Raw genomic sequence first — 57671 nt, 5'->3', positions numbered from 1 at the left:
ATGGGAGGTCGGCCCGGTATCCTGTGGTTGCCGCCTTCGGCCCGGGTCGTGGTTCCCATGACTTGTGGTTCGAGGCCCGGCCCCGGCGATCTGTTGCAGCAGGCCGCCGGGGCCGTTCTCATTTCTCGGTGCCGTACGTCTCCACGCTTTCCTCGGCGAGCTCCACCATGTCGGCCGGCATCTCCCCGGTCTCGTGGTGATGACGCCACTCGTCCAGCCCCGGCAGCGTCCCGCCGGCGATCTCCCCGATCAGCGACCGCATCCACGCCCGCTCGGCGGCGAGCATGGCCAGGTCGTACTCCAGCTCGATCAGGAACAGCCGGGGCACCCGCGGCGCGTGCAGCTGCCGCGTCGCCTCGGTCTCGGCGATCTCCCGCTCGACGGCGGCGAGACGCTGTTGCAGCAGCGTCACCACCTCGTCGGGCCCCAGCACCGCCATCACCGAGAGGCCGGCCCGGAATCGCGAGGTCTCCGGCTCGGCCTCGGACAGCAGCTCCTTGGCCCAGTCGACCAACTCGGCCCGGCCCTCGTCGGTGATCCGGTAGACGGTCCGCTCGGGGCGGCGCCCCTCGCGGCTGCTCTCCACCTCGGCGATCAGGCCGTGCTTGGCCAGGTTGCGCACGACGGTGTAGAGCGAGCCCCACTTGATCTGGAAGTCGCGGTCCTTGCCCCAGCCGCGCAGGGTGTTGGCCATCTCGTAGGGGTGCATCTGACGGAAGACGACCGAGGAGAGGATCGCCAGTCCCATCAGATTGCTCACCCTGCGCCGCTTGGCCATCGGTGCCGCCCCTCCTGCCCATTACTCGTAGGCGAGTATACGCACGCGAGTATCGGTCCGGGCAACCCTGAAAAGTCTCGGGGTCGGCATCATGGTCGGCGTGGCGCCCTTCACGATCCAGCACGGCTACGCCGCCTACCACGGCCCGATCCCGGCCGGCGCCGCCCACCGCCACGCCGCCTTCCAGATCGTGACGGCACCCGAGGGCGAGGTCACGATCCTCGATGCGGCCGGCGTCCCCCACCGGGCCGCGGCCCTGCTCGTCACGCCGATGACCAGGCATCGGCTGCTGGCCGTCCCCGAGGCCGAGACGTTCTTCGTCGACCCGCAGTCCGCCCTCGCCGACCGGCTCCGCGCGGTGTCGTCGCCGCGTGCGGGTATCGCCGTCCTCCACGACCTGCGACCCGACGACATCCATCGGCAAGCGGCCCTCGCCTCCGCCGTCCTGGACCCGCGCCTGGTCGCCGCCATGGCCCTGCCGCACCTCGCCATGCCCGAGGTGGCCGCGCGGGTCGGGCTGTCGCCCCAGCGCCTCCGCGCCCTGGCCCGCGCCGAGCTCGGCCTGCCCCTGGCCCGCTGGCGCATCTGGGCACGCCTGCAACGCGCGGCCGAGGCCATGCGGGACGGCCGCCCGCTCGCCGAGGCGGCCGTCACCGCCGGCTTCGCCGACCAGTCACACCTGACCCGCTGGATGCGCGAAATGATGGGCCTGACCCCGGCAGAGGTCCTCCCCGCCCTGCGCGACCATCCCGGCCCGGCGGTGTAGCCGTGCCCGCCCCAACCATCCCGGTCCAGCGGCGCACCCCTACCCGCCCCAACCATCCCGGTCCAGCGGCACACCCCCTACCCGCCCCACCCCAATCCCGGCCCGGCGGAGTAGCCGTGCCCGCGCCGGTCATCCCCGGCGGGCGGTGTAGATCGAGATCGACCCCGTGACGGTCGGCACGACCTCGGCCTCCCGCACGTCGTGGAAGCCGGCCTCGGCGATCAGTCCCGGCAGCGCGCCGTCGGCGTTGGGCTGAGTGTCGGGTTTGCCGTCGGCCATCTGCACCAGCCGGAACGCCAGCCGCATCGCGCGGGTGCGCTGAAGTCCATAGTCCGCGACGACCAGCCGCCCGCCCGGCCGCAGCACCGCGGCCATCGCTGCCAGGATCGCCCGCTTCATCGCCATCGGGCACTGATGCAGCACGAGACTGCTCACCACCACGTCGGCCGACGCGGCACCGAGGATCTCGGCCAGCGAGTCGCCCATCCCGACCCGCCACTCCACCGGGGCACCGGCGCCCTTCCGCCGTGCCCGCTCCACCATGTCGCGGTCGGGATCGACCCCGACGATCCGAGCCCCCGTTCGGTGCTGATGCAGCAGCAGCGCCAGCGAACCGGTCCCACACCCGACGTCGACGACCACTTCGTCGGCCCGAGCCGCGACGTGCCCGACGACGAGGCCGCGCCACAACCGCTCGCGGGTGACCGAGGCAACCAGGTCGTAGAACCGCGTGGGCGCAAACCGCCCCAGCGCCGGGGTGAATTCTCGCTCCGTCATGGCGTCACCCTCGCCGCCGGCTCCCCGGAAGTCTTGAACAAACCGCTCGCGAGCGGCGGGCCTGCTTTTGGCCACGCCGCGCGCGAGCGGCGGGCCTGCTTTTGGCCACGCGCCGCACGCGAGACGCGCGTCCACGGCCGCAAGCCCACGCTTGGGTCGCGTTGCGGTAGCCGCCGGAGGCGGGGTTCGCGGTATTGCGGTGGTGGACAGCCCGGACGTACGGATGAATGGGTTTTATCGGGCGAGGACGAGCAGGTCGGAGCGGGGCAGGCCGGCGTCGGTGAGGGCGCCGCAGTCCAGGCCGCGTAGCAGGTAGCCGGCCAGGGCGCGGGCGGTGGCGGGCTCGTCGGCGATGCCGGAGTCCTGGCGGGCGAGGTAGCGGTGCAGGCGTTCGACGGCGGCGTCCCGGCCGTCGCGGAAGAACGCGTAGGTCGCTGCGTAACGGGTGGGCAGTTGCGCTGGGTGCAGGTCCCAGCCCTGGTAGAAGCCTCGTTCCAACGAGCGGCGCACCAGGCGGTGGTGGAGCTGCCAGGCGGCCCGGATCTCGGCCGGGGTGCCGACCGGGAGAATGTTGGTGGAGCCGTCGGAGAGGTGGACGCCGGTCTGCGCGGCGGCGGCCTGCATGACGGCCTTCGCGTAGTCGGCGACCGGATGGTCGAGTGCCTGGTAGGCAGCGGCTACGCCGGCCGCGGCGCTGTAGTCGTAGGTGCCGTAGTGCAGGCCGATGCACCGGCCGTCGGCGGCGGTGATCAGCCGGGCGACCGTGGCGGCGCCGTCGGCACCCAGGACGGCGGCGGGCAGTTCGATCTGGATCTCGAAGCGGAGTCGGCCGGCGGGCAGGCCGTAGGACCGTTCCAATTTCTCGCAGAGCGTCACCATCGCGGCGACCTGATCCACGCCGCTCACCTTGGGTAGCGTGATGATGAAGGTGTCCTGATAGGACGACAGGAACAGGTCGAGCGTGCGCAGGGCGCGCCGCCGGGTCGCCGCCTCGAGCGACTTGATCCGGAGGCCGACGAACGGCGGCAGCGGGCCCTCGCCGAGGATCTTGGCGGCCCGCCGGACCGCCTCGTCCTCCTGGTCGTCGGGGCGCACGCCGTAGCCGTCCTCGAGGTCGACCCGGAGATCCTCGATCGGCTCGCGGGCCAGCTTGGCCCGCACGTCCGCCTCGACCTGCGGCCACGGGAAGTCGGTCATCGCGGCGAGCGCGGTGTCACCCCACGACCGGAAGTCGTCCAGCCGGTCCGCGGGGATGTACACGGTGTGCACGGGCTGGCGACCCGCCGGCGCTCCCGGGTAACGGGAGCGCAGGAACGCATCGTGAGCCGCCAGCCGGACGTCGAACTCCGCGTAGTCGTCCTCGGTCAGCCGCATGTGTTCAGTCGATCGAGTCGTAGGCCGCCGTGGTGAGGAAGTCGGCGAAATCATCCGCGAGCGCGACCCGCTCGAACAGCTTCCGGGCGTCGTCGAAGCGGGACGCGGCCCACGCCTGGTCGCCGATGGCGGTGCGGATCGCGGCCAGCTCCTCGTCCTCGATCCGGCCGACCAGGTCGGCGGTGATCTCGGTACCGTCCGGCAGGCGCACGCCGTTGTGGATCCACTGCCACACCTGCGAGCGGGAGATCTCCGCGGTGGCCGCGTCCTCCATCAGGTTGTTGATCGCCACCGCGCCGTTGCCGCGCAGCCACGCCTCGAGGTACTGCAGGCCGACCGAGACGTCGTTGCGCAGGCCCGCCTCGGTGACGGCGCCGTCGGTGGCCGCGACGTTCAGCAACTGGCCGGCGGTGACCGACACCTCCGGACGCTGCTTGTCGAGCTGGTTGGGCCGCGAACCGAGCACCCGGTCGAAGATCTCCTGACAGACCGGGACGAGGTCGGGGTGCGCCACCCACGAGCCGTCGAAGCCGTCGCCGGCCTCGCGCTCCTTGTCCTCGCGGACCTTCGCCAGCGCCACCTCGTTGACCTGCGGATCCCGGCGGCTCGGGATGAACGCCGCCATCCCGCCCATCGCGAACGCGCCGCGCCGGTGGCAGGTCGAGACGAGCAGTTCGGTGTACGCGCGCATGAACGGCGCGGTCATTGTCACCGCCGCGCGGTCGGGCAGAATCATGTTCGGGTTGTCGCGGAAGTACTTGATGATGCTGAACAGGTAGTCCCACCGGCCGGCGTTCAGCCCCGAGATGTGCGGCCGCAGCGCGTGCAGGATCTCTTCCATCTCGAAGGCCGCCGGAATGGTCTCGATCAGCACCGTGGCGCGGATCGTGCCGCGCGGGATGCCGAGCGTGTCCTGGGCGAAGTCGAAGACGTCGTTCCACAGCGCCGCTTCCTTGTGCGACTCCATCTTCGGCAGGTAGAAGTACGGGCCGCTGCCGCGCGCGAGCAGCTCGGCGGCGTTGTGGAAGAAGTAGAGCCCGAAGTCGACGAGCGCGCCGACGGCCGGCTCGCCGTCCACCGGGAGGTGCCGCTCGTCGAGGTGCCAGCCGCGCGGCCGCATCACGATCGTCGGGTACGGGCCGCCGTTCAGCTCGTACTTCTTCTGATCGGTCTCCAGCGTGATGGTCCGGCGGATCGCGTCGTAGAGGTTCTGCTGACCGTCGACGACGTTCGACCAGTGCGGGGTGTTGGCGTCCTCGAGGTCGGCCAGCCACACCTTGGCCCCGGAGTTCAGCGCATTGATGGTCATCTTGCGTTCGGTCGGACCGGTGATCTCCACCCGCCGGTCGAGCAGATCGGCCGGGGCGGGCGGCGCGGACCAGTCGGCCGCCCGGATGTCGGCCGTCTCGTCGAGGAAGCCGAGCGTCCCGCCGGCCGCGATCTCGGCACGACGGGCCGCACGCGCGGCCAGCAGCTCGTTGCGCCGTGGGCGGAACCGACGGTTCAGCTCGGCGACGAACGCCACCGCGTCGTCGGAAAGGATCTCGGTCATGGCGACGGCTCCAATCGATGCGCGTGTCTCTCGTACCGTAGTGGACGGGGTGAACGGTCGCTCAGGTGCGCCATCCCGATGTGACCTGATCCCTTAAGTGAGCAGTCGGCGGTGCGCGGCCAGGGCCGCGTGCTGGAGAGCCTCCGCGTCGGCGTGCACCAGCTCGCCGCGGCGGACGATGGGACGGCCCCCGACCAGGGACAGCTCGATCGGCGCGGGCGGGCCGAAGACCAGCGCGGCCAGCCGGTCGTCGATACCGTCGTGCGCCGGGCCGTCCAGCCGCCACACCACGAGATCGGCGAGCTTGCCCGCCTCGATCGACCCCAGATGATCTTCCCGGCCAAGGCAGCGGGCACCGCCCATCGTGCCCAGACGCAGCGCCTCGCGGGCGCTCATCGCCTTCGGGCCGCCGCGCAGCCGGGCGGTGTACAGCGCCTGGCGCAGCTCGGCGCCGAGGTGGGAGACCTCCTGCGAGGCGGCGCCGTCGACGCCCAGGCCGACCGGCACGGCATGGTCGAGGAGATCTCGTACGCGTGCCATCCCGGCCCCGAGGCGCGCGTTGGAGCTCGGGCAGTGCGCGACGCCGGTGCCGGTCGCGCCGAGCCGCCCGATCGCCGTGTCGTCGAGGTGGACGCCGTGCGCGAGCCACACGTCGTCGCCGAGCCAGCCGACCCGCTCCGCGTACTCCACCGGCGTGCAGTCGAACCGCTTGCGGCAGAACTCCTCCTCGTCGTCGGTCTCGGCGAGATGGGTGTGCAGGCGGACGCCCTTGCGGCGGGCCAGCGCGGCGGCCTCGGTCATCAGCCGGGTGGTGACCGAGAACGGCGAGCAGGGCGCGACCGCGATCTGCAGCATCGCCTCCGGAGACGGATCGTGCCAGCGGTCGATCGCCCGCTCGGTTGCGGCGAGGGCCTCGTCGGTCGTCTCCACCACGTTGTCGGGTGGGAGGCCGCCGTCCTTCCGGCTCAGATCCATCGAGCCGCGGGTCGGGTGGAAGCGCAGGCCGATCCGCTGGGCCGCCTCGATCTCGGCCGCCAGCACGTCGCCGCCGTCGCGCGGAAAGACGTAGTGGTGATCCATGCTCAGCGTGCAGCCGGAGAGCGCGAGCCAGCCGAGGCCGGCGGCGGCCGACGCGCCGACGATCTCGGCGTCCAGCCGGCCCCAGATCGGATAGAGGGTGGTGAGCCAGCCGAACAACGTCTCGTCGACGGCCAGGCCGCGGGTCGCCCACTGGTAGAGGTGGTGGTGCGTGTTGATCAGCCCGGGGGTGACCAGGCAGCCGGCGCCGTCCACCCGGTCGCCCGGTTTTTCGGGGCCCGCCGGTCCGGAGCCCACCCCGGCGATCCGGCCATCGTCGCCGATCACGACATGGCCGTCGGGGTAGTAGCTGTCCTGGGCGTCGACGGTCGCGACGGCGACGTTCTCGATGACGATCACTGGTACCACTCCGCGGTGGCCGGGGGCGCGTCGTCGCGGGTCACGGTTCCCTCGATCAGGCCGTACGGGCGGTCGCCGGCGATGAAGACCTCGTTGGAGTTGGTCAGCCCGAACGGGGACAGGTCGACCAGGTAATGATGCTTGTTCGGCAACGCCAGGCGGATCTCGGCGACCTCGGGGCGTTGGGAGAGGACGTAACTGCCCATCGCGAACAGCGTCTGCTGCAGCGAGGAACTGTACGTGTGGACGAACGCCGCGGTCAGCGCGTCGAGGGCGCCCGCGTGCGAGGCCGCCCAGTCGCCGGTCGGGGTCAGATGTCGCCAGCGGGCGTCGACGGCGGTGGCCAGGATGCGGTCGTGGGTTTCCGGCAGCGTCGTGTACCGGTCCTTGATGAAGCCGTGGAACTCCGACGCCGTCGTGTTCATCAGGGTCAGGCCACTGACGCCGGAGACCACCTGCTCGTGCTCGGCGGTCGCGACGACCTGGGCGATCCGGGTCTGCGCGCCCTCGCGACGGAACGAATGCGGTCCGAGCCGGTCCCATCCGTACGCCTCGATGGTGATTTTCGCCTGATCGACCTGGCCCTGTGTCTTCAGGAAGTGCCGGGCGAGCAGCAGCGCGAACTCCTCCGGCTCGCCGACGCCGTGCTGCTTGGCGAACGCGTACACCGTGTTCTTCATGGTGTCGGTCGGCAGCACGCCGGTGTTGTCGCCGGTCAGGTGGGTCGCGGCCAGGTCGCCGGCGAGCGCGATGCTGACGTTGAGGTCGGTCAGCCGGTGCGTCTCGCCGTCGCGGGTGACGCGGACCAGTCGCGTCTCCGCCTTGCCGTAGCGGTTGGGTCCGAGCACGATCGCCACGGCGTCAGCTCCCTCGGTAGGTGGTGTAGCCGAATCGGCTGAGCAGCAGCGGCACGTGGTAGTGCCGCTCGGGGTCGCGGACGTGGAACGCGACGGTGACCTCCGGGAAGAAGCAGTCCTCCCCCAGGTAGGGCTCGACGTAGAAGAACAGCCGATAGCCGCCGGCCTGCCACTCGTGCAGCGGCACCCGATAGCGCAGCCGTCCGTCCCGGTCGGTGCGGCCCTCGGCGATCGTGCGCCAGCCCTCCGAGTCGCGCCGTTCCAGCCGCACGTAGACGTCGCGGGCCGGCTCGCCGGTCACCGTGTCCAGGATATGCGTCGAGATCTTGGCGTGGAGCTCGGGCTCCGTGCCGTCATCCGAGGGCATCGAGCACCCGCTCCAGCCGGAGCAGCGCAATCTTGCGCAACTCGTCCGCCACGACCGTCCGCTCGGTGTCCTCGTCGTTGGCCAGCCGCCGGCGCGCCTCGGCGAGTATCTCCTCCTGCGTGCGGCCACTGGCAAAGATCAAAAACACCTGACCGAACCGGCTCTCGTACGCCCGGTTGACGTCGACAAGCGCAGCCTTCGTGGCATCGTCGGCGCTCCGGGCCGCGGTCGACTGCTCCTGCCGCGACCAGGACGCCTCCGCCGAATCACCGCTCGCCCGCTCCCCGATCCGCGGGTGGGCGGACAGGGCGACCCGCACCTCGTCCCAGCTCAGCGCGCGTGCCGCGGCGTCGGCCGCCTGGACGATCTCCAATCGTTCCCGGTAGGGGCGTTTCGCGACGATGGCGGCGCCCCACGCGGGGGCGGCGCAGCAGGCGAGGAGTTGCTCGTCGAGGCGGGCGGCGGGCAACGCATTGAAGACCTCCACGGTGTCCATCCGGCAACCCCCTCCTGTGTCGATCAGTCAAGCAGGCCGACTCGTGCGAGTGCAGACCTTTGGGCGGGATTTAACAGTCCCGTTCCGGTTGCCGCAGACCTTGCCATCCGGGTCCGACAGTTTTCGGGGCGCCGGTTATTGTCGGTTTTATCGGACCTGCCCGGGTCTCGGTTCTGTCGGACCCCTGCGGCAGGATGGGTCCGTGCTCATCCCCGACGCGTCGCTGCCCGACCTGCCGATCCGGCCGGTCCTCCCCGAGCTGCGCGAGTCGCTGGCGGCCGCGGGCGCGGCGGTGCTGGTCGCGCCGCCCGGCACCGGAAAGACCACGCTGGTTCCGCTGGCTCTGGAGGGGCGGGTCGTGGTCGCCGAGCCGCGCCGCCTCGCCGCCCGCGCCGCCGCCCGCCGGATGGCGTCGCTGCTCGGCGAGCGGGTGGGCGACCGGGTCGGCTTCTCGGTGCGGGGCGAGCGTCGCGTCTCCCGCCGCACCATGGTCGAGGTGGTCACCACCGGCGTTCTGGTCCGCCGCCTGCAGCGTGATCCCGAGCTGGCCGGCACCGACGTCGTGATGATCGACGAGTGTCACGAGCGGCATCTCGACACCGACCTGTCGCTGGCGTTCCTGCTCGAGGTGCGGGCGGCGCTGCGGCCCGACCTGCAGCTGGTGGCCGCCTCGGCGACGGCCGACACGTCGGTGCTGGGTCCGGTGCCGGTGGTGCGCGCCGAGGCCCGGCTGTTCCCGGTCGAGGTGCATTGGGCGCCGCCGCCGGGGCCGGTCAGCCCGCCGCTCGGCCTGCGGGTCGATCCTCGGCTGCTCGATCACGTGGCGGCGGTGATTCGCCGTGCCCTGGCCGAGGGCGACGGCGACGTGCTGGTCTTCCTGCCCGGCGCGCGCGAGATCGACTCGGTGGCCGGGCGGCTGGGCGGCGGTCTCTACACGGTGGGCGGGCGGCTGGGCAGCGGCCGGCGCGGCGGCCTCGACACGGTGGGCGGGCGGCTGGGTGGCGGCATCGGCGTCGAGGCCGGGCGGCTGGGCGGCGGCATCGGCGTCGAGGTGCTGGCGCTGCACGGGCGGCAGCCGGCGTCCATTCAGGATGCTGCCCTGCGGCCCGGTGCGCGTCGGCGGGTCGTGCTCGTCACCGCGGTGGCGGAAAGCAGTCTGACCGTGCCCGGGGTGCGGGCGGTGGTCGACGCGGGGCTGAGCCGGGTCCCGCGGATGGACCACGCGCGCGGGTTGGGTGCGCTGGTGACCGTGCCGGTGTCCCGGGCGGCCGCCACCCAGCGGGCCGGGCGGGCCGGGCGCGAGGCGCCCGGGCGGGTCTATCGATGCTGGTCGCAGGCGCAGCACGAGCGTTTGCCGGCCCAGCCCGAGGCGGAGGTCACGGCGGCCGACCTGACCGGGTTCGCGCTCGACCTGGCTCTGTGGGGGCATCCGGACGGGAGCGGGCTGGCGTTGCCGGACCGGCCGCCGGCGGGGGCATTGCAGGCCGCGGTGACCACGCTGCGCGATCTCGGCGCGGTCGACGAGGACGGGCGGATCACGCCTCGGGGACGGGCGCTGGCCGACGCCGGTCTGCATCCGCGGCTGGCGCGGGCATTGCTCGATGGCGCGGCGGTGGTGGGCGCCCGGCGAGCCGCCGAGATCGTGGCGCTGCTCGACGACGAGCGCGCGGTCTCCGACGACGTGGTCGCGGCTTGGCGGCGGGTGCGCTCGGCGAACGAGCCTTCGTGGCGCAGCGAGGTGCGGCGATTGACCGCGGCGCTGAGCCGCTCCCCGGCCGACGACGTCGAGGTGCCCGACGTAGCGGGGGCCACCGCAGGCGACGACGAGACACCCGACGCCACGGACACCGCCGGAGGCGACGACAAGACGCCCGACGCCACGGACACCGCCGCACACGACGACAAGACACCCGACACAGCGGACACCGCCTGGAGCGACGCCACGATGCCCGACGTTGCGAGGGCCGCCTCGAGCGACGACACGCGCAAAGCCGAAAAACCGGATGTTCCGAGCGCCGCGGCTGTGGACAGACGCCGGGAATTGTCGGGCGGGGGTGGTTCGCTTGGCCCCGCCCAAGAGGGTGGGGGCGGTCCGCGGCCAGGGCGGCACATTCCGGACGATCTTGCGGCTGGGCTGATCGTGGGGATGGCCTATCCGGAGCGGGTGGCGCGGGTGCGGGAGGCCGGCGGCCGGGCCTACCTCATGGCCGGCGGCACGGCGGCCGAGCTGGGGCCGGGCAGTGGGCTCGCGGGGGTCGGCTGGCTGGCGGTGGCGTCCGCCGAGCGGGCCGCGGGCGCGAAGACCGCGCGGATCCGGGCCGCCGCGCCGCTCGACGACGAGACGGCGCGGGAGGCCGCCGGGGCGATGCTGTCCGAGTCGACCGAAATCGGCTGGGTCCACGGCGATGTGGTGGCGCGGACCGTACGGCGGCTCGGCGCCATCACGCTGGCCGAGCGGCGGATCGCCGAGCCGGATCCGGCGCTGGTACGCGCCGCCCTGCTCGACGGGCTGCGGCGCGCCGGGCTCGGGCTGCTGACCTGGTCCCGGGGCGCCGTCGAGCTGCGGGAACGGCTGGCGTTCGCGCACCAGGCGCTCGGCGAGCCGTGGCCGGACGTGAGCGACGCGGCGCTGGTCGACCGGGCCGAGGAGTGGCTGGACCTCGGTGCGGCGCGGCGCCGGGCCGATCTCGGCAAGCTCGACGTGACCGCGGGGCTGCGCCGGCTGCTGCCGTGGTCGGTGGCCGGGCGGCTCGACGACGTGGCGCCCGAGCGGCTGCCGGTGCCGAGCGGGTCGCGGGTTCGAGTGGACTATTCGGACGTTGCCGCGCCCGTGCTGGCCGTGAAGGTGCAGGAGGCGTTCGGCTGGACGGACGCGCCCCGGCTCGCCGACGGGCGGGTGCCCGTACTGCTGCATCTGTTGTCGCCGGCGGGGCGGCCGGTCGCGGTGACCCGGGATCTCGCGTCCTTCTGGCAGCAGGGATACCCGCAGGTCAGGGCCGAGCTGCGGGGGCGATATCCGCGGCATCCGTGGCCGGAGGACCCGACCACGGCGGAACCCACCCGCCGCACCAAGCCACGAGCTAGGTGAGCTGCTGGAGGGAGGACGAGCCGGGCTGGGCCGGAACGCCGGGCGCCCGGAGCCGGTGCAGCGGGGCGGGCTGGCCGTAGAAGTAGCCCTGGCCGAAGGGGCAGCCCAGCTCCGCGAGCGCCGCGCCGCGGGCCCGGGTCTCGATGCCCTCGGCGACGACGGCGATGTCCAGCTCCTGGCAGATCGCCAGCACCGACCGGCACAGCGCCGCCGCCCGTTCCGGATCGGTGTCCACATCGGTCAGTGTGGAGTCGAGCTTCACGATGTCGACCGGCAACGAGTGGAGCTGGGCCAGGGCGTTGAAGCCGCTGCCGAAGTCGTCCAGCGCTATCCGGGGGCCCAGGGCCCGCAGCCGGGCGGCCGCGGCCGAGGCGGCCGGCAGATCCTGGATGCGGTGGGTCTCGGTGATCTCGATGATCAGGCGGGACGGCGGCAGGTTGTGCCGGGACAGCGCGACCCGCACCGCCTCCTCCAGGCCCGCCTGGCCGAGGCGGGCGGCCGACACGTTCACGTGCACGTCGATCGGCCGTCCGTAGATCAGCGCCAACCGGGAGGCGTCGGCGCAGGCCTGGTCGAGGACGAAGTTGTCGATCGCGGCGACCTGGCCGGTGCGCTCGGCGATCGTCACGAACGCGTCGGGGTGGACCGGGCCGGCCGCCAGCGTCCAGCGGGCCAGCGCCTCGACCGCGACCGTCGCCCCGTCGGCCAGCCGGACGATCGGCTGGTAGTAGACCTCGAAGCCGGACGCCGCCGGCTGGCCGCCCGCGGCCAGGGCCTGGGCCAGCAGGTGGGGCATGTCCGCGTTGGGGCCGCCGTCCGCGGCACCGGCGTAGCGGGCCAGCGAGCCCTTTCCCCGGCGCTTGCTGGAATACATCGCCGAGTCGGCCCGGCGCAGCAGCGCGTCCGCCGACATCGGCTCGCCCGGATCGGGTACGACCAGGCCGATGCTCGCCCCGACGCCGATCCGGTGCCCGTCGATGTGGAACGGCTCGCGCAGCGCGGCCAGGATCCGATGCCCGGCCGGTTCCGCGTCGGCCGGGTGCTGGTCGAGCACCACCGCGAACTCGTCGCCGCCGAGCCGGGCCACCAGGTCGTCCGGCGACACGCAGCCCTGCAGGCGCTCGGCGATCGCGCGCAGCACCCGGTCGCCCATCGCGTGCCCGAAGCTGTCGTTGACCAGCTTGAAGTCGTCGAGGTCGGCGAAGAGCACGGCCACCGACCGGCCGCGGTGCCGGTGCGCGTCGAGGGCGCGCACCAGCCGCTCGCGGAAGAGCGCCCGGTTGGCCAGGCCGGTCAGCGGATCGTGGTACGCCTGATGGCGGAGCCGCTGCTGCCCCTCGGACACCCGGTCGAGCAGCACGGTGTTGTCCACGATGGTGAACATCTGCCGGGCCACCACCAACCCCAGACCCAGCCAGCCGAGGTACGCCTCGAACGGCGACAGTGGATTGCCCGCCCCGGTGCTGATGGCGATGACGATCCCGGTGACGGTCACCGGCACGTACGGCAGAAGCAGGTGCAGCCAGTCGCGCTCGGCCACGTCGCCGATCGGGTCGCCGGCGACGGCCGGCCGGGTCACCACGGCGAGCGCCACGAACGCGCAGCCGATCAGGTAGCCCGTCGACTCCAGCGGGCTCAGCGGACCCTCGCCGAGGCACATCAGCCGCAGCGAGTCGCTGACCACGAACCCGGCCAGGGCGATGCCGATCAGGTGCAGCGGCACCCGGGCGGCCGGCGAGCCGGGCCGGGTGAGCAGCAGCAACAACACCATGGTGAAAAGCAGCAGGTCGGCGATCGGGTACGCGGCGGCCAGGCCGAGCACCCACGAGCTCTGCCCGGCCCAGTCGAAGGCGGACCGCGGCACCACCGACCAGCCGAGCGCGAGCAGGGACCCGGCGATCAGCACGCTGTCGATCAGGAGCGCGATCTGGTCACGGCGGGTCGAGGTCGGCGCCGGCCGGGGCCGCGGGTACGGGACGCTGAGCAGGGCGAGCAGCAGGCACGCGGGCAGGATGAGGAAGCCGATGTCGGCCGCCGTGGTGCTCTTGCGGTGCGGATCGACCACATCGAGCACGACCCACCAGAGCCGGACCACCGCCCACCCGGCCAGGCCGGCGCCGGCGAGCAGGGGCCATCGCCGCTCGGTGCCCCGGCTGCGACGCGCCGCCGTCACGAAGCACACCCAGGCCGCGGCCGCCCCCGCGACCGTCTGCACGACGTCGTCGTACAACCGCCAATGGCGCGCCCCGACCAGTTCGCCAAGCGCCACCGCACCCAGGACGAGCGTCAGCGTGACGAACAGTCGCGCTCTCATGCATCACCCCGCAGATGAGCCGCGGCCCCCTGATCCGCGACCGGAGTAAGGTACCGCAATCAGCGAGTGATAACGCGTATGTCAATCGGTTGTCAGATCGGCGACAATCACCGTGACGTTGTCCGGGCCGCCGCCGCGCAGCGCGAGATCGACCAGCCGTTCGGCGCAGGACTTCGGATCGGTGGCGGCGAGCATCTCCTGCTCGATCGTCTCGTTGCTGACGACCGCGGTGAGCCCGTCGCTGCACAGCAGCCAGCGGTCGCCATTTTCCGGTTCGACGATCACGTACGCCGGACTGACCGGCTCGCCCTGCAGCACCCGGGTGACCACGGACCGGCGCGGATGACCGGCCGCCTCCTCCGGCTTGATCAGCCCCTGATCGACGAGCATCTGGACGTACGTGTCGTCCTTGGTCAGCTGGTTGAGCCGGCCGTCGCGCAACAGGTAGGCGCGGGAGTCGCCGACGTGCGCCATCGCGGCCCGGCTGCCGGAGAAGATGACCGCGGTCAGCGTGGTGCCCATGCCCTGCAGTTCGGGGTCGGCGACCACGTGCTCGGCGATCCGACCGTTGGCGACCTCGAGCGCCCGATGCAGCGCATCCATCTGGTTGTCGTTGTCGATCGGCACGTCGAGGCCGGTCATCGACTCGATCGCGAGGCGGCTGGCCAGATCGCCGGCGGCCATCCCGCCCATGCCGTCGGCAACGACGAGCAGGTGGTCACCGGCGTAGTGACAGTCCTCGTTGTTGCTGCGGACATGTCCTTGGTCGGTGACTGCCGCCCACCGGAGGTGCAAGGTCATGGCGTGCAGCTTCCCAGATCACGGCAAGCCTGTCTGCATGAGGGCGGCGGCGCGTCGCCAAAAAGGGCCATCAGCTGGGGTTCAGGGGACGTCCGAGACATCTGGGGTCGACCTCGCTGTCGCGGTGGGTGGGGGCGATCCAGGAAAGTGCCGACTCCTCGACCGGCCACCCGCGTACGGAGACGGCGCTGTCCGGCGGCCGCACCGGCACCGGGCACAGGGTCTTGGAGCGGACCTTGTTGTTGTCGAGGAACAGGACCTCGCCGTCGTTGCGCAGCATGGTGGTCGAGGTGTCGTCGACCGAGATGAGCTGGCCGCGGACCACGGAGTCCGGGCCCTTGGCGGCGGCGACCTCGACGGCGCTGTTCGGCAGCACCGGCGCGCGCAGGAAGATCACGCCGACCGCCAGCGGGGCGACCAGCGCGGCGGCGACCGCCGGCCAGTGCGTGACGAGCCGGGCCGACCAGCGCGGCACCGGCCCGGTGAGCAGCGGCCCGAGCAGCGGCGGCACGGCCAGCAGCAGCGCCGTGGAGATCTCGCCGTGCTGCAGCGCCGAGACGATGCCGGGCATTACGAAGATCAGCACGAGCAGGCCGACCAGGACCGGCACGCCCACGGTGATCCACAGCATCATCCAGCGCTCGGTGCGGAAGCGCAGCACCGCGGTGACCCCGAGGATCGACACGACCAGCATGGCGAGGGTGGGCAGCAGCAACAGCTGCCAGGTGAGGGCCGCGAGCATGGTGGCCAGCAGCACCACCCAGTCGGGCATCCGCAGGGCGGTGACCGCCAGCAGCGACCGGCCGGCGTCGTCCGGATCGCTGACCAGCAGGATGCCGCCCAGCGCGCGCAGCACCAGGATGACCGCGGGCACCGTCCAGATCAGCGTGATGAACAGCGCGCTGATCATGCCGAGCGGGCTGATGTACTGCACCAGCAGCAGCATCGTCGGCAGGTCCTGCCGGCTCAGGTACCACAGCCGCAGCACGAGCAGCAGCAGCGGGAACGCCGGCAGCACGGTGAGCAGCCAGTTGAGCTGCGCCCGGCGCCGGCGCGGCGGGATCGGGCCACCCTTGACCACGAGTTCGGTCACGGTAGGTCGGTCTCCCAGGGCAGCTGCCGTACGTCCGGCCGCGGCACCACCGGCGGCTGCTCGGCGACGGCGAGCGGGGTGGGCAGGTTCTCGTCGATCTCGGGCTGGATGTTGTTCCGGTAGGCCAGCTCCCACCGGTCGTCGTGCGGGTCCTTCCACGACTTGTAGAGCGTGATGTTCACCAGCGTCTCCAGCGCCTTGTTCTCGCCGACGTTGATGCCCCACTTCTCGCTGCGGTCGAGCCCGATGTCCCAGTGGCGGATCTTGGCGCCGTCCGGCCCGGCCTTGTAGCCGCCGAGGATCGCGGCGTCGGTGCTGATCGCCTCGACGCCATGGTCGTAGAGCAGGCCGAAGCACTCGCTGACCTGGTTTCGGGTGACGACATCGGCCTTGGCCTGGGTGAGCGCGCTGCTGCTGGTGGACGCGGAGAGCGAGCAGACCTTCTTGTGCGCGAGATCGTTCAGGGTGTTGACCGGCGAGTGGTCCTTGAGCGTCACCACCGACTGCTCGGTGTACAGGTAGGGGACGGAGAAGTGGACGCCGTTCGCGATCCGCTCGGCCGTGATGCTGTAGCTGGCGATCACCATGTTCACCGGCACCCGCTTGTTCGGCGGGTCGCTGGCCGGATCGGTGGCCTGCATGCGGGCCCGGTCCTCGCTCTCGATCGCGTAGAACTTGACCTCCTGCCGGCGGAAGCCGAGATCCTCCGCGATCATGTACGCGATGTCGACGTCGAAGCCGCTCCAGCTGTGCTGCTTCGGGTCGTAGTAGCCGATGCCCGGCTGGTCGCCCTTGACCCCGACGGTGAGGAACGGCCACCCGTCCACGCCGGCCTCGGCGCGCAGCTGCGCGATCGACGGCGGCCCGGTGCCGATCACCCGGATCAGCGCGACCACGAGCGCGAGGACCAGCGCGAGGCCGAGCCCGCCGAGCCGGAAGACGGCAACGTTGAACCGCGGCGGCGCCTCCACGATCGGCTCGGGCGGGGGTGGCGGCAGCCGCCGGTCCGCCGCCTCGCGCTCGGCGATGTCCTGCGCCGCGATGTCCTCCGCGGTCCCGTCCGGGCCGGGAAGATCGGCAGGCGTACGCCGCCGCACCGGCCAGGCGAACCGGCTCGAACCGCGCTCCGTCATCGCACCATCGTGCCCCATCGGCACGAGCGGCGGTCAGCGGGCGGCGACCACCACCGCGCTCTCGGCCGGCAACTCCACCCGATCGCGTTGCAGGACCACCCCCGGCGAGGTGGCCAGCAGCACCTTGCTCGGCACCGACCGCAGGCTCACGGTCTGCGGTACCGGCGCCAGGTTGGCCGCCACCAGGCATCCGCCCCGGCGGATCACCACGTAGTTGTCGCCGTGCCACACCTCGACCCGGGAAAGCCACGGGTCCGACAAATCAGGATACTGGCGGCGTAGCGCGATCAGCCGCCGGTACAGCGCGAGGATCTCGGCGTGCCCCGGCTTGCCCAGTTCGTCCCAGTCCAATTTGGAGCGCTCGAAGGTCGCCGGGTCCTGCGGGTCGGGCACGTCGGCCGAGTGCCAGCCGTGCGCCGCGAACTCGCGCCGCCGCCCGGTACGCACCGCGTCGGCCAGCTCCGGCTCGGGGTGGCTGGTGAAGAACTGCCACGGGCTGCTCGCCGCCCACTCCTCGCCCATGAACAGCATCGGCGTGAACGGCCCGGTCAGCAGCAGCGTCGCCCCGACCTTGAGCAGCCCGGGCGAGAGCGAGGCGGAGATCCGGTCGCCGATCGCCCGGTTGCCGATCTGATCGTGGTTCTGCAGGAACGCCACGAACCGGTGGCCCGGCGTGCGCAGCCGGTCGACCGGCCGGCCGTGGTGCCGCCGCCGGAAGCTCGACCAGGTGCCGGCGTGGAAGAACGCGCCCTCGAGCACGGTCTGGAGGCAGTCCAGCGAGCCGAAGTCGCCGTAGTACCCCTGCCGCTCGCCGGTCAGCAGCGTGTGCAGCGCGTGGTGCACGTCGTCGTCCCACTGCGCGGTCAGCCCGAAACCGCCGGCCTCCCGCGGCGTGATCAGCCTGGGGTCGTTGAGGTCGGACTCGGCGATCAGCGAGAGCGGCCGGCCCAGGTGCGCCGACAGCGACTCGACCGCGACCGCGAGCTGCTCCAGCAGGTGGACCGCGGAGTGGTCGACCAGCGCGTGCACGGCATCCAGCCGCAGGCCGTCGACGTGGTAGTCGCGCAGCCACATCAACACGTTGTCGGCGATGTAGCGGCGTACCTCGTCGGAGAGCGGGCCGTCCAGGTTGATCGAGTCGCCCCACGGGTTCGCGCCGTGCTTGCTCAGGTAGGGGGCGAACATCGGGGCGTACGCACCGCTGGGCCCGAAGTGGTTGTAGACGACGTCGAGGACGACGCCCAGCCCGCGCGCGTGGGCGGCGTCGACGAACCGCTTGAGCCCGTCCGGCCCGCCGTACGGCTCGTGCGGCGCGTACCAGCAGACGCCGTCGTAGCCCCAGTTGTGCGAACCGTTGAAGGCGTTGACCGGCAGCAGCTCGACCAGGTCGACGCCGAGGCCGACCAGGTGGTCCAGCCGCTCGATCGCCGCGTCGAACGTGCCCTCCGCGGTGAAGGTGCCGATGTGCAGCTCGTAGAGGATCGAGCCGGGCAGCTGCTTCCCGGTCCACGCCTGGTCGGTCCAGCCGAACGCGGCATGGTCGTAGACCCGGCTGGGCCCGTGCACGCCGGCGGGCTGCCACGGGGAACGCGGATCGGGCAGCGGCGAGTCGACGTCGGGCAGCACGAACGCGTAGTCGGAGCCGGGACCGGCGTCCACGGACAGACGCCACCAGCCGTCGTCACCGCGCTCCATCGCGCGCTCCTCCCCCGCCACCAGAAGTTTGACCGTCTTCTCGGGGACCCAGACTTCGAAGAGCATCATTCTTTCACCAACAGGGCGACGGGGTACGTGCGCAGCAGCTCGGCCACCGCCAAGCGATGCCCGCCGTAGCTCGTCCCGGTGAACACTTCCGTCCAGCTGTGGCCGTCGAGTGACAGGGTGGTGTCGCCCCAGCCGCCGTGCCGTGACAATCCGATCGGCAGCCGGGTGGCGATCGTCACGGCGCCGCCCCGGTCGTAGGCGAGGCAGTGCTCGCCGAGGCGACCCTCGGCGAAGATCGGGCGATACCCGGTGAAGAGCTCCGGCCGCTGCCCGCGCAGGCGCAGGGCGCGGCTGGTGACCAGCAGCTTCGCCGCGCCGGACTCGTCGACCGGCGGCAGCCAGCCGTCGTCGAGCCGGGCCAGCAGCGCGCGCCGGGCCGGGAAGTCGACCGGCCGCCGGTTGTCCGGGTCGACCAGCGAGTAGTCCCACAGCTCGGTGCCCTGGTAGACGTCGGGGACGCCGGGCATGGTCAGCTGCACGGCCTTCTGGCCGAGCGAGTTCGACCAGCCGGGCGGGGTGATCGACGCGACGAAGCCGGCGACCTCGCGGTGCAGGGCCGGGTCGTCGAAGATCCGGTCCACCATCTCCCGGACGAGCGCCTCGAACCCCTCGTCCGGGTGGTACCAGGTGGTCACGGTCCCCGCCTCGCGGGCCGCCTTCACCGCGTACGCGAAAAGGCGCTCGCGGGAGATCGGCCAGGCACCCACCGCGCTCTGCCAGATCAGATGCGCGAGCGCGGGGTCCGGGAGCGGAGCGATCCGGACCCAGCGGCGCACCACCTCGGTCCAGTCGCCCGGCACCTCGGCCAGCACCGCCAGCCGCGCTCGCACGTCCTCGCTGCGCTTGGTGTCGTGGGTGGAGAGCGTGGTCATCGTGTCCGGCCAGGTTCGCCGCCGCTCGCCGTTGGCCTCGTGGAACTCGTCCGGGGTGACGCCGAACTTGGCCGGGTCGTTGCCGACCTCGTTACGGGCGGCGAACCTGGTCCAGCGGTAGAACGCGGTGTCCTCGACGCCCTTGGCCATCACCGCGCCGGTGAACTGCTGGAACCGGACGGCGAGCTCGTCGGCGGGGTTGCGCAGCCGGGCGGTGAGCGCCTCGAAGACCGGGACGAGCTGCGGGCGCCGTCGTCCGGCCTCGGCCCGGGCCTGCGCGAGATGCCTGCCGCCGAACGGCAGATAGGTGCGATAGACCGGGAAGCAGGCGGCAAGCTCGGCCAGCGCGCGGGGTGCGCTTTCGATCTCGGGTACGAGGCGAGCGAGCCGCGCCAGCTCCGCGGCGAACTGGGTGGTGGCCACCGCGAGCTTCGCCTCGTGCACCTGGTCCTGCCACGAGGTCTCGGCCCCGGTCAGATGGTGCTGCAGGGTGTCGAAGAACGTCTCGGTGGACGGGTCCACGAAGACGCCGCAGACCTCGGCGAGCGCGTCGTAGCCGGTGGTGCCCGCGACCGGCCAGGGCGGCAGCGGCTCGCCGGGCTCGAGGATCTTCTCGACCACCAGCCAGGCGCCGGGCGCGGCCTCGTGCAGCCGGGTCAGATAGTCGCCGGGGTCGCGCAGGCCGTCGGGGTGGTCGACCCGGAGGCCGTCGACGATGCCCTCGCGGCGCCAGCGGAGGATCTCGGCGTGCGTGGCGTCGAACACCGCCGGGTCCTCGACCCGCAGCCCGGCCAGGTCGGTGATGGCGAAGAAGCGGCGGTAGTTGAGCTCGAGGTCGCCGCGGGTCCAGTTGGCCAGCTCGTAGTGTTGCCGGTCGTGGATCTCCTGCGGGGTGCCGTCGCCGGTGCCCGGGGCGATCGGGTAGCGGTGGTCGTAGTAGCGGAGCTCGTCGCCCTCGACGGTCAGCCGGTCCACCTCGTCCGGCGCGTCGGCCAGCACCGGGATGAGGATGCGACCGCGCGACCAGTCGATGTCATAAAACTCGCAGAAGTCAGACTTCTGCCCATTTTTCAGGACGTCCCACCACGTCGGGTTGGCGTGCGGCACGGCCACGCCCGCGTGGTTCGGGACGATGTCCACCACGAGGCCGAGGCCCGCCGCCCGGAGCGTCTCGGACAGATCCGACAGTGCCGACGAGCCGCCCAGGGCCGGGTTGACGAACCGGTGGTCGACGACGTCGTAGCCGTGCGGCGAGCCGGGAACGGCGGTCAGCAGCGGCGCCGTGTAGAGGTGGCTGACGCCGAGATCGGCCAGGTAGTCGGCGAGCGCGGCGGCCGCCGACAACGGGAAGTCCGGGCGGACCTGTACCCGGTAGGTTCCGGACGGGGGCTGGGCGGATCCGGGCATCAGACCGTCCTGTCCAGCACGATGAGCGACCGGTCCGGGACCCAGATCTTGCTGCCGGCCTCGACGATCGACGGGCGGTCCGGGGAGGGCTCGGCCGTCTCGATGACCTTCTCCCACTTCTCGCCGTACTCGGCGGGCGGCGTGACGAACTCGATGGGCGCGTCGTGCGCGTTGAAGAAGAGCAGGAACGACGAGTCCACGTGTCGCTGGCCGTACTGGCCGCGCTCGCGGATGCCCTCGCCGTTGACGAACAGCGCCACCGCCCGGCCGAAGTCGTTGCCCCAGTCGTCGCCGGCCATCTGCCGCCCGTCCGGGGTGAACCACTCCAGGTCGGGCAGCGGGTCGCCGCCGCCGCGCGCGGTCACCGGCAGCCCGGTGAAGAACCGGCGCCGCTGGAAGACCTGGTGCCGGTGCCGGAACGCGGTCAGCCGCCGGGTGAACTCCAGCAGCTGCTCGTCGGCGTGTTCCCAGTCCACCCAGGCGATCTCGTTGTCCTGGCAGTAGGCGTTGTTGTTGCCCTGCTGGGTGCGGCCCAGCTCGTCGCCGTGCGAGATCATCGGCACGCCCTGCGAGAGCATCAGCGTGGCCAGGAAGTTGCGCCGCTGCTTGGCCCTCAGCGACAGCACCTTGGGATCCTTGGTCGGGCCCTCGATCCCGCAGTTCCAGGACCGGTTGTGGCTCTCGCCGTCCCGGTTCTCCTCGCCGTTGGCCTCGTTGTGCTTGTCGTTGTACGAGACCAGGTCGGTGAGCGTGAACCCGTCGTGCGCGGTGACGAAGTTGATCGAGTGGAACGGCTTGCGCCCGTCGTCCTGGTAGAGGTCGGCCGACCCGGTGATCCGGGACGCGAACTCGGCGAGGGTGGCCGGCTCGCCCCGCCAGAAGTCGCGGACCGTGTCCCGGTACTTGCCGTTCCACTCGGTCCAGTTCGGCGGGAAGTTGCCCACCTGGTAGCCGCCCGGCCCCACGTCCCACGGCTCGGCGATCAGCTTCACCTGGCCGACCACCGGGTCCTGCTGCACCACCTCGAAGAAGGTGGACAGCCGGTCGACGTCGTAGAACTCGCGGGCCAGCGTCGAGGCGAGATCGAAGCGGAACCCGTCGACGTGCATGTCGGTCACCCAGTAGCGCAGCGAATCCATGATCAGCTGGAGGCTCTGCGGACTGCGCACGTTGAGGCTGTTACCCGTTCCGGTGTAGTCCATGTAGAACTGCGGCTGATCGTCGACCAGGCGGTAGTACGTGCGGTTGTCGATGCCCTTGAGGCTGAGCGTCGGACCCAGGTGATTGCCCTCGGCGGTGTGGTTGTAGACGACGTCGAGGATGACCTCCATGCCGGCCTTGTGCAGGGCCTTGACCATCCCCCGGAACTCCTGGGTCTGCTGGCCCAGCGTGCCGGTCGACGAGTAGCCCTGGTAGGGCGCGAAGAAGCCGAGCGTGTTGTAGCCCCAGTAGTTGCGCAGGCCGAGATCGTGCAGCCGGTTGTCGTGCACGAACTGGTGCACCGGCATGAGCTCGACGGCCGTCACCCCGAGCCCCTTGAGGTGCTCGATGATCGCCGGGTGGCCGATCGCCGAGTAGCTGCCGCGCATGTCCTTGGGCACGTCGGGATGCCGCTCGGTCAGGCCCTTCACGTGCGTCTCGTAGATCACCGAGTGGTGGTACGGGATGTCCGGCCGGCGGTCGTTCCCCCAGTCGAAGTACGGGTTCACCACCACGCCCTTGGCCATGTACTGGGCCGAGTCCAGATCCGACATCTGGTCCGGGTTGGCGAAGTCGTACGCGTACAGCGACGGGTGCCATTGGACGTCCGAGTCCACCGCCCGGGCGTACGGGTCGAGCAGCAGCTTGTGCGGGTTGTAGCGCAACCCGCGGCTCGGCTCGTACGGCCCGTACATCCGGTAGCCGTACCGCTGGCCCGGCTCGACGCCCGGCAGGTAGGCGTGCCACACGAACGCGTCCTGCTCGTGCAACTGGACCTTGCGCTCGTTCCCGGCCGGGTCGAACAGGCAGAGCTCGACCGCCTCGGCTCCCTCGGCGAAGATCGCGAAGTTCGTGCCCGTGCCGTCGTACGTGGCGCCCAACGGGTACCGGTGACCAGGCCAAACCTGCATGTTGAGCTCCCACCCCTTCGTCGGCGCCTCGCAGCATGCCCGCCGGCCGTCCGGCGTAACCCTTGCGCGGCGCGTCAGCGGTCATTCTCACCGATCCGGACGGCGGTATCCCCACGAGTGTCCGGTTGCCCGCTGATCGATACCTTCAGCCGGCCCGCTTGGCGGCGTAGATGCTCAGGTTGGTGTACGCCGCGGCCAGCATCGGCGCGGGGACGTCGTGCTTGGCCGCCTCGGCCAGCAGATCGCCGAGGATCGCGTCGGACTCGACCGGGAGGCCCTGCGCCATGTCCCGGTACATGGACGAGGTTCGCGGCGCGGTGGTGGCAAGGTTGCTCCGCAGCACCGCGACCGCCCCCGGCCGTGGCTCGTGCCCGGCCGCGGCGGCGATCGCGATCGCCTCGCCCACCATCCGGTCGGCGAGATCGGGCCCACCGGGGGCGGCGTTGAGGTCGCGGAGGCTGGCCCGCATCAGCGTGGTGAGACCGGCCATGGTGGCCAGGAAGATCCACTTTTCCCACATGTCCTGCACGATCGTGTGCGACGGGTTCGAGTCGAACTCCTCGCCGGACAGCGCGAAGGTCACCTCGGGCAGCCGCCCGTCCTCGCCGTCGAGCGGGCCGTACCCGATCCGGTGCAGCGAGGACATCTGCACGATGTCGCCGTCCGGGTCGACGGTCGCCTCGATCAGGCAGACCCCTCCCCAGGCCCGCTCCGGCCCGAAGGCTCCCCGCAGCTCCTCGACGTGCCGCAGGCCGTTGAGCAGCGGCACGATCACCGTCCGGGGGCCGATCGCCGGGGCCATGTCGATCATTGCCTGCTCGAGCGCGTAGCTCTTGACCGCGAGCACCACCAGGTCGTACGGGCCGTCGACAGTGTCCGCCGTGATCAGCTTGGGGTGTGAGACGGTCTCGCCGCCGCCCGGGCTCTTGATCCGCAGACCGCGCCGGTCGAGCACCGCCCGACGTCCCGGTCGTACCAGGAAGGTGATGTCCTTGCCGGCCTCGGCGAGCCGCCCGCCGAAGTACCCGCCGGTCGCTCCGGCTCCAACGAAGAGAGTCCGCACGAACCCATCTAACTCGAAAATCCGCCCCGCGGACCCACCTGCGCCACCGATGCGTCGAGCGCCACGTTGCCGGCGACGGTCAGCCCAGCAGCTCGTCGACGAAGCACCAGCGCCATTTCTCGCCGGGTTCGAAGGAGCGCATCACGGGGTGGCCGGTCTGGTCGTGGTGGGCCGACATGTGGCGGCGTGGGGAGGAGTCGCAGCAGGCCACCGTGCCGCAGTCCAGGCACAGGCGCAGGTGCACCCATCCGGTGAAGCCGTCGGCCACGCATTGCGGGCACCCGTCCTCGTACGCCGACCGGGGCGCCGGCTCGCCGGCCGTCGCCAGATGCTGGCAGGTCAATCGTCACTCCGTTGCAGCTGGGACTCTTCCAGGTCGAGCTCGCGCTGGGCGCGGGTCAGCACTTCCTCGGGAATCCGGCCCTCGTTGCGGGCGATCTTGAAGACGTGCCGTTCCGCGCTGATCATCTCGCGCCGCAGCCGACCGTACGCCGCCGAGGGGGTCTCCTGCTGCTGATTACCGAGTCGTTCCCACGCATTGTTGGAGCGGGACTCGGCCAGCGCCCGCAGCCGGTCCACCACCTCGATCGGCGCGCCGTCCGCCTTCTCCTCGAGCGCGGCCAGGGCGGCCCGGCTGGCCTGGTGCTGCACGCCGGCCTCGGCCAGCGCGTCGGCGGACGTGGTGTCCTGCCGCACGCCGAGCCGCACCGCGAGCCACGGCAGCGTGGTGCCCTGCAGCAGCAACGTGAAAACGATCACGGCGAACGCGACGAAGATGAACAGGTCCTTGAATTGCGAGGTGTACTTGTCCGGCAGCGTCTGCGCGGCGGCGAGGGTGACCACGCCGCGCATGCCGGCCCAGGCGATCACCGTCGGCATGGTCCACGGCGGCCGTTCCTCGCGGCGGCGGATGCGCGGAATCATCCGGACGAGGTAGGTCGCCGGATACATCCAGACGAAGCGCACCACGACGACGGTGCCGATCACCGCGGCGGTGACCGCGACGGTCGTGCCCACGTCGGTCTCGATGCTGGAGCCGATGCTCCGCAGTTGGAGCCCGACCAGCAGGAACACCACGCCCTCCAGGAGGAACGTGATCAGCCGCCAGACCGCCTCCATCTGCAGGCGGGAGGTCGGCGACAGCAGGTACGGGATCCGGTGCCCCAGGTAGAGCCCGGCGATCACCACGGCCACCACGCTCGAGCTGCTCAGCCCCTCCGCAACGAGCACCACCACGAACGGGGTGAGCAGCGACACCGCGTCGTCCAGCAGCGGATCCTCGATCTTGCGGTGCAGCTTGGCGGCCAGGAACGCGGCGGCCAGCCCGATCAGCACACCGCCGCCGGCCTTGAGCGCCACCTGCCCGACGATCGGCCAGAACCCGACCGCAATGCCGGCCAGCGCGCTGCCCGAGATGCGCACCAGCACCAGCGCGGTCGCGTCGTTGAGCAGGCTCTCGCCCTCGAGGATGGTGACGACCCGGCGCGGCAGGCCGACCGAGCGGGCGATCGCGGTCGCCGACACCGCGTCCGGCGGTGCCACGATCGCGCCCAGGGCCACGCACGCGGCGTACGGAATCTGCGGCAGGATCCAATGCACCACAGTGCCCACCGCGAACGCCGTGAGCAGCACCAAACCGATCGCGAGCAGCAGGATCGGGCGCAGATGCCGGCGGAACGCCGGCACCGACGTCTGCAGCGCGGCCACGTAGAGCAGCGGCGGCAGGATGCCGATCAGCACCAGCTCGGGCTCGAGGTGCGCCTGCGGGAAACCCGGCACGTACGACAGCGCCAGGCCGGCGACCAGCAGCACCAGCGGCGCCACGAAGCCCAGGCGGCGGGCCAGAGCCGCGCCGAGCACCGAGATCGCCACCAGCACGACCACGTCGACGATGCTCTCCATGCCGGGAAGCTTAGAGAGTTCGGCCCGGGCACCCCGACGCAGCGCCTATGTCGTCTGCACCACCAGCGAGCGGGCGACCGTCGCGGCCTGCGTGCCGTCCATGCCGAGCCTGGTGGTGACCGCGTCGACCGAGAAGACGTAGTGGGTCTTCGGGTCGAGGCCGGTGACCGTCGCGGTGAGGAAGCCGCAGCCCGAGCCGGGGGTGAGCACGGTCCAGCCGACGTCGCGCTGCGGCCCGGCGACCAGATCCTGGGAGATCGCGGTGACCCGGTACTCGACCAGGTCCGAGCCGCCCGGGTTGTAGAAGGTGACCGCGGCGCTGGTGCGGCCGGGCACGACGGTGGCACCGGCGATGCCGTGCGAGATCTCCCGCGGGCAGGCCGGCGACCCGGAGGGCGACGCGGTGACGGAGCCGGACGGCAGCGGCAGGAAGCCGGTCGGGAAGGCGCTCGGCGTGCCGGCGCCCGACGGGGCCTGCGACGCGGCGGCATTGCCGGGGAGGTAGATGATCCAGGGTGAGCCGCTGGGGGTCGGCGCCGCACTCGGGGTGCCGCCGGAACCGCAGCCGCCGAGCACGAGCGGCGCGAAGATCAGGATGCCCAGCCAACGACGGCGCACCGGCCCGCCCTCCCTCGCGTCTCGAACCGCTGTCGCGGATCAGATCGACCGGAGAGGCAAGAGCCTTAGACCGTACGGAAGTGGCCCTGCGCCCGGGCCGCGAGATCTCTGGTGGCGGCCGAGTTGACCCAGGCGGCGCGCTTCGCGAACATCCGGCGGGCCGCGTGCAGGCCGGCCATCTGGCCGAGGCGGTAGCCGAGCTTCATCATCACGCCGGTGAGCGGGCGGTCGCACACCTCGGTGAACAGGCGGCTGGCCCGGTCGCGGCCGGCCGCGACGCCCAGGGCCGTACGGGCACTCTCGGTGCCCTTGTGCACCCGGTGCAGCACGAGCAGGTCGACCGCGCGCTCGGGCGCGGACGGGTCGAGACCGTACGCGGCGGCGATGTGCAGCACCATCCGCGACTGGGTCCAGGCCAGCACGCCCACGTCGAGCACCGCGGCCGGCAGCCCGGTGGCGCCGGAGACGCTGCCGGAGATGCGGGCCAGCGTGGTGAAGCGGCGGACCGCCACGGCGGCGAGGGTATCGGCGCCGATGCCCGGATTGTCCACCCGGCAGCGCTCCGCCCAGGAGGCGGCCTCCGGCCCGAGGCGACGCACCGCGTCGAGGGCCAGGTGCTCAGGCGCATACTGCGGGTCGGACTTCATGCGTGACCACAGCGGCCCGAGGGGCGCGACGGTCTCGGGGAGCGTGGCGGCTTCGCTCATTACAGATCTCTCCGTGGGGGGATGGGAAGGATCCGGAGAGTCCATTGTGCCGTGCACATGCACGTGCACGCGAGGGGTGAAGATCGGTTGTGGCCGGGCTGAGACCTAGATCGCTTTCGGCTTCATTTCTGACAAGATCAACGGATGCTGGAATGAAGCACGGGCCACCGTTGTTGCCAGCAGTTACTCGCTTTTCTGCACAGGAGGTCCTCGACGTGCTCGAACCGACCGAGCTCTACGAGCTGGCCGACGACCTGCCGGCGCTGGACGAGCCGGTGCTCGTCCAGGCGCTCACCGGGTTCGTCGACGCGGGCAGCGCGATCCAGCTGTTCCGCGAAAACCTGCTGGAAAACCTGGAGACCAGGGTCGTCGCCACCTTCGACCTCGACCAGCTGCTCGACTACCGCTCCCGCCGCCCTCCGATGATCTTCATGGAGGACCACTGGGAGTCCTACGAGGCGCCGAGCCTCGCCCTGCACCTGGTTCGTGACCAGCTCGGCCACGATTTCCTGCTGCTCGCCGGCCCCGAGCCGGACCTGCAGTGGGAGCGGTTCATCGCGGCGGTGACCGGGCTGATCGAGCGCCTCGGCGTGAGGCTGACGGTCGGGCTGAACGCGATCCCGATGGCCGTGCCGCACACCCGGCCGGTCAGCGTCACCGCGCACGCCACCGACCAGCGCCTGCTCGGCGACCGGGAGTCGTGGCTGCAGCGGGTGCAGGTGCCGGCCAGCGTCGGGAATCTGCTCGAGTTCCGGCTGGGCGAGCAGGGCAAGGACGCGATGGGGTACGCCGCGCACGTCCCGCACTATCTGGCCCAGACCAACTACCCGGCGGCGGCGGAGCTGCTCACCGACTCGGTGTCGGCCAGCACCGGGCTGGCGCTGCCGACCGGGCAGCTGCGCAAGTCCGCCGAACTCGTCCGCGCCGACGTGGACAAGCAGATCGCGGACGACGAGCAGGCGGCCCGGCTGGTCAGCTCGCTGGAGGCGCAGTACGACGCGTTCCTGCGCGGCCGGGAGAACAACCTGCTGGCCGAGTCGGAGACGCCGCTGCCGACCGCGGAGGAGTTGGGGGCCGAGCTCGAGCGGTTCCTGGCCGAGCAGACCCGCGACGACTCCTAAATCGCGCTGAGGGCTAGCGACACGGCGAAACCCACCACGACCAGCAGGCCGGTGAGCACGCCCTCCACCTCGTACGCCTCGGGCAGCAGCGTGTCGGCGAGCATCGCCAGCAGCGCACCGGCCGCGAACGCCTCCACCAGCGACCCGGTCAGCCCGCCGGCCGGGTCGAGCAGCACGTAACCGGTGACCGAGGAGAGCGCCGACACGATCACCACCACGGTCCACATCAGCATGACCCGGCGCTGGGCCCAGCCCGCCGCCCGCAGGCCGCTGCTCGACGACATGCCCTCCGGCAGGTTGGACAGCACGACCCCGGCCAGCAGCGACACGCTCACCCCGCCCTGCAGGACGGTGAGCCCGAGCACGAACGACTCGGGTATCCCGTCCAGAACCGAGCCGAGCACGATCGCCAGCGGCGAGCCCTCCGCCTGAGCGCCGTCGGGGTCCTTGCGCTCGCCACCGCCTCGCCGGCTGAGCAGCCAGTCCCCCAGCGCGAAGACGGCACCGCCGACCAGCACCGCCAGGCCCACCCAGGCCACCGAGCGGGTGTTCAGCGCGTCGTCGATCAGCTCGAAGGAGACCGAGCCGAGCAGCACGCCGCTGCCGAGCGCCATCACGACCGCGATCACCACGCGACTGGGTGTCATCCGGTAGGCGATCCACGCCCCGAGCAGCAACGCCGCGGAGCTGATCGCGCCCCAGAAGAATGCGGCGGCCATCACCGTACGCTATGACCGTTTTTGGGTTTTAGCGCCTCATTCACGGTTGATGAAGATGATCCCCGTCAGGATGAGGTCGATGCCGGGTACTCGTTGCTGTTCGGCGGCCTGATGATGGCCTTCGGCGCGGTCGCCGACCGGTACGGGACACGGCGCCTGATGCTGCTCGGGCTCGGCCTGTTCGCCCTGGCCAGCCTCGCCGTCCTGCTGGTGCGGACGCCGGGCGAGCTCGTCGCGGTGCGGGCCGCGGTCGGGGTCACCGCCGCGATGACCGCGCCCGGCACGATGGCCCTCTGCTTCCGCCTGTTCGACGCGGAGAACCTGCTGATGCGGGCCACCTCGCTGATCGCCACGGTCGGCCTGGTCGGCCTGGCGGTCGGGCCCACCCTGGGCGGCCTGGTGCTGCAGGTGCTGCCCTGGCAGGCGCTGCTGGTGATGAACGTGCCGATCGCGGTGCTCGCGCTGATCTGCATTCGCCGGGGCATCCCGGCCGATCATCGACTTCGCCCTGGTGAAGCGGCCGACGGTGTCGGCCAGCCTGGCGTACGAGGCGGCGATCGGCCTCGGCATGGCCGCCATCTCGTTCACCGCGTCGCTCCAGCTGCAGCTGGTCTGGGGCTGGTCGCCGGCCCAGGCCGCACTGGGCAACCTGCCGCAGGTCATCGTGATGCTGGCGATCGGCCCGTTCGTCGAGAAGATCGTCGACCGGCTCGGCACCCACCGGGCCGGCACGATCGGCGCCGCGTCGATGGTCGGCGGCCTGCTCGTGTACGCGCTGCTCGGGCGCTACGACTACGGGTGGATCGCGGTCGCCCTGGCGCTCACCGCGGCCGGCATGCGGGTCGTATCGACGATCGCGGGCGTGACGGTCATCCGCGGCCTGCCGGAGGACCAGACCGCGACCGGGGCCGCGCTCAGCGACACCAGCTCGGAGGTCGCGGCCAGCGTCGGCACGGCGATCACCGGCACGATCGTGGCGGCGACCGTGGCCGGGTCGCTGTCGGGCATCGGGCACAGCGCGGCCGGCACGCAGAGCTTCGAGAACGCGGTCACCGGCTCGACGCTGGTGCTCACCGCCATCTGCGCGGCGCTGGTCACCTGGGCGGCCCGGCGGGCGGGCCGCACCTAGATCAGCGCCATCGCCTCCCACATGGCCATGGCCAGCTCCAGGCCGCGTACGTCGGTCAGCGTGTCGGCCATCCGGTTGGGGGCGTAGGCGAAGGTGGTGCGGGCGTCCAGGTCGACCAGCACGAGCGAGCCGCCCAGCCCACCCCAGTAGAGCGTGTTCGGATTCGGCATCATCGCGCTGCCGACGGCGAAGCCGAGCCCGAACCGCAGCGGCAGGCCCAGGATGAGATCACGGCCCTCGACCTGGACCTCGAGCGCCCGGCGGCAGCCGGCCTCGGAGAGCAGGCCACCGCCACCGTCGGCCAGGACCGAGAGCACGGTGGCCATCGCGCGGGCGTTGCCGGTGCCGTTCGCCGCCGGGATCTCGGCGCCGCGCCAGGCCCGGCCGCCGGTGACCGCCACCTCGATCACCGGGTTGGTCGACGCGTTGAGCTGCAGTGGGGTCGGTTCGGCGAACGGCGTGCCCGCAGTCCTCGGAGGGATCATTTCGGCGACTCGCGCATCGTCACCGGCGGGCAGCCCGATGTGGAAATCTGCGCCGAGCGGCTCGGCGATCTCCTGACGAAAAACCGTTCCCACCGTACGCCCGTCGACCCGTCGCACCACCTCGCCGACCAGGTAGCCCTGGGTCAGGACGTGATAGCCGCAGGCCGTGCCGGGCGCCCAGAACGGGGTCTGCGCGGCGAGCAGGCCGGTCGCCTTCGTCCAGTCGTAGAGGTCGTCGACGGTGATCGGCTCGGCCCACCCGGACAGGCCGGACGAGTGGCTCATCAAGTGCGCGACGGTGACCTCGCCCTTGCCGCCGGCCGCGAACTCCGGCCAGTACCGCGAGACGGGCGCGGCGAGGTCGAGCTGCCCGCGGTCGGCGAGGAGCAGGGCGGTCAGCGCCGTCATCGTCTTGGTGCACGAGTAGACGTTGACGATCGTCTCCGGCCGCCACGGCCGGGTGCGCGCGGCGTCGGCGAACCCGCCCCAGAGGTCGACCACGGTCTCGCCGTCGACGACGACGCACAGCGACGCGCCCACCTCGTGGTCGCCCGCCAGCCCTCGCTCGAAGACGGCGGCCACGGGCGCGAATCGGTCGACGGCGTAGCCCGGCACGGCTTGAAGCATCGGGCGCGTGACCGGATCGGCGCCACTCGTTTTTCTCTTTAATCGACGGGCGCGACGGCGAGCAGGGCGGCGGTGGGTAGTTCGAGCTCGCCGCCGGCGTCTCGATAGGCGTCGGTGTGCCGGTCGTAGTGGTGCCGGATCCGGGCGATCGTGGCCTGGTCCTGGCGCAGCAGCAGCGTGCCGGCGGTGCCGATGCCGTTCGCCGGGCCGGCCCACCACGCCTCGGGGTGCGTGCGGTGGGTCCAGGTGATCGTGTCGCAGCGGACGTCGCCGAGACCCGCCCGGCCGAGCAGCCCGGCAAGCCCGTCGGCATCGCGGGCGAAGTCCTTCTCCGGCGCCACCCGGGGCAGGTCGGTCGGGCGCGGCACCGCGGCGGCCTCGAAGATCGTGGTCCAGAGTTGCTGGGCGGGCGGCGGCGGGTAGGGCCAGATCGTCACGGCGAGTCGACCGCCGGGACGCACGACGCGTCGCATTTCGCGGACGGCGGCTTCCGGGTCGCCGACGTGGTTGATGACGAAGTTCGCGACGACCGCGTCGAAGGAGCCGGCCGGGAACGGCAGGTGCGGCAGGATCGCGTGGCGGGTCTCGGCGTCCGGGGCCCGGCGGCCTGCGATCGCCAGCATGCTCGGTTCGGCGTCGACGGCGGTGACCTTCGCCGCCCGCGCGCAGGCCAGGGCGGCGACCGTGCCCGTACCCGTACCCACGTCGAGAACCCGGACGCCCGCGCCGACCTCGGCAGCGTCCAGAAGCGAGCCGGCCGGGTAGGCGCAGAGGGCAGCGAAGCTGTCCCGGTAGGCCGCGGCCTTTCCGGCCCACTGCAACCGCTCGTGATCGTCGAAGGCTGTGCTGGTCACGACTTCCCCGTTGATCGAGGGTGGCCCTGCGCCACCGGGATGGCGAGGTTACCCGGCCGGTCCGCAGGCGTGGCACGCAGCGCGGCGGCTATCGGGCCCTCCGCAAGGTAGCCCGGACCCCTCCGGGCGGCCGTCCAGCGGGTTTGGGAATGTCGTACCCGTCGATTAGAATGTGTGTACTAAAAGGGGCCGTGACCTGCGAGGAGATCAACGTGACCGCTCCCGTTTTGTCTGATTCCATGACGGTGATCCCGCCCTACGCGACCATGCTCGGCTTCACCCGCTACGTGACCCGCACCGGCCCCGCGAAGGCCACGTTCGTCGGCGGTCTGCGGCGCGCCCGCGAGCGCCGCAGCGGCTTCAACCCGCACGGTCAGTTGGTGAAGGCGCTCAAGGCCGACATCGCGTTCCGCACCGGCGGCAGCTATCTGAACGGCGTCACCGACCTCGTGAAAGACCGATGGAAGCCGCTGTACGAGGCGGTCAGCGCCGGCGCGCTCACCTACCTGGCGTCGCTGGGCGACCCGGCGCAGGTCAGCCTCGCACAGACCCGGGACGCGCTCGCCGCCGTCGGCCCGCTCGCCGTCAAAATCAACCCCCACTTCGGCCTTCGGTACGAGGACGGCCGTCGCGAGGCGGTGCGGCTGCACTTCGACGAGGCGCCACCGACGCCGGAGGCGGTCACCGCAACGCTGCACCTGATGGCCGGCCACATGGACCAGATCCTGCCCAACGCCGAGCCGGTCCTGGTCGACCTGCGACGCGGCGTCACCCACCGCATCGACCCGGCCGTGAAACCCGCCGACATCGAAAGCTGGCTGGCCGGCGAGGCGGCCGCCTTCACCGCGATGTGGTCGACCTCGGTCGCCTGACCGGTGCCTTCAGCCGCGGTCGCCCCGCCCGGGGCGACCGCGCAAACCCCCGGTCCGGCGCCTCCGGCCTGGCAGCGGTCCGGCGCCAGTCCAGCCCCGGTCCGGCCGGGCTGTGGTCCGGCGGCGGTCCGGCGGCTGCGATCCAGCGGCGGCCCCCGGCGTCTGCGGTCCGGCGGCGGCCCCCGGCAGTTGCGGTCCGGCGACTGCGGTCCGGCGGCGGCCCCCGGCGTCTGCGGTCCGGCGGCGGCCCCCGGCAGTTGCGGTCCGGCGACTGCGGTCCGGCGGCGGCTGCGGTCCAGCGGCGGTACGGCGGCGATCCGGGCCAGCCCCGCCCAGGGCGACTGTCAGGCCGCGGCTGCGGGTGGCGGCATCCTGCGTCGCGGACCGGCCTGTCGGCGGCGCCGTCCAGCTCGGCGGGCTCACCCGGCAGCAGGCTCACCAGCGGGGCGCCTGGCGGAATTCGGCTCACCGGGCGAGGAGCTCACCGGGCAGCGGGCCCACCGGCGGCGCGCCAGACGGAAAGCGGGCTCACCGGGCGACGGGCTCACCAGCAGCAGGCTCACCCGCGGCGGCCTCGCCGATGGCGGGCTCGGGGTTGCCGGCGTTGGCGGCTCGGCGGCCGGCGGCGGTTCGGGTGGTGCGGGACAGCTTGGCCGGCTGGCCGGCGGCCGCCAGGCCGAAGGTGGGCATGTTGCCGTACAGGGCCTCGAAGCCGCCGTCGCGGACCAGGTAGGTCTCGTGCCAGATGCCGACGTCGCCGTTGTCGCCGACGGCGCGGTTCCAGCGCTTCCAGGCCGGGTGATGCGGCAGCCGGGCGTCGCGGGCGAAGGTCTCCAGCTGCTCGACGCTTCGCCAGTACTGCACCAGGATCGGGCCGCGCGGGCCGATCCAGCTCGTGAAGTGCAGCAGGCCCAGCTCCTTGCGGCGGGTCAGCTCGCGGATCATCGGGCCCATCGCCAACGCCACGGGGATCCACTTGTGCAGCTTCCACGGCTTGTTGATGCGCATGCCGATCAGGAAGACCACGAAGTCCCCCTCCATCTCGGCGGTCGTGTAACCCGGAACGAGGCTTGCCATCTCGATCTCCCCCGACTCATGTGGATAGCAGCACTATCTGCTTCAGATAGTTACACTATCCATTCGAGTTGGCAAGGGTGGGGCGGCAAAGGCCGGCGGACGGGAGCGATGATCATCGGATGCGAGTGGGAGAACTGAGCCGGCGCAGTGGGGTCCCCATCCCGACGATCAAGTTCTACCTGCGGGAAGGGCTGCTGCCGCCCGGGGTGGCGACCGCCGCCAACCAGGCCGACTATGACGAGGAACACCTGCGGCGGCTCAAGCTGATCCGGGCGGTGATCGACGTCGGCGGGGTCACCGTGGCCGGGGCGCGGGAGGTGGTCACCGCGCTCGGGGCGCATGCCAACGATCCGCTCGAGCTGCTCGGCGCGGCCCAGACCGCGGTCGAGCCACGCCACCGGCCCGATCGGACCACCCCGCTCTGGCAGGCGGCCCGCGAGCGGGTCGTGGCCCTGATCGCGGAGCGCCGCTGGCTGATCCATCCGGAGTCGCCGGCGATCGACCTGGTCGCCGATGCGATCGCCGCCGCCGACTCGCTCGGGGTCGACGAGCTGCTCGCCCAGCTCGGGGTATATGCCGACACCGCCGACCAACTCGCCGCCGTCGAGGTGCGGGCGGTGCTGGACCGGCCCGACCCGGCCTCGCGGATGGAGCTGGTAGTGGTCGGGACCGTGCTCGGCGAGGCGCTGTTCAGCTCGTTGCGCCTGCTCGCCCACCAGCACGAGAGCGCCCGTCAACTCGGAGCGGGCTGAATCCCGGGAGCCGGGTGAATTCCGGTTATCGCTCAGGAGCGAAACGGTTGCGGACGATCTGCTCGGTGTACGACACCACGAGGGGGCGTTCCGTTATGCAGGGCATGAAGACGATCACCACCATCTTGACCGCGACGGGCGTGGTGCTGACCGCCCACCCGGTGATGGCCCAGCAAGCCACGACTTCCGACATCGCCTACGTCCGCAACGGCGACATCTACGTCAGCAAGGGCCCGGCCGAGAAGCGGCTGACCACCGGCGGCGGCCACTTCCGCCCGCGCTGGTCGCCCGACGGCCGGCGGATCGCCTACCTGACCGGCACCCAGCTCTGGACCATGAACGCGGACGGCACCGGCGCGAAGCGGCTCGCCACCCGCCCCGCGGCCGGCCCGTCCTGGTCGCCCGACGGCAAGTGGATCGCGTTCGCCTCGCTCTCGTGCACCGGCGGCCCGGGCGTCTACCGCATCCCGGCGACCGGGGGCTCGCCCGTGGTGCTGTTCCCGAGCGAGTGCCGCGGCCAGGACCTGCCGGCCGTGTCGCCGGCCGACGACCGGCGGGCCGGCAACCTGGCCGACCGGCTGCGCACCGACGACGCGGTGGCCTGGTCCCCCGACGGCACCCGGATCGCGTTCCGCGGCGGCGAGTGCGACTCGATCTACGACGCCTGCCTGAGCGTCGGCACCGTGGCGACCGGCAGCGAGAAGACGGTCGCGGCGTACGGCGGCGGCAGCCTGCAGACCCAGGGCTTCGCGGTGGTGCCGAGCTGGCGCGGCGACGGCGCCCGCCTGGCCTGGACCGCCTATCAGCAGGGCGAGACGACCGCCGACAACCAGCCGGTGCACCTGGTCGAGTACAACCCGGCGACCGGCACCAAGCGCACGATCGGCGCCGCCCTCGACCGGGAGCTCGCCTACCTGGACGCCAACCGCGCCGCGATCACCGGGCAGTACCGGGGCGGCTCGTGGGTGATGCTGATCGGGCTCGCCGACGGCTCCCGGCAGCCGTTCCACGAGGGCTCGCAGCCGAGCGTCCGGCCGGTCCGCTGACGGCCGGTATGGTCGGGAGACCATGACTGCTCAGCACCCGCCGATCCGCACCTTCCACCCCCGGCGCGGCCGGATGAGCGCCCGGCACGCCGACGCGCACGCCGCCCTCTGGCCGAGCATCGGCTTCACCGTCGACGACGGCGATCGGGAGCCGCTCGACCTGCCGGTGCTCTTCGGGCGCACGGCACCGGTGGTGCTCGAGATCGGGTTCGGCATGGGCGACACGACCGCCGCGATGGCGGCGGCGGATCCCGGCCGCGACTACCTCGGCGTCGAGGTGCACACCCCGGGCATCGGCAATCTGCTCGCGCTGGTGGCGGAGCAAAACCTTGCCAACGTACGCGTGGCCCGCGCCGACGCCATGGAACTCGTTCACAAGATCACCCCCGGCGCCCTGGACGCGATCCTCGTCTTCTTCCCCGATCCGTGGCCCAAGGCGCGCCACCACAAGCGCCGGCTGATCCGCCCGGACAACGTGGCCCTGCTGCGCGACCGGCTGCGCCCGGGCGGCCTGTTGCACTGCGCCACCGACTGGCCGCACTACGCCGAGTCGATGGCCGAGGTCCTCGACGCCGACCCGGGCCTGACCCGGGCCGGCGCCGAGCGGTGGGACGACCGGGCGGGCCGGCCCGAGACGAAATTCGAGCGGCGCGGGACGGCCGCCGGGCGCCCGATCGCGGACCTGCGGTATCTGCGGCGCCGCTGACGACGTACCCCCTTGGTTTGCCGGTTTCAGAGGTTTTGGGCCTTTAGGCTGGAAACCGGAGGTAGAGCCATGCGGCGAGAGGACCCCGGGGCTGCCGGCGACGCGCCGGCCGCCGGGGTGGTGACGCTCCCGAGCGGGGTCGCCCGGCGTCCCGGCGCGTTCGAGGAGGTGCCCTCCATCGGGCTGCACCGCGGCGTGCTCGCCAACGGCGCCGCCGATCAGCTCGCCGCGCTGGTCGCGCGGGCCGCGCACGCGCCCGTCGGCCTGATCCACTTCCTGCGGGACGGGCGGGTGCGCCGGCACGGCGGGTGGGGGCTGACCGGCTCCTGGGGTGAGACCGCCGACGTGCCGGTCGAGGAGTCGCTGGCCCCACTCGTGCTGCGCACCAACGCCCCGGTGCTGGTCGCCGACCTGGCCGCGGACAAGCGGATCCCGGACGGGCCGGCGGGCGCCTTTCTCGGCCATCCGATCCGCGACCGGCACGGCGCCGTCCTCGGCGTCTGCTGCGCCTGCGACCACCGGCCGCGCCAGTGGACCGCCGACGAGGTGGCCGCGGTCGCCGAGGCCGCCCAGGTGTGCACGTTGCTGATCACCGAGCAGGTGGCCCGGCGCGAGATCGACCAGCAGCGCCGCTTCCTCGACGCGGTGCTGGAGAGCCTGCACGACGGGGTGGCCGCCTGCGACGCGGACGGGTGGATCGTGTTCGTGAACGAGCGGATGCGAGCGATGTGGGGCGACGCCGGCTTCCCCGAGAACGCGCTGCTGACCGGCCTGACCGACGCCGACGGCCGGGTCCTGGACCGGGCCGAGCTGGGCGTGTTCCGGGCGCTGCACGGCGAGAACCTGCGGGACGAGGAGGTGATCCTGCACGGCCCGGACCGGCACACCCGGCACTACCTGGTCGACGCGCACCCGATCATGGGGCCGGACGGGAACCCGGTCGGAGCGGTGCAGGCGGTGCAGGATGTGACCCGCCGTCGCCGGGCGGAGCGGTTCCGCACCTGCGAGCTCGCGGTCACCACCGCCCTGGCCGAGGCGCCGACCATCGAGGCGGCCGGGCCACGCGTGCTCGAGGCGGTGGTCGGCACCCTCGACTGGGTGCACGCCGAGCTGTGGCTGGTCGACAACGCGACGGCGGTGGTGCGCTCGGCGGGGTCGTGGAGCGCGCCGGGCTGGTCGGCGGAGATCGAGGTGCCGGCGGACCTGCCGTTCGGGGTCGGGCTGGCCGGGCGGGCCTGGCAGGTCGGCAAGCCGCTGTGGATCCGCGATGTCGGGCAACCGCAGAGCCTGATCTCCGCGGAGACGGCGAAGAGCTCGCGACTGCATACGGCGCTGGCCATCCCCGTACGGGAAGGATTTGAGACTCTTGGTGTGCTGTCGGTGTTCGCGGACACCGTGGAGGATCCCGAGGACGAGCTGCTGGCGCTGATGTCCGGGATCGCCGCGCACATCGGGCAGTTCGTCGAGCGGCGCCGGGTGTACGACCTGCAGCGGCAGCTCGACCGGTCGAAGCACGAATACCTGGCGCTGATCGGGCACGAGCTGCGCACGCCGCTGACCTCGATCAGCACGTACGCCGAGCTGCTGCGCGCGGCGGACCAGCACACGCTGATCACCGAGGGCCCGCAGCTGCTCGAGGTGGTCGAGCGGAACACCAACCAGCTGCGGCACATCATCAACGAGCTGATGGAGCTGTCCGCATTGGACGCCGGTCACGCGGATGTCCGGCTGGCGCCGATGGACCTGGCCGAGGTGGTGCGCGAGTCGCTGGCCAAGGCGCGTGCCGCGGTGCACGACGCCCCGGTGGTGATCGAGGAGGATCTGCCCGAGCATCTGGTGCTGCCGGGCGACCGCAAACGGCTCGAGCAGGTCGTCAACAACCTGCTCGGCAACGCGGTGAAGTACAGCCCGGACGGCGGGCGCATCGGCGTGACCCTGAAGACCACCGGCCGGATCGCGGAGCTCGCCGTCTCGGATGCCGGGCAGGGCGTCTCGACCGACGAGCGGGAGAAGATGTTCACCGGCGCCTACCGGACCAGTCGCGCCGGCGACATAGCCATTCCCGGTACGGGTCTGGGCCTCACCCTCAGCCGGGTGGTGGTGAGCCGGCACCACGGCAGCATCGAGCTGGTCGACCACGAGGGTGTGGGGACGACCGTCCTGGTGCGGTTGCCGATGGACGCACGTTGACAACTCATTGACGGCCGCAGGCCTGGTCGACGGGCGGCGGCCGGAGAAGGATGGCGGTCATGACTCGGTGGACTCCGGACCCGACGTTCTATCCCTCGCCCGGCGCGGCCGCGGGCGCGCCGCCCGAGACGCTGGCGTACGTGGCGGCCTTCGACCGGTCGGCCCGGCAGCCGGACGCGATCGCGGTGGTGGACACCGATCCCGGCTCCGACTCGTACGGCCGGGTGGTGGGGTGGACCTCGCTGCCGAACACCGGCGACGAGCTGCACCACTTCGGATGGAACGCGTGCAGTTCCGCGCTGTGCCCGACGGCGCCGCACCCGCATGTCGAGCGGCGCTATCTGATCGTGCCGGGGCTGCGGTCGTCGCGGATCTACGTGCTCGACACCATGGACGATCCGCGGGCGCCGAGGCTGGTCAAGGAGATCCCGGCGGCCGAGTTGGCCGACCGGGCCGGCTACTCACGCCCGCACACGATCCACTGCGGCCCGGACGGCATCTATGTGTCCGCGCTGGGTGCCGGGTCCGGCGACGGGGGGCCGGGCGGCATCGCCGTGCTCGATCACACGACCTTCGCCGTACGCGGTCCGTGGGAGGCCGATCGGGGCGACCAGTTCCTGGCGTACGACTTCTGGTGGCACCTCACCCGGGACATCCTGGTCAGCTCGGAGTGGGGCACGCCGTCCATGATCGAGAACGGCATCGACCCCTCGCTCCTGCTGTCCCGGCAGTACGGGCACCGGGTGCACTTCTGGGACCTGGCGAAGCGGACGCTCGTGCAGAGCGTCGACCTGGGCGATCAATACCAGATGGCGCTGGAGCTGCGGCCGGCTCACGATCCGACCAAGGAGTACGGGTTCCTCGGCGTGGTGATCAGTGTCGAGGACCTGTCCGCCTCGGTGTGGGTCTGGCATCGGTCCGCCGGCGAGTTCGCTGTCACGAAAATCATCGATATCCCCGCCGAGCCGGCCTCGCCCGACGACCTGCCGCCCGCACTGCAGCCGTTCTCCGCGGTCCCGCCGCTGGTCACCGACATCGACCTGTCCGTCGATGACAGGTACCTGTACGTCTCCTGCTGGGGCACCGGGGAGCTGAAGAGGTACGACGTGACCGACCCCTTCCATCCCGTCGAGGCCGGCTCGGTCCACCTCGGCGGCATCGTCCGGCGCACCCCGCACCCGGCGTTCCCGTCCGAGCCACTGGCCGGCGGGCCGCAGATGGTCGAGGTGTCCCGGGACGGCAAGCGGGTCTACGTGACCAACTCGCTCTACGGCTCCTGGGACGACCAGTTCTACCCGGACGGCGTCGGCGCCTGGCTCGCGAAGGTCGACACCGGCGACTTCACGCTGGACCGGCGGTTCTTCCCGCACGGCGACGAGTTCCGCGGCCTGCGCGTGCACCAGACCCGGCTGCAGGGCGGGGACGCCAGCTCCGACTCGTACTGCTTCCCGTGACCTGGGCGGCGCTGGTCGCGCTCGGCGCCTTCCACGGCCTGAACCCGGCGATGGGCTGGCTGTTCTCGGTCGCGCGCGGGATGCAGGAGAAGTCCCGCCGCGTCCTGCTGTTCTCGCTGCCGCCCATCGCCGGCGGCCACCTGGCCTCGGTCGCCATCGTGGCCGCGGTCGTGTCGGCGACCTCGTCGATCGTGGCAGCCAACGTCGTCGGCGTCGCCGGCGGCGCGATCCTGGTCGCCTTCGGGCTGTGGCGGCTGCTCTCCGAGCGGCACTTCCGCTGGGCCGGCATGCGGCTGTCCCACCCGCAGCTGGCCGCCTGGTCGTTCCTGATGTCCTCGGCCCACGGCGCGGGCCTGATGCTGCTGCCGGTCTTGACCACCACCGCCGTCGCCACCCATCGGCAGCACACCGGCGGCGGCGCGAACCAGCCGGGCGTCGCCGCGCTCGGCGGTCTGGTCGCGGCCGGGGTGCACACGCTCGCCATGTTTGCCGTGATGGCGACGTGCGCCCTGCTCGTCTACGAGTTCGTCGGCGTCAACATCCTGCGCACGGCGTGGTTCAACATGGACAAGCTCTGGGCCGGGGTGATGGTCGGCGCGGGCGCCCTGACCATCGCGTTGACCGCCTGACGACCGCTCTCGTGCGATGGTCGGCGCGGGCGCGCTGACCGCCTGACGACCGCTCTCGTGCGATGGTCGACGCGGGGCGCGCTGACCGCCTGACGACGCTCTCGCGAATCAGGCCGGCCCGCTGATCCGGGTACGATCGCCCAGCAGCAGACCGAGCAGGGCGCCGAGCAGGCAGACCGCGGCGGTCGCATAGAAGATCTCGCGGTACTCCGTCTGGAGGGCGACCTTCACCGCCAGCTCGTACGCGTCCAGTCGCTGCCGGTAGACCGCCGGGTCGACGCCGAACGGCAGCGGCGTGTCCAGCCGGGCGGTCAGCTCCTGGAATCGGTGCAGGCCCCAGGCGGTCAGCGCGGCCACGCCGAGGAGCATGCCGACCATGCGGGCCACGACCACGCCGGCCGAGGCGACCCCGTGCTGTGCCGGCGCGGTGCCGCGCAGCGCGGCTGCGGCCAGCGGCGCGATCACCAGGCCCAGGCCGAGACCGGCCACGGCCAGGTCGGCGTCGAGGCGGGGCAGCACGCCGGCGTAGCGCACGGCCGCCACGTCGAGCGGCCAGCGGGCGATCAGCGCGTACCCGGCGGCGGCGATCAGCAGACCGCCGGCCGTGACCCACCGGTCGCCCAGGCGGGCGGCGAGCAGGCCGCCGGCGACCGCGCCCACCGGCAGCGCGATCAGGAAGCGGGCGAGCAACAGGGTGCCGCCGAACGCGTCCCGGCCGAGCAGCGTCTGCGCCACCAGCTGCACGTCGACCAGCGTCACCATGAGCGCGGCCCCGGCGCAGAAGCTGACCGCCAGCGCGACCAGGAAGACCCGGCTCGGCTTCTCGACGAGGCGGGTGCGGGCCCGCCGCTCCCACACGCCGAACAGCACGAGCAGCACGGCGGCCGCGCCGAGCGTGACCGGGCCCCACGACGGCAGGACCGCATGCTGCGGGTCGGGGTTGTAGAGGCCCACGACCAGCAGCCCCAGGCCGGCGGTGAGCAGCACACCCCCGACGACGTCGACCCGCGGGCGGGGCCGGGGCGGCGCCGACCGGGGCAACGCGACCAGCACCGCGACCGCCGCCAGCGCGGACAGCGGCACGTTGAGCCAGAAGATGCCCCGCCAGCCGATCAGGGCGGCGACGGCCGCGCCGTACAGGGGTCCGAGGACGCTGCCCAGCTCCTGCGCGGCACCCACCGCGCCGAGCACCGACGACCGCTTCCGGCCGTTCGCCCACAGGTCGCCGGCCAGCGCCATGGTGACCGGCAGCAGCGCTCCCCCGGCCACGCCCTGCACCGCGCGCCCGGCGACCAGCAGCGACAGCGACTCGCCGGAGGCGGCGGTGAGCGCCGAGCCGGCGGCGAAGCCGGCCAGGCAGCCGACGATGACCGCGCGCCGGCCGAGCCGGTCGGAGAGCGAGCCGAGCAACGGCATGCCGGCCACGTAGCCGAGCAGATATCCGGTCACGATCGGGGTGGCCCGCTCGAGCCGGTTCAGCGGGATGTGCACATCGCGCAGGATGTCGGTGAGGATGGTGACCACGAGGTACGCGTCGAGCGCGGCGAGCAGGACGGCGGCGCCCCCGGCGCCGATCGCCAGGCGTCGGCGGACGGCGACGTCCGCACCGCCCTGCTCCTCGCCGACCGCGGGGGCGGTCACGGGGCCTTGATGTCGGCCGGCGCGTCGAACTGCTGGAAGGTGACGGTCACCGTGCCGGTCGCGCCGCCGTCGGCCGGCAGCGTGAAGACGGCCTTGTGCAGCCGCTTGTCCTGCTTGCCGAGCCACACCTTGCCGGGCACGTTGCCGCTGACCCCAGGGATGATCTTGGATAGGTCGGCGCCGTTCGCGGTCATCGCCACCCGCCACGCCTCCGTGCCGTCGACCGCCTCACTGGCCTCGGTCTTCGCGTCGGTGGCGGTGCTCAGCACCTTGGCGATGCCCTGCTCCGGGTCGAGGATCGCGGACGGGTCGTAGACCGTGGCGGCGAGGCTGAGCGGCAGCTCCTGGTATCCGCCGGTCGGGCCCTTGAGGTAGATCTTGTCGCCGACGATGGTGAAGGCCAGGTCGACGGTCGCGCCGGCCTGCTCGATCTGGGCGGTGCCCTCGGCGTCGCCCTCCCGGGTGAGCGTGCCCTCGGCCCGGCGCAGGCTGAGCCCGGAGATCGCACCGTCCGCCGTGATCAGGAACTTGGCGGTCTTGATGTCGCGCATCGCGGCGGCGGACTCGGTCAGCAGCGTGGCGCCGTCGGGCAGGCTGCCGGTCGACTCGTCTTTCTTCTTGTCGGTGGAGGTGCACGAGGTCACCGCGACGAGCGCGGCGAGCAGGGCCAGGACGGGCCGGATGCGGAACATAACGCGGATCGTAGGCCCCGCAGCCACACCGCGGAACACGCTACAAGGCACGGCGCAGCAGCTGGGCGTTCGCGGCCACCACGATGGTCGAGGCGGACATCAGGATCGCGCCGACCGCCGGGTTGAGCACGAAGCCGGTCCCGGCCAGGACGCCCGCGGCCAGCGGTATGGCGATCACGTTGTAGCCCGTCGCCCAGGCCAGGTTCTGGATCATCTTGCGGTACGAGGCGCGGGACAGCCGGATGATGCCGGTGACGCCGCGCGGGTCGGACGAGGCCAGCACCACGCCGGCCGACTCGATCGCCACGTCCGTGCCGGCGCCGATCGCCACGCCGACGTCGGCCCGGGCCAGGGCGGGCGCGTCGTTCACCCCGTCGCCGACCATCGCCACCCGCAGGCCGCGCGCCTGCAGGTCGGCCACCGCGCGGTCCTTGTCGGCCGGGAGCACCTCGGCGAAGACCTCGTCCAGGCCGAGTTCGGCCGCCACCGCCTCGGCGACCGGCCTCGCGTCACCGGTGATCATCATGGTTCGAGCGACGCCGGCGGCGCGCAGCTGGGCGATCGCCTCGCGGGCCTCCGGTCGCACCTCGTCCCGCAGCGCGAACGCCCCGATGACCGACTTGTCCTCGGCGACCAGGTAGAGGACCACCGCCCCGGCCCACTCCGAAGTGGACTTCGCGAGTTCCGGCGGTAGCTCCGACCCGAGCTCGCGGAGCAGGGCCGGTCCGCCCACGGCGTACGTCCGCCCCTCGACGACCGCACGCACCCCGCGGCCGGTCAAGGACTCGAAGCCGGTGGCCCGAGCTCGCCGCGCAGCGGCGGCAACGACGGCCCTGGCCAGCGGATGCTCGCTGTCCGCCTCGACCCCGGCGGCGAGACGGAGCACCTCCTCGGTCGCCCAGCCGTCGGCCGCCGCGACGCCGGTGAGGGTGTGCGCGCCCCGGGTCAGCGTGCCGGTCTTGTCGAAGAGGACGGCGTCGACGGTACGCATCCGCTCGATCGCGAGCCGGTCCTTGACGAGGATGCCGGATTTCGCCGCGACCGCCGTCGACAGCGCGATGACCAGCGGAATCGCCAGGCCGAGCGCGTGCGGGCAGGCAATCACGAGGACGGTCACGGTGCGCACCACGGCCTGGTCGAGGTCGCCGAGCGCCCACCACACCACGAAGGTGATCGCCGCCGCGGCGGTGGCCACGTAGAACAGCAGCGCCGCGAACCGGTCGGCGAGCACCTGCGCCCGCCCGCGGGACGCCTGCGCCTGCGCGACCAGCCGCCCGATGCCGGCCAGCGCGGTGTCGTCGCCGACCGCGGTGACCTCGATCCGCAGCGCCGAGTCGGTCGCCACGGTCCCGGCCACCACCCGGTCACCCACCTCGCGGGCCACCGGCCGCGACTCGCCGGTGATCATCGACTCGTCGAGCGACGCCGCGCCGTCCACGATCCGCCCGTCGGCCGGCACCCGGCCGCCCGACCGCACCAGCACGGTGTCCCCGGTCCGCAGATCACCGACCGCGACCCGCTGCGGCTCACCCCGCGGGTCGATCCGCTCGGCCTCGTCGGGCAGCAGCGCCGCCAGCGCGCTCAACGCGCCCTGGGCCTGGCCGATCGCCTTCATCTCCTGCCAGTGACCGAGCAGCATGATCGTGACCAGGGCGGCCAGCTCCCACCAGAAGTCCAGATCGAACCAGCCGAGGCTGGTCGCCAGCGACGCGACGTAGGCGACCGAGATGGCCATCGAGATCAACAGCATCATGCCGGGCGTACGCCCACGCAGCTCGTGCGCCCCGCCGGCGAGGAACGGCCACCCGCCGTAGAGGAACACCACCGTCCCGAGCACCGGCCCCACCCAGCCGATGCCGGGGAAGTCCAGCGTGTACCCGAACCAGCCCATCACCATCTCGCTGGTCACGACGATCGGAACGGTCAGCGCGAAGGTCAGCCAGAACTTCCGGCGGAACCTCTCCGGACCGTGCCCGGCGTGCCCGCCGTGCTCTGTCATCGCACCCACCTCCGTCCTGAACCTATACCCCCTAGGGGTATAAGCCAAGGCGGATGTGACGTAGGAGCCACCGGGGGCGCCGCCCACCGCGGCACCCCCTGCGCGAGCTGTCAGTGCGTGGGGTGGACGACGCCGGCCGCTCCGCCGCCGCGGCGTACCGGCTCGGCCGAGGCGATGATCCCGCCGTAGCCGGTGAACTCCATCGCCGTGGCCGCGCCTATTTGGGCCATGTCCGGCCCGAACGAGTGCCCCAGCGCGGTCAGCGCCGGGCCGTATTGGGTGTGGAACGCCGGCTCCGCCTGAATGCCCGCCGAGTTGCGCTGCGAGGCTCGCGGCGCCGCCAGCGCGTCCGGCAGCGGCATCCCCAGCACCAGCCGGTTGACCAGGATCTGCAGGACCGTCGTGATGATCGACGCGCCGCCGGGCGACCCGAGCGCCAGGAACGGCTTGCCGCCCTTGAGCACGATGGTCGGCGACATCGAGCTACGCGGCCGCTTGCCGGGTCCGGGGAGGTTCGGATCCGGCGCCGTGCCCTGGGTGGGCGCGAAGTTGAAGTCGGTCAGCTCGTTGTTGAGCATGAACCCGCGGCCCGGCACGACCATCCCGTTGCCGCCGAACTGCTCGAGCGTGAACGTCCACTCGACCACGTTGCCCCACCGGTCGCTGACCGTGATGTTGGTGGTGCTCAGCCCGTTGTCCGGCGTCAGCGTCGCGGCGGTCGGCGTGCATCCCGAGGCGTTGATGTCACCGGGCGCGACCGGCTTCGTCATCGCCGCCGCCGGGTTGATCTGGCAGGCGCGCTGGGCGCCCCACCGATCCGAGGCCAACTTCTTCAAGACCTCCGGCGACGTGTACGCGCCGACGTAGCGCCCACGATCGGCAAAGGTGAGCGCCGACGCTTCGAGGTACGTGTGCAGCACCTGCGTCACGTCGGCCGCCGACGGGTTCGCCGACTCCAGGATGTTGAGCGCCTCACTGACCGCGGTGCCGCCGCTGGACGGCGTGGACATCCCGTACACCTTCAGGCCGCGGAAGTCGGAGACGGTCGGGCCCGGTTGCCGTACCCGGTACGCGGCCAGATCGTCCATGGTCAGGACGCCCGGCCGGATCGGGTAGGGCCAGGTGCCGACCGGATCGGCGGAGACCGGCGGGTGCTGGACGGTCTTGACCAGGTCCGCGCCGATCGGGCCGAGGTAGAACGAGCCGATTCCCTGTGCGGCGATCTGCCGGTAGGTCCGGGCCAGGTCGGGGTTGCGCTGGGTGGTGCCGATCGCCGGCGGCCGGCCGCCGGGCAGGTACAACGCCTTGGTGGAGTCGAACTGGCCGAACGCCGCCAGGTTGTCGCTGACCTGCTGTTGGAACTGCGCGTCCACGGTGAAGCCGCGGTCGGCCACCGCAGCCGCCGGGCGCAGCAGGCCGGCCAGCGAGCGGGTGCCCCACTGCCGCAGCGCGGTGTCCCAGGTGGCGAGCGCGCCGGGCACGCCGGTGGAGAGGCCGCTGACCCGGGCCTCCTGGAAGTCGTACGGCAGGCCGTCGACCGGGTCGATGAAGTAGGTCGGCGTCATCGTGGCCGGGCCGGCCTCGCGCCCGTCGATGGTCGACACCCGATGCCGCTTGGCGTCGTAGTAGACCAGGAACCCCCCGCTGGCCGGGCCGGCCACGAACGGCTCGGTGACGCCGAGGGTGACCGCGGCGGCGACGGCGGCGTCGATCGCGTTGCCCCCGTGGCGCAACACGTCGAGCCCGGCCCCGGTGGCGGTCGCGTCAACGGTGGCGATCCCGCCGCCGTACCCGTAGGCGGTCGGGCCGAGGACGGGAGTAGAGGCGGCGGCGGGGGCCGCTATCAACGCCGAGGACAGAGTTGCTGCTGCTAGAACCGGTAAGATCCGCATCGATCCTCCGAAGTGGGCAGAGGTAGCTGTCTATCCTTGCCTACCAGAGGTCGCGGCCCATGTCTCGAACATGGCGGCATAACGACCCCCGGCCCGAACCAGGTCGGCGTGCGAACCGGACTCCACGATGCCGTGGTCGTCGACCACGATGATCCGGTCGGCGCGCATCGCCGTGGAGAGCCGGTGCGCCACCAGGATCGCGGTCCGCCCCTCCAGCAGCGCGTCGAGGGCCGCCTCCACCCGCAGTTCGGAGCGCAGGTCGAGGCTCGAGGTCGCCTCGTCGAGCACAACGACCCGCGGCTCGGCCAGAAACGCCCGGGCCAGCGCGAGCAGCTGCCGCTCGCCGGAGGAGACCGACTGGCCGCGTTCGTGCAGCGGGGTGTCCAGCCCCTCGGGCGCCCGCTCGACCAGCTCGCGCAGCCCGACCGCGTCGACCGCCGCCCACACTTCCTCGTCCGTGGCGGAGGGCCGGGCGAAGGCGACGTTGTCCCGCAGTGTCCCCGCGAAGAGGAACGGCTCCTGCGGCACCACCCCGATCTGCGTCCGCAGCGAGGCCAGCGTGACGTCCCGCAAATCATGCCCGTCAATCAGGATATGTCCGGAATCAGGGTCGTAGAACCGGGTCACGAGCTTGGCGAGAGTCGACTTGCCGGCGCCCGTCGGCCCGACACAGGCAACCGTCTCCCCCGGGGCAATCGTGAGAGATAGATGCGATAAAACAGGACGAGAAGGTAAATATCCGAAAGTGACGTCGGCAAACACGATCTCGCCGGCGACCGGCGGCAACACCGCCGCCGACCGCGACTGCTGCACCGAGGGCACGGTCTGCAGGAGGGAACGAATTTTCCCGATAGCGGCCTTCGCCTGCTGATACTGGGTATAGAGCTGCACCAACTGCTGCACCGGCTGGAAGAACGCGTTGATGTAGAGCACGAACGCGGTCAGCTCGCCGATCGTCAGCGTCCCGCGCAGCACCATGCGCCCGCCGACCAGCAGCATGATCGCCATCGCGACCAGCCCGATCACCGACGTTCCCGGCCCGTAGATCGCGTTGATCCGCCCGGTCCAGTCGTTCGCGTCCCGGTACGCGCCGACCACCGACCGGTGCGCGACCACGTTCCGGTCCTGCCGGTTGTGCGCGGTGACCACCCGCACCCCGTTCAGGCTCTCCGCGAGGTCGGCGAACATCGCCGCGATGGTGTCCCGCTGGCGGTTGTAGCCGCGGTCCGCCGCGTACCGGAACCAGAGCGACGCGGCCGTGAGCGGCGGCACCACCAGGACCAGCGTCAGGATCGCCAGCAGCACGTTGTAGTGGAACAGGATCGCGGTGACCACGACCATGGTCAGCGCCTGGATCAGGAACTGGGCGAACCCGTCCTGCAGCAGGTTCTGCAGCGCCTCCACGTCGGAGGTCATCCGGGTCATGGTGACCCCGGCCTTCTCCCTCGTGTAGTAGTCCAGGGACATCCGCTGCAGGTGGGCGAAGATGCGGATCCGCAGGTCACGGGTGGCGGACGCGGCGAGCACGCCGGTCTTGCGCATGCGGATCGCGGTGGCCAGCCCGGTGAGCAGCACCGCGGCCACGAAGCAGATCGTGGTGATCACGAGCACCCGCAGGTCGCGCACGGCGATGCCGTGGTCGATGCCGACCTGCACCAGGTACGGGCCGGCCTGGAGCAGCAGCGTCTCGACCCCGATGGCGAGCGAGGCCGCGAACAGCAGCCCGGGCCGCCCGATCAGCAGCCGGCCGAGCGAGATCTTCGCGCCCGAGTCGGCCACCGGGTCGAACGGCACGTGCGGGTCGCCATGATCGGGCTCGACCGCCTCCAGCTTCGCAACGCCGCCCGCCAGGTCGGACGGGATGCCGGCGAACGGGAGGCCGTTACCCTTGCGCCCGGCCGCGCCCATGGTCGGCCTTCCACCCACGTTGAAGCCGCCGAAGCCGCCGCCGAACATGCTCATGCGAGCACCTCGTCGTCCGAGATATCCGAAATTTCGGAGGAGGCCAGGACTTCGGCATATTTCGGCTCGGATGCCAGCAACGACGAGTGGGTCCCATCGGCGATCACGCGCCCACCGGCCATCAGAACGACCCGGTCGGCGAGGCTGATCGTCGAAAGCCGATGCGCCACGATCAAAGTCGTCCGCCCCCGCATCCGCTCCTTGAGCGTGCCGTGGATCCGCTGCTCGACGCCCACGTCGATGGCGCTGGTCGCATCGTCGAGCACCAGCACCGGCGGGTCGACCAGCAGCGCGCGGGCGATCGCGATCCGCTGCCGCTGCCCGCCGGAGAGCGTGTAGCCGCGCTCACCCACCACCGTCTCGTAGCCGTCCGGCAGTTCCAGGATGAACTCGTCGGCGCCCGCGGCCACCGCCGCCTCGATCACCTCGCGACGGGTGGCGTCCGGCCGCCCGTACGCGATGTTGTCGTGGATCGAGAGCGAGAACAGGAACGGCTCGTCCGGCACGATGCCGACCTGCTCGCGCAGCGCGGACAGCTTGATCTTGCGGACGTCGACGCCGTCGAGGGTGACGCGGCCCCCGGTCACGTCGTAGAAGCGGGCGGCCAGCCGGCCGAGCGTCGACTTGCCCGAGCCGGTGCCGCCGACCACCGCCACCGTCTCGCCGGCCCGCAGCGTGAGGTTCAAATGATCAAGAGCCAAGGTCCCGTTCGGGTACGCGAAGGTGACGTCGGCAAACGCAAGATCCCCGCGCAGCGGTCGCTCGACCGGGTCCGGGTCGTCGCGGATCTCGCTGGGCGTATCGAGGATCTCGTAGATCCGGCGCGCCGACGCCGAGGCGCGCTGGCCCATCATGATCATCATGCCGAGCATCCGGAACGGCGGTTGCAGCATCAGCACGTACGAGTTGAAGGCGACGATCGTGCCGACCGTGGTGTGCCCGTTGATCACCATGAGACCACCGACCAGCAGCACCAGGGCCAGCCCCAGGCGGGGCAGGTTGTCCAGCAGGGGGTTCCACCGGCTGCGGATCCGGGCGTCCTGCCGGTAGGCCCACCGGATCCGGTCGGCGCTCTCGGCCAGCGCGCGCAGCTGCCGCCCCTCGGCCGCGAACGCTTTCACGATCCGTACGCCCTGAATGTTCTCGTCGACGACGGTGGCCAGCTGGGCCAGCCGCGCCTGGATCATCCAGGAGACCGGGAAGATCGCCTTGCGCATGCTGACGCCGAGCACCCCGATGATCGGCATGGTCACCATGGCGACGATCGCGAGCGGCACGTTGATCGAGAGCATCAGGGCGAAGGCGACCACCGCGATCAGGCACTGCACCAGGATCGACGGGCCGAACGACAGATACATCTGCACGGCCCGGATGTCCGAGCCGGAGCGGGACATCAGCTCGCCGGACTGCACCCGGTCGTAGAAGCCGAACGGCATGCGGACCAGGTGGGCGTAGACGATGTTGCGCAGGTCGTACTCCATCTCGTACGCCGTGCGCAGCAGGTACAGCCGGGCCAGGTAGTTGATCAGGCCCTGCAGCAGGGCGAGCGCGATGATCGCCAGGACGTAGGTGGAGAGCCGGCCGGTGCGGGCGACGATCGCGTCGTCGATCCCCATCCGCACCAGGTTGGGGATCTGCACCTGCACGACCAGGCCGACGAACGACAGCAGCAACGAGGTGATCAGCAGCCCGCGGTGGGCCCGGACGAGCGGCAGCGCGCGACGCAACCAACTCTTACGGACATCGGGATCGATGGACGCCTTCGGCGCGCGGCGAGTCAAGCGGCGCCTCCTGGGAGGTGTTGTTAGCTTGGCTAACGATACTCCGCCTCGCCGGCACCGCCAGGGTGACGCATTTCTCAGCCCACACCAAACGGTTGCGGCGCCACCGCCGGGCAGCTGGCGCCGGGTTGCGGCCGGGTCAGACCGATGAGGTACGCGTCGACGGCGGCCGAAACGCAGGGGCTGTCCTTGTAGACGACGTGCCCCCAGCCCTCGTAGGTGAGCAGGCTCCCGACCGGGCCGAACTGCTGCGCGACCCGCTGCGCCCAGGCGTACGCGGTCACCGGGTCGTGCCGGCTGCCGACCAGCAGCACCGGGGGCAGGCCGGGCGGCGGGATCAGCGGACCCTGCGGGTTCGGCGGCGGGACCGGCCAGCCCAGGCAGTCGACGACGACGGCGAGCGCCAGCGGCGAGGCGACCATCTGCGGCGCGCGGGCCGCCAGTGTCGACAGCCGGCGGTGCAGGTCGGCGTACCCGGTGACCGGCAGCTGCCAGTCACCGCAGATCACCGCGGGGAAGCTGTGCTCGACGGCGTCGTTCGCGGGCGGCGTGGTTTCGGCCCCTTTCGGGAGCGCAGGCACGGCCCGGTCGCCGGCCGCGTCCCGCACGTAGTAGGCGAACGAGTACCACTGCGGGTCGTAGAACGCGGCGAACGCGGACTGGATCAGGTCGGCCTCATCGACCTTCGTGGGCGGGTCGTACGGATCCTCCAGCGTGCCGGCCCGGGCCCGGGCGATCAGTTCCGCCCACCGTGCCGGGACGTCCTGCCCGTGCAGCACGCACTGGGTGTCCCGGGCGCACCAGGAGACGAACTCGCGGAACGAGTCCTGGGCGGCGTCGGTCTCCTCGGTCAGGAAACGGCCGATGTCGGCGGTGTGGTCCATCACCCCGTCCAGCACCAGGGCGCGCAGCCGTCGCGGGTAGCGCTCGGCGTACTGCTCGCCGAGCAGCGAACCGTACGAGGCGCCGTAGAAGCTGATCTTCTCCTCGCCGAGCGCCGCCCGCAGCGCATCGAGGTCGCGCACCACGCTCAGGTTGTCGACGTGCTGGAAGACCGGGCCGGTCCGCGCCGCGCAGTCGGCGGCGAGCCGCCGGTTGTAGGCGATGGTGGCCAGGTACGCCGACTCCGACTCGATGAGCGGGTTCGGTCGCGCATCGATCACGTCCGGCGAGCAGAGCACGGGCGTGCTGCGGCCGATCCCGCGCGGGTCCAGGCCGACGATGTCGAAATGCCGGCGCAGGTTCTCGGAGAAGAAGGTCGGCGCGTCGAGGGTGAAGTCGACCGCGGACGTACCGGGGCCGCCCGGGTTGACCAGCAGCGCGCCGATCCGCTGCGCGGGGTCGGTGGCCGGACGGCGCGCGACCGTCAGCAGCACCGTCGGCCCGTACGGATCCGCCCAGTCGGCCGGCACCCGCAGCGTCCCGCACTGCACCTGCACGTTTTCCGGGCATTGCCGCCACGATATGGCCGGAGCTCTGGTGGCGCGCGCCTGCGCCGGGCTGCCCGCGTACGGGAAAAGGGTCAGAAGCAGGACCACCGCGGCCCGCAAGGGTCGCGTCATAGCTCGCACCGCGCATGTCTCCGCCCTGCACGGCAGCGGCACCGCGCGGGCCCATCCTCGGACGGATCGGGTTCGCCGGGCCGGGAAACGGGTGAATTTCGCCGGGCCGTGTACCCGTCGCCGGACAGCAGTCGGCCCGGTTCGTGGACGGCTCCCGGACCGGGCCGAAAACTACTTCGCGTTGTTCGGGGGAAGCAGAGGTAGTACCGAGATTGCTTTGGCGTACTGCTCGACCTGATGCCCGTTGGGAACAACTCCGATGGCGCGGAGCTGCTCGTGGATCTCCTTGGCGACGTCACTCTCGGACTCACCGCGATGAGTCCGCGCGACCTTGTTGACGACGTAGTCGACCCGCACTTGTACCTGCCAGCCGGCAGGCCGGCTGGCGCCGGAGCCGGCGAGCCTGACTGAGGCTAGTGGTTCCATGCACCGTCTATCGAAGGTCGGACCCCGACTCGTAGAGAAACGGACCTTGTACAACCGGATTGCACCCGACACACACCCGTCTTGCGATCAGCTGAGCGGATCAGCGGCGGTCAAGGTTCTCGCCCCCGTCGCTCGGCCTTTCTCCGTCGGCGTCGCTCGGCCCTTCGCCCACGGCGTCGCTCGGCCTTTCTCCCTCGGCGTCGCTCGGCACCGTGTCTGTCTCGTCGCCCGGCTCCGGCAGCGCCTCGGGCGGGCTCAGCCGCAGCCAGAGCAGCATCAGCAGGCCGAAGACGAGCATCGCGAGCCCCATCCAGATGTTGATGTGCACGCCCTGCGCCTTCGCCAGCTCGGCCGGGGAGTCGAACAGGCCGATCCCGGTGACGATCACCCCGTAGATCACGAAGAGCCCGCCGATCACCAGCCGTACGTCGAACAGCCGGGCGGCGCGGCGGCGGCCGGTTTCGGTTTCGTTTGCCATGTCGGACCTCCCTCACCAAACCGGGATGTAGAGCAGGACGGCCAGCACCAGTGCGATCGCGCCGAGCAGGATCGGGTTGCGCCACCACACCTTGTCGCCCGCGACGATCACCTCGCCCGAGGTTGCGCTGCCGCCGAGGCCGTAGACCAGGCCTCGCAGCTCGTCCTCGGGCTTTGCCGGGGTGAACTGCGTGACGATGATCGCCACGAGCACCGCCACGACGAACGCGGCGCCGGCGCCCCAGAAGCTCTCGTCCAGGTCGGAATTGAACTTGATCACCTTGCCCAGGTGCAGGAGGTACAGCGTCAGCGAGGTCACGGTCCCGAGCACCAGCGACCAGAAACCGGCCCAGGCGGACATCCGCTTCCAGAACATGCCCACGATGAAGGTGGCGAACAGCGGGGCGTTGAACACCGAGAACAGCGCCTGGATGTAGTTCATGATGTTGTTGAAGCCGGACGCGATGAACGCGGTGCCGATGCCGATCAGCACGCCGCCGACCGTGGCGATCCGCCCGACCCGCAGGTAGTAGCCGTCGTCCCGGCCCTTGCGGACGTAGCTCTGCCAGATGTCGTAGGTGAAGACGGTGTTGAACCCGGAGACGTTGGCCGCCATGCCCGCCATGAAGGAGGCCAGCAGGCCGGTCACCGCCACCCCGAGCACGCCGTTGGGCAACAGCTCGCGCATCAACTGCGGAATCGCGTTGTTGTATTGCAGGTCGCCGGTTTTGGCGCCCAGCCCCTGGACGGTGACCAACGCGATCAGGCCCGGGATCACGGTCACCAGGGGAATCACCAGCTTCGGAAAGGCACCGATGATCGGGGTACGCCGGGCCGCGCTCATATCCTTGGCCGACAGCGCCCGCTGCACCTCGGCGAAGTTGGTCGTCCAGTACCCGAACGAGAGCACGAAGCCCAGGCCGAAGATGATGCCGATCCAGCTGGCGCCGAGCGGGTTGTCGGTGCTGCCGGTGTTCGCCCACGTGTGCAGGCCGGGCTCGCCGAGCGGGGTATGCCGGACCTTCTCGAACAGGCCGTCAATGCCGCCGACCTTGGTCAGGCCGATGATGGTGATCGGGATCAAGCCGGCCACGATCACGAAGAACTGCAGCACCTCATTGTAGATCGCCGAGGAGAGGCCGCCGAGGGTGATGTAGGCGAGCACGATGGCCGCACCGAGGATGATCGAGACCCAGAGCGGCCAGCCGAGCAGCGTCTTCAGGATCAGGGCCAGCGCGAACAGGTTGACGCCGGCGATGAGCACCTGGGCGATCGCGAAGCTGATCCCGTTGAACAGGTGGGCTTGGTTGTTGAAGCGGCGGCGCAGAAACTCGGCGACGCTGCGCACCTTCGAGCCGTAGTAGAAGGGCATCATCACGATGCCGAGGAAGACCATCGCGGGCACCGCGCCGACCCAGTAGTAGTGCAGAGTCATCAGGCCGTACTGCGCGCCGTTGGCGGCCATTCCGAGAATCTCCAGCGCGCCGAGGTTCGCGGAGATGAAGGCGAGACCGGTCACCCAGGCCGGCATCGACCTGCCGGAGAGGAAGAAGTCGGCACTGCTGCTGATCGCCGCGCGTGCCGCGAAACCGATGCCCAGCACGGTGAGGAAGTAGAGCGCGAGGATTAGGTAGTCGACGACATTCAGGTCGAGCCGGAGTCCACTCGCCGCGAGCTCATCCACGGGCCACCTCCAAGACGGGTCGCTTCCGTCTACCCGTCATGAACATGTTTCACACGCGGTGCGCGACGAGCGCCGCCAAACCGTCCAGGATGCGGTCGAGTCCGAAGGCGAAGGCGTTGTCGGCGCCGCCGTGCGCGGCGACGTCGGTGAGCGCGGCGACCACCGCCGGATAGCGCTCGGCGTGGTCGCGCAGGACCATCCCCATCGCGGCCGCCAGGTCGCTCTCGGCGCCGCCGGACTGCCCCGCGATCATCCGGACGTGGCCGGCGACGGTGGCCACCGCGTCGAGCCGTTCGGCGCCGCTCAGGCCGGGGGGCAACACGGCCAGCGCCCGTTCCATCCAGGCCAGCTCGTGCGGACCGATCGGGCGACGGCCGGTGCTCGCCTCCAGGGCCCAGGCGTGACCGGCGTACGCGTTCAGCAGGGCGGTCGCCCAGGCGGTGAGCGCCGCCCGCCAGTCACCGCCGAGCTCAGGCTTGGCGGCGGGCGAGAGCGGGGCGCCGAGCTCGGGCGGGCCGCCCAGTGCGCGCTCGAGCATGGCGGCGATCAGCTCGGTCTTGCCCGGGAGGTATCGGTACAGGGACATCTTCGTGTAGCCCAGGTCGGCGGCGACCCGCTGCATGGAGACGGCCGCGAGGCCCTCGGCGTCGGCGATCGCGATCGCGGCGTCGGCGATCTGGTCGAGGGTGAGCGCCGGCTTGGGGCCACGGGTCGGCCGGGGGCGCGGGGCCCAGAAGAAATCCGCGGTCATGTTGCCTTCCCTTCGAACAGCGTCTACCGTACACAGAAGAAATCGAGTCCGGCAGACACAGTTTTTGGTCGAGGGGGATGGGGATGGATGTTCTGATCTCGGGCGCGAGCATCGCGGGGCCGGCGCTGGCCTATTGGCTCGGCCGGTTCGGTCACCAGGCCACGATCGTCGAGGTGGCGCCCGCGCTACGGACCGGTGGTAACGCGGTCGACTTCCGCGGCCCGCTGCACATGGGCCTGCTCGACCGGATGGGCGTGCTGCCCGCCCTGCGGGAGGTGCAGACCGGGGGTACCGCCATGCGTTTCGTCGACGCGGACGGCAAGCGGCTGATGGAGTGGCCGGCCGGCCTCGCCGGCGGCGACCTGGAGGTGCGGCGCGGCGACCTCGCCCGCATCCTGTGCGACGCCGCGCCCACCACGGAATACCTGTTCGGCGACCGCATCACCGCGATGGCCGAGACGGCCGACGGGGTGTCGGTGACGTTCGCGAGCGGCTCGCGGCGCCGTTTCGACCTGGTCGTCGGCGCCGACGGTGTGCACTCCGGCGTGCGGCGGCTGGCGTTCGGCCCCGAGGAGCAGTTCGTGAAACACCTGGGCTACTACGTGGCCGGCTGGGACGTCCCCGACGAGTGGGGCCTCGGCGGCGACCTCCATCCGACCACCCCGCCCACCGCCCTCAACAGGACTGAAGGCATGCTTATCTACAACGAGCCCGGCCGGATGATAAGCGTCGGCGGCGACCACCGGCACACCGGCCGGGCCGGCGCGTTCGTCGCCTTCGCCTCGCCGCAGCTGCGATACGACCGGCACGACCGCGACGCGCAGAAGCGTTTGCTGCACGAGCGCTACGCGGGCATGGGTTGGCTGGCTCCCCGTCTGCTGGAGGCGCTCGACGCCGCACCCGACTTCTGGCTCGACCAGATCTGTCGCGTCGACAATCCGCATTGGACGAAGGGCCGGGTCGCGCTGGTGGGCGACGCCGCGTGCGGCGCCACGATCGGCGGGCAGGGCAACGGCACCGCGCTCGTCTCGGCGTACGTGCTGGCCGGCGAGTTGGCCGCGGCGGGCGGCGACCACCGAGTGGCCTTCCCGGCATACGAGCGGCGGATCGGCAAGTTCGCCCGCGGCACGCAGAAGGGCGGCGACACCACCGGCAAGTTCCTGGCCCCGAAAACCGCGGCCGGCATCCGGGCCCGCAACTACCTGAACAACAAGAAGTGGGTCATCGACCTGACCTTCAAGATCGCCGCCGACCGCAGCACCAACCTCGACCTCCCCGACTACCCAGCCCTCGCCGCGACCCGCTGATCAGCCACAGGCTCCCACGCGCCAGACGCCGGAACCGCCAGTCACCCGCAGGCACCGACACACCAGGCGCCGGAACCGCCAGTCACCCGCAGGCACCGAACGCCGGGACCCGCGATCAGCCGCAGGCACCGACGCGCCGGGCGCCGGACCCGCGATGACCCGCCGGCGCCCGCGGGCTCCCCCGCACCGGATGTCGGGATCGCCATTCACCCGCAGGCTCCCACGCACCAGACGCCGGAACCACCAGTCACCCGCAGGGTCCTACGCACCGGACGCCGGGACCCGCGATCAGCCACAGGCTCCGAGGTACCAGGTGCCGGGACGGCCCTTCGCCGCCGAGTCGACGAAGGTCGGCGGGGGCGGGCCACCGCCGGCCTGCTGATGGACGAAATCCTCTGCGGAGCCGGTCGGCGCGGCCGGGACGAGGCAGCCCTGCACGGCCTTGAGGGTTCCGACCGCACCGGCGGCATTGGGAGTTCCAGCGGCAGTGACGGTCCCGGCGGCGTTGGGAGTACCGGCGGCGTTGGGAGTACCGGCGGCGTTGGGAGTACCGGCGGCG

General features: G+C 71.6%; 47 protein-coding genes and 3 pseudogenes. 14 read left to right on the top strand and 36 right to left on the bottom strand.

What is annotated here, in order from left to right; all coding sequences use genetic code 11:
* Positions 1 to 118: 118 nt before the first annotated feature.
* The gene (locus ODJ79_RS13425; RefSeq protein WP_263023741.1) at positions 119 to 748 is read right to left on the bottom strand and encodes a PadR family transcriptional regulator; all 630 of its coding nucleotides are present in this window, start codon (positions 746 to 748) and stop codon (positions 119 to 121) included.
* A 130-nt stretch (positions 749 to 878) separates the two neighbouring features.
* On the opposite strand from ODJ79_RS13425, the gene ODJ79_RS13420 reads away from it, so the two are divergent.
* Positions 879 to 1544 (top strand): helix-turn-helix transcriptional regulator, encoded by a 666-nt coding sequence (locus ODJ79_RS13420; RefSeq protein ID WP_263023740.1) that lies wholly within the window; start codon positions 879 to 881, stop codon positions 1542 to 1544.
* 129 nt (positions 1545 to 1673) lie between these two features.
* On the opposite strand, the gene ODJ79_RS13415 is transcribed toward ODJ79_RS13420, so the two are convergent.
* The 7 genes from ODJ79_RS13415 to uraD form a co-directional block, all read right to left on the bottom strand.
* Complete coding sequence (locus ODJ79_RS13415) at positions 1674 to 2321, bottom strand: class I SAM-dependent methyltransferase (RefSeq protein WP_263023739.1); 648 nt, start codon at positions 2319 to 2321, stop codon at positions 1674 to 1676.
* 234 nt (positions 2322 to 2555) lie between these two features.
* Positions 2556 to 3695: an HpcH/HpaI aldolase/citrate lyase family protein gene (locus ODJ79_RS13410; RefSeq protein ID WP_263023738.1), complete on the bottom strand. Its 1140-nt coding sequence runs from the start codon at positions 3693 to 3695 to the stop codon at positions 2556 to 2558.
* Positions 3696 to 3699: 4 nt separating this feature from the next.
* Entirely contained in the window at positions 3700 to 5247 is a 1548-nt protein-coding gene (gene aceB / locus ODJ79_RS13405; protein WP_263023737.1) for a malate synthase A, read from the bottom strand.
* Between the two features lie 93 nt (positions 5248 to 5340).
* Positions 5341 to 6684: an 8-oxoguanine deaminase gene (locus tag ODJ79_RS13400; protein WP_263023736.1), complete on the bottom strand. Its 1344-nt coding sequence runs from the start codon at positions 6682 to 6684 to the stop codon at positions 5341 to 5343.
* The gene (gene pucL, locus ODJ79_RS13395; RefSeq protein WP_263023735.1) at positions 6681 to 7541 is read right to left on the bottom strand and encodes a factor-independent urate hydroxylase; all 861 of its coding nucleotides are present in this window, start codon (positions 7539 to 7541) and stop codon (positions 6681 to 6683) included. Before pucL ends, ODJ79_RS13400 begins: the two co-directional genes overlap by 4 nt.
* Before the next feature lie 4 nt (positions 7542 to 7545).
* Positions 7546 to 7908, bottom strand: a complete 363-nt coding sequence (uraH, locus tag ODJ79_RS13390; protein ID WP_263023734.1) for a hydroxyisourate hydrolase — start codon at positions 7906 to 7908, stop codon at positions 7546 to 7548.
* Positions 7895 to 8404, bottom strand: coding sequence for a 2-oxo-4-hydroxy-4-carboxy-5-ureidoimidazoline decarboxylase (gene uraD / locus ODJ79_RS13385; RefSeq protein ID WP_263023733.1), 510 nt, complete (start codon positions 8402 to 8404; stop codon positions 7895 to 7897). Before uraD ends, uraH begins: the two co-directional genes overlap by 14 nt.
* 202 nt (positions 8405 to 8606) lie before the next feature.
* On the opposite strand from uraD, the pseudogene ODJ79_RS47135 reads away from it, so the two are divergent.
* Positions 8607 to 10178: pseudogene (locus tag ODJ79_RS47135) on the top strand (helicase-related protein); the annotation flags it as partial.
* 312 nt (positions 10179 to 10490) lie between these two features.
* A pseudogene (locus ODJ79_RS47130) lies at positions 10491 to 11492 on the top strand (ATP-dependent helicase C-terminal domain-containing protein); the annotation flags it as partial.
* Here ODJ79_RS47130 and ODJ79_RS13375 read toward each other — a convergent pair.
* The 12 genes from ODJ79_RS13375 to ODJ79_RS13320 all read right to left on the bottom strand — a co-directional run bounded on the left by ODJ79_RS13375 (position 11485) and on the right by ODJ79_RS13320 (position 27277).
* Complete coding sequence (locus ODJ79_RS13375; protein WP_263023731.1) at positions 11485 to 13806, bottom strand: putative bifunctional diguanylate cyclase/phosphodiesterase; 2322 nt, start codon at positions 13804 to 13806, stop codon at positions 11485 to 11487. The pseudogene ODJ79_RS47130 and the gene ODJ79_RS13375 overlap by 8 nt on opposite strands.
* A gap of 81 nt (positions 13807 to 13887) precedes the next feature.
* Complete coding sequence (locus ODJ79_RS13370; RefSeq protein ID WP_263023730.1) at positions 13888 to 14607, bottom strand: PP2C family protein-serine/threonine phosphatase; 720 nt, start codon at positions 14605 to 14607, stop codon at positions 13888 to 13890.
* Positions 14608 to 14677: 70 nt separating this feature from the next.
* Positions 14678 to 15700 carry a hypothetical protein gene (locus ODJ79_RS13365; RefSeq protein WP_263023729.1) on the bottom strand — a complete coding sequence of 341 codons (1023 nt, stop codon included), beginning with the start codon at positions 15698 to 15700 and terminating at the stop codon, positions 14678 to 14680.
* Positions 15697 to 16833, bottom strand: coding sequence for a transporter substrate-binding domain-containing protein (locus ODJ79_RS13360; RefSeq protein WP_263023728.1), 1137 nt, complete (start codon positions 16831 to 16833; stop codon positions 15697 to 15699). Before ODJ79_RS13360 ends, ODJ79_RS13365 begins: the two co-directional genes overlap by 4 nt.
* A gap of 33 nt (positions 16834 to 16866) precedes the next feature.
* Positions 16867 to 18597: a malto-oligosyltrehalose trehalohydrolase gene (gene treZ, locus ODJ79_RS13355; protein ID WP_263023727.1), complete on the bottom strand. Its 1731-nt coding sequence runs from the start codon at positions 18595 to 18597 to the stop codon at positions 16867 to 16869.
* A complete protein-coding gene (treY, locus tag ODJ79_RS13350) occupies positions 18594 to 20876 on the bottom strand; it encodes a malto-oligosyltrehalose synthase (RefSeq protein WP_263023726.1) in 2283 nt (760 codons plus the stop codon). Before treY ends, treZ begins: the two co-directional genes overlap by 4 nt.
* Entirely contained in the window at positions 20876 to 22987 is a 2112-nt protein-coding gene (gene glgX, locus ODJ79_RS13345; protein ID WP_263023725.1) for a glycogen debranching protein GlgX, read from the bottom strand. Before glgX ends, treY begins: the two co-directional genes overlap by 1 nt.
* Positions 22988 to 23132: 145 nt before the next feature.
* Positions 23133 to 24050 carry a ketopantoate reductase family protein gene (locus ODJ79_RS13340; RefSeq protein WP_263023724.1) on the bottom strand — a complete coding sequence of 306 codons (918 nt, stop codon included), beginning with the start codon at positions 24048 to 24050 and terminating at the stop codon, positions 23133 to 23135.
* Positions 24051 to 24129: 79 nt separating this feature from the next.
* Positions 24130 to 24393 carry a UBP-type zinc finger domain-containing protein gene (locus ODJ79_RS13335; RefSeq protein ID WP_263023723.1) on the bottom strand — a complete coding sequence of 88 codons (264 nt, stop codon included), beginning with the start codon at positions 24391 to 24393 and terminating at the stop codon, positions 24130 to 24132.
* Complete coding sequence (locus tag ODJ79_RS13330; RefSeq protein WP_263023722.1) at positions 24390 to 25952, bottom strand: Na+/H+ antiporter; 1563 nt, start codon at positions 25950 to 25952, stop codon at positions 24390 to 24392. Before ODJ79_RS13330 ends, ODJ79_RS13335 begins: the two co-directional genes overlap by 4 nt.
* 45 nt (positions 25953 to 25997) lie before the next feature.
* Positions 25998 to 26570, bottom strand: coding sequence for a fibronectin type III domain-containing protein (locus ODJ79_RS13325; RefSeq protein ID WP_263023721.1), 573 nt, complete (start codon positions 26568 to 26570; stop codon positions 25998 to 26000).
* A 65-nt stretch (positions 26571 to 26635) separates the two neighbouring features.
* Positions 26636 to 27277, bottom strand: coding sequence for an EcsC family protein (locus ODJ79_RS13320; RefSeq protein ID WP_263023720.1), 642 nt, complete (start codon positions 27275 to 27277; stop codon positions 26636 to 26638).
* A 215-nt stretch (positions 27278 to 27492) separates the two neighbouring features.
* On the opposite strand from ODJ79_RS13320, the gene ODJ79_RS13315 reads away from it, so the two are divergent.
* Positions 27493 to 28398, top strand: a complete 906-nt coding sequence (locus tag ODJ79_RS13315) for a proteasome assembly chaperone family protein (RefSeq protein ID WP_263023719.1) — start codon at positions 27493 to 27495, stop codon at positions 28396 to 28398.
* On the opposite strand, the gene ODJ79_RS13310 is transcribed toward ODJ79_RS13315, so the two are convergent.
* Positions 28395 to 29117 carry a ZIP family metal transporter gene (locus ODJ79_RS13310; RefSeq protein ID WP_263023718.1) on the bottom strand — a complete coding sequence of 241 codons (723 nt, stop codon included), beginning with the start codon at positions 29115 to 29117 and terminating at the stop codon, positions 28395 to 28397. The genes ODJ79_RS13315 and ODJ79_RS13310 overlap by 4 nt on opposite strands.
* A gap of 111 nt (positions 29118 to 29228) precedes the next feature.
* On the opposite strand from ODJ79_RS13310, the pseudogene ODJ79_RS47125 reads away from it, so the two are divergent.
* Positions 29229 to 29573: pseudogene (locus tag ODJ79_RS47125) on the top strand (MFS transporter); the annotation flags it as partial.
* A gap of 70 nt (positions 29574 to 29643) precedes the next feature.
* Entirely contained in the window at positions 29644 to 30246 is a 603-nt protein-coding gene (locus ODJ79_RS47120) for a hypothetical protein (protein WP_411267311.1), read from the top strand.
* On the opposite strand, the gene ODJ79_RS13300 is transcribed toward ODJ79_RS47120, so the two are convergent.
* Both ODJ79_RS13300 and ODJ79_RS13295 read right to left on the bottom strand, forming a co-directional pair.
* The gene (locus ODJ79_RS13300; RefSeq protein ID WP_263023717.1) at positions 30243 to 31346 is read right to left on the bottom strand and encodes a serine hydrolase domain-containing protein; all 1104 of its coding nucleotides are present in this window, start codon (positions 31344 to 31346) and stop codon (positions 30243 to 30245) included. The genes ODJ79_RS47120 and ODJ79_RS13300 overlap by 4 nt on opposite strands.
* Positions 31347 to 31396: 50 nt before the next feature.
* Positions 31397 to 32212, bottom strand: coding sequence for a class I SAM-dependent methyltransferase (locus ODJ79_RS13295; protein WP_263023716.1), 816 nt, complete (start codon positions 32210 to 32212; stop codon positions 31397 to 31399).
* Positions 32213 to 32451: 239 nt separating this feature from the next.
* Between ODJ79_RS13295 and ODJ79_RS13290 the strand changes: the two genes are divergently transcribed.
* The gene (locus ODJ79_RS13290; RefSeq protein ID WP_263023884.1) at positions 32452 to 33084 is read left to right on the top strand and encodes a hypothetical protein; all 633 of its coding nucleotides are present in this window, start codon (positions 32452 to 32454) and stop codon (positions 33082 to 33084) included.
* A gap of 528 nt (positions 33085 to 33612) precedes the next feature.
* Here ODJ79_RS13290 and ODJ79_RS13285 read toward each other — a convergent pair.
* A complete protein-coding gene (locus ODJ79_RS13285; protein ID WP_263023715.1) occupies positions 33613 to 34161 on the bottom strand; it encodes a DUF4188 domain-containing protein in 549 nt (182 codons plus the stop codon).
* Positions 34162 to 34280: 119 nt separating this feature from the next.
* On the opposite strand from ODJ79_RS13285, the gene ODJ79_RS13280 reads away from it, so the two are divergent.
* The 6 genes from ODJ79_RS13280 to ODJ79_RS13255 all read left to right on the top strand — a co-directional run bounded on the left by ODJ79_RS13280 (position 34281) and on the right by ODJ79_RS13255 (position 40938).
* Positions 34281 to 34913 carry a MerR family transcriptional regulator gene (locus ODJ79_RS13280; protein WP_263023714.1) on the top strand — a complete coding sequence of 211 codons (633 nt, stop codon included), beginning with the start codon at positions 34281 to 34283 and terminating at the stop codon, positions 34911 to 34913.
* A 104-nt stretch (positions 34914 to 35017) separates the two neighbouring features.
* Complete coding sequence (locus tag ODJ79_RS13275; RefSeq protein ID WP_263023713.1) at positions 35018 to 35959, top strand: TolB family protein; 942 nt, start codon at positions 35018 to 35020, stop codon at positions 35957 to 35959.
* Positions 35960 to 35981: 22 nt separating this feature from the next.
* The gene (gene trmB, locus ODJ79_RS13270; protein WP_263023712.1) at positions 35982 to 36665 is read left to right on the top strand and encodes a tRNA (guanosine(46)-N7)-methyltransferase TrmB; all 684 of its coding nucleotides are present in this window, start codon (positions 35982 to 35984) and stop codon (positions 36663 to 36665) included.
* 69 nt (positions 36666 to 36734) lie between these two features.
* Positions 36735 to 38855: an ATP-binding protein gene (locus ODJ79_RS13265; RefSeq protein WP_263023711.1), complete on the top strand. Its 2121-nt coding sequence runs from the start codon at positions 36735 to 36737 to the stop codon at positions 38853 to 38855.
* 59 nt (positions 38856 to 38914) lie between these two features.
* Positions 38915 to 40309, top strand: a complete 1395-nt coding sequence (locus tag ODJ79_RS13260; protein WP_263023710.1) for a selenium-binding family protein — start codon at positions 38915 to 38917, stop codon at positions 40307 to 40309.
* Positions 40306 to 40938, top strand: coding sequence for a hypothetical protein (locus ODJ79_RS13255; protein ID WP_263023709.1), 633 nt, complete (start codon positions 40306 to 40308; stop codon positions 40936 to 40938). The genes ODJ79_RS13260 and ODJ79_RS13255 overlap by 4 nt, the downstream gene beginning before the upstream one ends.
* A 108-nt stretch (positions 40939 to 41046) precedes the next feature.
* Here ODJ79_RS13255 and ODJ79_RS13250 read toward each other — a convergent pair whose 3' ends face one another.
* From ODJ79_RS13250 to ODJ79_RS13200, 11 genes are all read right to left on the bottom strand, one after another.
* The gene (locus ODJ79_RS13250) at positions 41047 to 42579 is read right to left on the bottom strand and encodes an MFS transporter (protein ID WP_263023708.1); all 1533 of its coding nucleotides are present in this window, start codon (positions 42577 to 42579) and stop codon (positions 41047 to 41049) included.
* Complete coding sequence (locus tag ODJ79_RS13245; protein ID WP_263023707.1) at positions 42576 to 43271, bottom strand: LppX_LprAFG lipoprotein; 696 nt, start codon at positions 43269 to 43271, stop codon at positions 42576 to 42578. Before ODJ79_RS13245 ends, ODJ79_RS13250 begins: the two co-directional genes overlap by 4 nt.
* A gap of 40 nt (positions 43272 to 43311) precedes the next feature.
* A complete protein-coding gene (locus ODJ79_RS13240; protein ID WP_263023706.1) occupies positions 43312 to 45270 on the bottom strand; it encodes a copper-translocating P-type ATPase in 1959 nt (652 codons plus the stop codon).
* Positions 45271 to 45380: 110 nt separating this feature from the next.
* Positions 45381 to 47162 carry a gamma-glutamyltransferase family protein gene (locus tag ODJ79_RS13235; RefSeq protein WP_263023705.1) on the bottom strand — a complete coding sequence of 594 codons (1782 nt, stop codon included), beginning with the start codon at positions 47160 to 47162 and terminating at the stop codon, positions 45381 to 45383.
* Between the two features lie 30 nt (positions 47163 to 47192).
* The gene (locus ODJ79_RS13230) at positions 47193 to 49124 is read right to left on the bottom strand and encodes an ABC transporter ATP-binding protein (protein WP_263023704.1); all 1932 of its coding nucleotides are present in this window, start codon (positions 49122 to 49124) and stop codon (positions 47193 to 47195) included.
* The gene (locus tag ODJ79_RS13225; protein ID WP_263023703.1) at positions 49121 to 50905 is read right to left on the bottom strand and encodes an ABC transporter ATP-binding protein; all 1785 of its coding nucleotides are present in this window, start codon (positions 50903 to 50905) and stop codon (positions 49121 to 49123) included. The genes ODJ79_RS13230 and ODJ79_RS13225 overlap by 4 nt, the downstream gene beginning before the upstream one ends.
* 77 nt (positions 50906 to 50982) lie before the next feature.
* A complete protein-coding gene (locus ODJ79_RS13220; protein WP_263023702.1) occupies positions 50983 to 52467 on the bottom strand; it encodes an alpha/beta hydrolase in 1485 nt (494 codons plus the stop codon).
* 171 nt (positions 52468 to 52638) lie between these two features.
* Complete coding sequence (locus tag ODJ79_RS13215) at positions 52639 to 52893, bottom strand: hypothetical protein (protein WP_263023701.1); 255 nt, start codon at positions 52891 to 52893, stop codon at positions 52639 to 52641.
* 100 nt (positions 52894 to 52993) lie between these two features.
* Positions 52994 to 53371: a hypothetical protein gene (locus ODJ79_RS13210; protein ID WP_263023700.1), complete on the bottom strand. Its 378-nt coding sequence runs from the start codon at positions 53369 to 53371 to the stop codon at positions 52994 to 52996.
* 12 nt (positions 53372 to 53383) lie between these two features.
* Positions 53384 to 55054 (bottom strand): sodium:solute symporter family protein, encoded by a 1671-nt coding sequence (locus ODJ79_RS13205; RefSeq protein WP_263023699.1) that lies wholly within the window; start codon positions 55052 to 55054, stop codon positions 53384 to 53386.
* Between the two features lie 49 nt (positions 55055 to 55103).
* The gene (locus ODJ79_RS13200; protein ID WP_263023698.1) at positions 55104 to 55805 is read right to left on the bottom strand and encodes a TetR/AcrR family transcriptional regulator; all 702 of its coding nucleotides are present in this window, start codon (positions 55803 to 55805) and stop codon (positions 55104 to 55106) included.
* An 83-nt stretch (positions 55806 to 55888) separates the two neighbouring features.
* Here ODJ79_RS13200 and ODJ79_RS13195 point away from each other — a divergent pair, with 83 nt between their 5' ends.
* Positions 55889 to 57112, top strand: coding sequence for an FAD-dependent monooxygenase (locus ODJ79_RS13195; protein WP_263023697.1), 1224 nt, complete (start codon positions 55889 to 55891; stop codon positions 57110 to 57112).
* A gap of 288 nt (positions 57113 to 57400) precedes the next feature.
* Here the strand turns inward: ODJ79_RS13195 and ODJ79_RS13190 are convergent.
* Positions 57401 to 57671: hypothetical protein (locus tag ODJ79_RS13190; protein ID WP_411267310.1), on the bottom strand; the 271-nt coding region annotated here is incomplete at its 5' end.

Source organism: Actinoplanes sp. KI2, from assembly GCF_025630775.1.
Taxonomy (GTDB): domain Bacteria; phylum Actinomycetota; class Actinomycetes; order Mycobacteriales; family Micromonosporaceae; genus Actinoplanes.
Note: the sequence above shows the minus strand (reverse complement) of the source record. Positions and strands in the feature narration are given on the sequence as shown.

Bases quoted from the DNA above. Each gene is read 5' to 3' on its own strand.
- ODJ79_RS13425 (WP_263023741.1), bottom strand. From the start codon at position 748: ATGGGACTGGCGATCCTCTCCTCGGTCGTCTTCCGTCAGATGCACCCC.
- ODJ79_RS13415 (WP_263023739.1), bottom strand. From the start codon at position 2,321: ATGACGGAGCGAGAATTCACCCCGGCGCTGGGGCGGTTTGCGCCCACG.
- ODJ79_RS13410 (WP_263023738.1), bottom strand. From the start codon at position 3,695: ATGCGGCTGACCGAGGACGACTACGCGGAGTTCGACGTCCGGCTGGCG.
- aceB (WP_263023737.1), bottom strand. From the start codon at position 5,247: ATGACCGAGATCCTTTCCGACGACGCGGTGGCGTTCGTCGCCGAGCTG.
- uraH (WP_263023734.1), bottom strand. From the start codon at position 7,908: ATGCCCTCGGATGACGGCACGGAGCCCGAGCTCCACGCCAAGATCTCG.
- uraD (WP_263023733.1), bottom strand. From the start codon at position 8,404: ATGGACACCGTGGAGGTCTTCAATGCGTTGCCCGCCGCCCGCCTCGAC.
- ODJ79_RS13375 (WP_263023731.1), bottom strand. From the start codon at position 13,806: ATGAGAGCGCGACTGTTCGTCACGCTGACGCTCGTCCTGGGTGCGGTG.
- ODJ79_RS13370 (WP_263023730.1), bottom strand. From the start codon at position 14,607: ATGACCTTGCACCTCCGGTGGGCGGCAGTCACCGACCAAGGACATGTC.
- ODJ79_RS13360 (WP_263023728.1), bottom strand. From the start codon at position 16,833: ATGACGGAGCGCGGTTCGAGCCGGTTCGCCTGGCCGGTGCGGCGGCGT.
- treZ (WP_263023727.1), bottom strand. From the start codon at position 18,597: ATGATGCTCTTCGAAGTCTGGGTCCCCGAGAAGACGGTCAAACTTCTG.
- treY (WP_263023726.1), bottom strand. From the start codon at position 20,876: ATGCCCGGATCCGCCCAGCCCCCGTCCGGAACCTACCGGGTACAGGTC.
- glgX (WP_263023725.1), bottom strand. From the start codon at position 22,987: ATGCAGGTTTGGCCTGGTCACCGGTACCCGTTGGGCGCCACGTACGAC.
- ODJ79_RS13330 (WP_263023722.1), bottom strand. From the start codon at position 25,952: ATGGAGAGCATCGTCGACGTGGTCGTGCTGGTGGCGATCTCGGTGCTC.
- ODJ79_RS13320 (WP_263023720.1), bottom strand. From the start codon at position 27,277: ATGAGCGAAGCCGCCACGCTCCCCGAGACCGTCGCGCCCCTCGGGCCG.
- ODJ79_RS13310 (WP_263023718.1), bottom strand. From the start codon at position 29,117: ATGGCCGCCGCATTCTTCTGGGGCGCGATCAGCTCCGCGGCGTTGCTG.
- ODJ79_RS13290 (WP_263023884.1), top strand. From the start codon at position 32,452: ATGACGGTGATCCCGCCCTACGCGACCATGCTCGGCTTCACCCGCTAC.
- ODJ79_RS13285 (WP_263023715.1), bottom strand. From the start codon at position 34,161: ATGGCAAGCCTCGTTCCGGGTTACACGACCGCCGAGATGGAGGGGGAC.
- ODJ79_RS13280 (WP_263023714.1), top strand. From the start codon at position 34,281: ATGCGAGTGGGAGAACTGAGCCGGCGCAGTGGGGTCCCCATCCCGACG.
- ODJ79_RS13275 (WP_263023713.1), top strand. From the start codon at position 35,018: ATGAAGACGATCACCACCATCTTGACCGCGACGGGCGTGGTGCTGACC.
- trmB (WP_263023712.1), top strand. From the start codon at position 35,982: ATGACTGCTCAGCACCCGCCGATCCGCACCTTCCACCCCCGGCGCGGC.
- ODJ79_RS13265 (WP_263023711.1), top strand. From the start codon at position 36,735: ATGCGGCGAGAGGACCCCGGGGCTGCCGGCGACGCGCCGGCCGCCGGG.
- ODJ79_RS13260 (WP_263023710.1), top strand. From the start codon at position 38,915: ATGACTCGGTGGACTCCGGACCCGACGTTCTATCCCTCGCCCGGCGCG.
- ODJ79_RS13245 (WP_263023707.1), bottom strand. From the start codon at position 43,271: ATGTTCCGCATCCGGCCCGTCCTGGCCCTGCTCGCCGCGCTCGTCGCG.
- ODJ79_RS13240 (WP_263023706.1), bottom strand. From the start codon at position 45,270: ATGACAGAGCACGGCGGGCACGCCGGGCACGGTCCGGAGAGGTTCCGC.
- ODJ79_RS13235 (WP_263023705.1), bottom strand. From the start codon at position 47,162: ATGCGGATCTTACCGGTTCTAGCAGCAGCAACTCTGTCCTCGGCGTTG.
- ODJ79_RS13230 (WP_263023704.1), bottom strand. From the start codon at position 49,124: ATGAGCATGTTCGGCGGCGGCTTCGGCGGCTTCAACGTGGGTGGAAGG.
- ODJ79_RS13220 (WP_263023702.1), bottom strand. From the start codon at position 52,467: ATGACGCGACCCTTGCGGGCCGCGGTGGTCCTGCTTCTGACCCTTTTC.
- ODJ79_RS13215 (WP_263023701.1), bottom strand. From the start codon at position 52,893: ATGGAACCACTAGCCTCAGTCAGGCTCGCCGGCTCCGGCGCCAGCCGG.
- ODJ79_RS13210 (WP_263023700.1), bottom strand. From the start codon at position 53,371: ATGGCAAACGAAACCGAAACCGGCCGCCGCCGCGCCGCCCGGCTGTTC.
- ODJ79_RS13200 (WP_263023698.1), bottom strand. From the start codon at position 55,805: ATGACCGCGGATTTCTTCTGGGCCCCGCGCCCCCGGCCGACCCGTGGC.
- ODJ79_RS13195 (WP_263023697.1), top strand. From the start codon at position 55,889: ATGGATGTTCTGATCTCGGGCGCGAGCATCGCGGGGCCGGCGCTGGCC.